58 protein-coding genes (2 of these 58 running past the window's edge) are annotated in these 56,314 nt (G+C 41.8%); 41 read left to right on the top strand and 17 right to left on the bottom strand.

Translation table 11 applies throughout. The features are described from left to right. From HMPREF9124_RS03910 to HMPREF9124_RS03935, 6 genes are all read left to right on the top strand, one after another. Positions 1–134 carry the 3' end of a 4Fe-4S binding protein gene (locus tag HMPREF9124_RS03910; protein ID WP_009427898.1) on the top strand. Its footprint begins 697 nt before the window's first position, so the window shows 134 of its 831 coding nt (coding positions 698–831); its start codon lies off the left edge, out of view; it ends in the stop codon at positions 132–134. Between the two features lie 34 nt (positions 135–168). After that, the gene (locus tag HMPREF9124_RS03915) at positions 169–846 is read left to right on the top strand and encodes a response regulator transcription factor (RefSeq protein ID WP_009429469.1); all 678 of its coding nucleotides are present in this window, start codon (positions 169–171) and stop codon (positions 844–846) included. A 153-nt stretch (positions 847–999) separates the two neighbouring features. After that, positions 1,000–1,926, top strand: a complete 927-nt coding sequence (locus tag HMPREF9124_RS03920; RefSeq protein ID WP_009428959.1) for a sensor histidine kinase — start codon at positions 1,000–1,002, stop codon at positions 1,924–1,926. A gap of 224 nt (positions 1,927–2,150) precedes the next feature. Beyond that, entirely contained in the window at positions 2,151–3,014 is an 864-nt protein-coding gene (locus tag HMPREF9124_RS03925) for an ABC transporter ATP-binding protein (protein WP_009429997.1), read from the top strand. Between the two features lie 2 nt (positions 3,015–3,016). Next, complete coding sequence (locus HMPREF9124_RS03930; protein ID WP_009429286.1) at positions 3,017–5,032, top strand: ABC transporter permease; 2,016 nt, start codon at positions 3,017–3,019, stop codon at positions 5,030–5,032. A gap of 96 nt (positions 5,033–5,128) precedes the next feature. Further along, on the top strand, positions 5,129–6,511 hold the full coding sequence (locus tag HMPREF9124_RS03935) for an erythromycin esterase family protein (protein WP_009429526.1): 1,383 nt from the start codon (positions 5,129–5,131) through the stop codon (positions 6,509–6,511). 210 nt (positions 6,512–6,721) lie between these two features. Here HMPREF9124_RS03935 and HMPREF9124_RS12205 read toward each other — a convergent pair whose 3' ends face one another. From HMPREF9124_RS12205 to HMPREF9124_RS03960, 6 genes are all read right to left on the bottom strand, one after another. Further along, entirely contained in the window at positions 6,722–7,213 is a 492-nt protein-coding gene (locus HMPREF9124_RS12205; protein WP_009428230.1) for a sensor histidine kinase, read from the bottom strand. Continuing rightward, positions 7,203–8,018 (bottom strand): histidine kinase dimerization/phospho-acceptor domain-containing protein, encoded by an 816-nt coding sequence (locus HMPREF9124_RS12210; RefSeq protein WP_009428459.1) that lies wholly within the window; start codon positions 8,016–8,018, stop codon positions 7,203–7,205. The genes HMPREF9124_RS12205 and HMPREF9124_RS12210 overlap by 11 nt, the downstream gene beginning before the upstream one ends. Next, entirely contained in the window at positions 8,002–8,712 is a 711-nt protein-coding gene (locus HMPREF9124_RS03945) for a response regulator transcription factor (RefSeq protein ID WP_009428823.1), read from the bottom strand. Before HMPREF9124_RS03945 ends, HMPREF9124_RS12210 begins: the two co-directional genes overlap by 17 nt. Positions 8,713–8,717: 5 nt before the next feature. After that, entirely contained in the window at positions 8,718–9,449 is a 732-nt protein-coding gene (locus tag HMPREF9124_RS03950) for a lantibiotic ABC transporter permease (RefSeq protein WP_009428584.1), read from the bottom strand. A 252-nt stretch (positions 9,450–9,701) separates the two neighbouring features. Next, positions 9,702–10,196 (bottom strand): ABC transporter permease, encoded by a 495-nt coding sequence (locus HMPREF9124_RS03955; RefSeq protein ID WP_242821552.1) that lies wholly within the window; start codon positions 10,194–10,196, stop codon positions 9,702–9,704. Next, positions 10,189–10,893 (bottom strand): lantibiotic protection ABC transporter ATP-binding subunit, encoded by a 705-nt coding sequence (locus HMPREF9124_RS03960; protein ID WP_009429914.1) that lies wholly within the window; start codon positions 10,891–10,893, stop codon positions 10,189–10,191. The genes HMPREF9124_RS03955 and HMPREF9124_RS03960 overlap by 8 nt, the downstream gene beginning before the upstream one ends. A gap of 280 nt (positions 10,894–11,173) precedes the next feature. Here HMPREF9124_RS03960 and HMPREF9124_RS03965 point away from each other — a divergent pair, with 280 nt between their 5' ends. The 4 genes from HMPREF9124_RS03965 to HMPREF9124_RS03980 all read left to right on the top strand — a co-directional run bounded on the left by HMPREF9124_RS03965 (position 11,174) and on the right by HMPREF9124_RS03980 (position 13,813). Continuing rightward, entirely contained in the window at positions 11,174–12,679 is a 1,506-nt protein-coding gene (locus tag HMPREF9124_RS03965) for an ATP-binding protein (protein ID WP_009428074.1), read from the top strand. A gap of 116 nt (positions 12,680–12,795) precedes the next feature. Continuing rightward, on the top strand, positions 12,796–13,050 hold the full coding sequence (locus HMPREF9124_RS03970; protein WP_009428210.1) for a type II toxin-antitoxin system Phd/YefM family antitoxin: 255 nt from the start codon (positions 12,796–12,798) through the stop codon (positions 13,048–13,050). Beyond that, entirely contained in the window at positions 13,050–13,346 is a 297-nt protein-coding gene (locus HMPREF9124_RS03975) for a Txe/YoeB family addiction module toxin (protein WP_009428756.1), read from the top strand. The genes HMPREF9124_RS03970 and HMPREF9124_RS03975 overlap by 1 nt, the downstream gene beginning before the upstream one ends. A gap of 86 nt (positions 13,347–13,432) precedes the next feature. After that, positions 13,433–13,813 carry a C-GCAxxG-C-C family protein gene (locus HMPREF9124_RS03980; RefSeq protein WP_009429643.1) on the top strand — a complete coding sequence of 127 codons (381 nt, stop codon included), beginning with the start codon at positions 13,433–13,435 and terminating at the stop codon, positions 13,811–13,813. 13 nt (positions 13,814–13,826) lie between these two features. On the opposite strand, the gene HMPREF9124_RS03985 is transcribed toward HMPREF9124_RS03980, so the two are convergent. Continuing rightward, complete coding sequence (locus HMPREF9124_RS03985) at positions 13,827–14,423, bottom strand: DNA-3-methyladenine glycosylase I (RefSeq protein ID WP_009429117.1); 597 nt, start codon at positions 14,421–14,423, stop codon at positions 13,827–13,829. 144 nt (positions 14,424–14,567) lie between these two features. On the opposite strand from HMPREF9124_RS03985, the gene relB reads away from it, so the two are divergent. The 5 genes from relB to HMPREF9124_RS04005 all read left to right on the top strand — a co-directional run bounded on the left by relB (position 14,568) and on the right by HMPREF9124_RS04005 (position 17,182). Continuing rightward, positions 14,568–14,789 (top strand): type II toxin-antitoxin system RelB family antitoxin, encoded by a 222-nt coding sequence (gene relB, locus HMPREF9124_RS03990; protein ID WP_009428573.1) that lies wholly within the window; start codon positions 14,568–14,570, stop codon positions 14,787–14,789. Continuing rightward, positions 14,786–15,055, top strand: a complete 270-nt coding sequence (locus tag HMPREF9124_RS03995) for a type II toxin-antitoxin system RelE family toxin (protein WP_009428056.1) — start codon at positions 14,786–14,788, stop codon at positions 15,053–15,055. Before relB ends, HMPREF9124_RS03995 begins: the two co-directional genes overlap by 4 nt. 214 nt (positions 15,056–15,269) lie before the next feature. Further along, positions 15,270–16,178, top strand: a complete 909-nt coding sequence (locus HMPREF9124_RS04000) for a magnesium transporter CorA family protein (protein ID WP_009428254.1) — start codon at positions 15,270–15,272, stop codon at positions 16,176–16,178. 18 nt (positions 16,179–16,196) lie between these two features. Beyond that, positions 16,197–16,334 carry a hypothetical protein gene (locus tag HMPREF9124_RS11955; protein WP_009428943.1) on the top strand — a complete coding sequence of 46 codons (138 nt, stop codon included), beginning with the start codon at positions 16,197–16,199 and terminating at the stop codon, positions 16,332–16,334. A 236-nt stretch (positions 16,335–16,570) separates the two neighbouring features. After that, a complete protein-coding gene (locus HMPREF9124_RS04005) occupies positions 16,571–17,182 on the top strand; it encodes a superoxide dismutase (protein WP_009428102.1) in 612 nt (203 codons plus the stop codon). Between the two features lie 239 nt (positions 17,183–17,421). On the opposite strand, the gene HMPREF9124_RS04010 is transcribed toward HMPREF9124_RS04005, so the two are convergent. Genes HMPREF9124_RS04010 through HMPREF9124_RS04020 form a run of 3 tightly spaced genes read right to left on the bottom strand, consistent with a single transcriptional unit; the run spans position 17,422 to position 19,289 of the window. Then, complete coding sequence (locus tag HMPREF9124_RS04010) at positions 17,422–17,847, bottom strand: NINE protein (RefSeq protein ID WP_009427852.1); 426 nt, start codon at positions 17,845–17,847, stop codon at positions 17,422–17,424. 21 nt (positions 17,848–17,868) lie between these two features. Beyond that, the gene (locus tag HMPREF9124_RS04015; RefSeq protein ID WP_009429547.1) at positions 17,869–18,243 is read right to left on the bottom strand and encodes a hypothetical protein; all 375 of its coding nucleotides are present in this window, start codon (positions 18,241–18,243) and stop codon (positions 17,869–17,871) included. After that, a complete protein-coding gene (locus HMPREF9124_RS04020; protein ID WP_009429600.1) occupies positions 18,243–19,289 on the bottom strand; it encodes an SPFH domain-containing protein in 1,047 nt (348 codons plus the stop codon). Before HMPREF9124_RS04020 ends, HMPREF9124_RS04015 begins: the two co-directional genes overlap by 1 nt. Positions 19,290–19,840: 551 nt before the next feature. Between HMPREF9124_RS04020 and HMPREF9124_RS12550 the strand changes: the two genes are divergently transcribed. From HMPREF9124_RS12550 to HMPREF9124_RS04050, 5 genes are all read left to right on the top strand, one after another. Then, the gene (locus tag HMPREF9124_RS12550; RefSeq protein ID WP_009429081.1) at positions 19,841–20,380 is read left to right on the top strand and encodes a ComEA family DNA-binding protein; all 540 of its coding nucleotides are present in this window, start codon (positions 19,841–19,843) and stop codon (positions 20,378–20,380) included. Between the two features lie 223 nt (positions 20,381–20,603). Beyond that, positions 20,604–21,806, top strand: coding sequence for a D-alanyl-D-alanine carboxypeptidase family protein (locus HMPREF9124_RS04030; RefSeq protein ID WP_009429256.1), 1,203 nt, complete (start codon positions 20,604–20,606; stop codon positions 21,804–21,806). Between the two features lie 32 nt (positions 21,807–21,838). Then, on the top strand, positions 21,839–22,822 hold the full coding sequence (locus tag HMPREF9124_RS04035; protein WP_009428719.1) for a homoserine O-succinyltransferase: 984 nt from the start codon (positions 21,839–21,841) through the stop codon (positions 22,820–22,822). A 30-nt stretch (positions 22,823–22,852) separates the two neighbouring features. Further along, the gene (gene pepT / locus HMPREF9124_RS04040) at positions 22,853–24,091 is read left to right on the top strand and encodes a peptidase T (protein ID WP_009429943.1); all 1,239 of its coding nucleotides are present in this window, start codon (positions 22,853–22,855) and stop codon (positions 24,089–24,091) included. 785 nt (positions 24,092–24,876) lie between these two features. Beyond that, a complete protein-coding gene (locus HMPREF9124_RS04050; RefSeq protein WP_009429433.1) occupies positions 24,877–25,470 on the top strand; it encodes a 5-formyltetrahydrofolate cyclo-ligase in 594 nt (197 codons plus the stop codon). 19 nt (positions 25,471–25,489) lie between these two features. Here HMPREF9124_RS04050 and HMPREF9124_RS04055 read toward each other — a convergent pair whose 3' ends face one another. Next, entirely contained in the window at positions 25,490–26,581 is a 1,092-nt protein-coding gene (locus tag HMPREF9124_RS04055) for an RluA family pseudouridine synthase (protein ID WP_009428257.1), read from the bottom strand. A 1-nt stretch (position 26,582) separates the two neighbouring features. Then, on the bottom strand, positions 26,583–27,185 hold the full coding sequence (gene rfbC / locus HMPREF9124_RS04060) for a dTDP-4-dehydrorhamnose 3,5-epimerase (RefSeq protein ID WP_009427830.1): 603 nt from the start codon (positions 27,183–27,185) through the stop codon (positions 26,583–26,585). 194 nt (positions 27,186–27,379) lie between these two features. On the opposite strand from rfbC, the gene HMPREF9124_RS04065 reads away from it, so the two are divergent. The 5 genes from HMPREF9124_RS04065 to HMPREF9124_RS04085 all read left to right on the top strand — a co-directional run bounded on the left by HMPREF9124_RS04065 (position 27,380) and on the right by HMPREF9124_RS04085 (position 32,096). Then, complete coding sequence (locus HMPREF9124_RS04065; RefSeq protein WP_009428529.1) at positions 27,380–27,805, top strand: Fur family transcriptional regulator; 426 nt, start codon at positions 27,380–27,382, stop codon at positions 27,803–27,805. Between the two features lie 82 nt (positions 27,806–27,887). After that, the gene (locus HMPREF9124_RS04070) at positions 27,888–28,433 is read left to right on the top strand and encodes an NADH peroxidase (protein ID WP_009428022.1); all 546 of its coding nucleotides are present in this window, start codon (positions 27,888–27,890) and stop codon (positions 28,431–28,433) included. Positions 28,434–28,705: 272 nt separating this feature from the next. After that, positions 28,706–29,254, top strand: coding sequence for a rubrerythrin (rbr, locus tag HMPREF9124_RS04075; protein WP_009428683.1), 549 nt, complete (start codon positions 28,706–28,708; stop codon positions 29,252–29,254). 349 nt (positions 29,255–29,603) lie between these two features. Continuing rightward, a complete protein-coding gene (gpmI, locus tag HMPREF9124_RS04080) occupies positions 29,604–31,136 on the top strand; it encodes a 2,3-bisphosphoglycerate-independent phosphoglycerate mutase (protein WP_009429783.1) in 1,533 nt (510 codons plus the stop codon). 72 nt (positions 31,137–31,208) lie between these two features. Continuing rightward, complete coding sequence (locus HMPREF9124_RS04085) at positions 31,209–32,096, top strand: DegV family protein (RefSeq protein WP_009429232.1); 888 nt, start codon at positions 31,209–31,211, stop codon at positions 32,094–32,096. A gap of 92 nt (positions 32,097–32,188) precedes the next feature. On the opposite strand, the gene HMPREF9124_RS12220 is transcribed toward HMPREF9124_RS04085, so the two are convergent. The 3 genes from HMPREF9124_RS12220 to rpsT form a co-directional block, all read right to left on the bottom strand. Continuing rightward, positions 32,189–32,665: a ComEC/Rec2 family competence protein gene (locus tag HMPREF9124_RS12220; RefSeq protein WP_242821553.1), complete on the bottom strand. Its 477-nt coding sequence runs from the start codon at positions 32,663–32,665 to the stop codon at positions 32,189–32,191. A 140-nt stretch (positions 32,666–32,805) separates the two neighbouring features. Further along, entirely contained in the window at positions 32,806–34,929 is a 2,124-nt protein-coding gene (locus HMPREF9124_RS04090; RefSeq protein WP_009427827.1) for a ComEC/Rec2 family competence protein, read from the bottom strand. A gap of 402 nt (positions 34,930–35,331) precedes the next feature. Then, the gene (gene rpsT, locus HMPREF9124_RS04095) at positions 35,332–35,595 is read right to left on the bottom strand and encodes a 30S ribosomal protein S20 (RefSeq protein ID WP_009429422.1); all 264 of its coding nucleotides are present in this window, start codon (positions 35,593–35,595) and stop codon (positions 35,332–35,334) included. 306 nt (positions 35,596–35,901) lie between these two features. Between rpsT and HMPREF9124_RS04100 the strand changes: the two genes are divergently transcribed. Then, on the top strand, positions 35,902–38,889 hold the full coding sequence (locus HMPREF9124_RS04100; RefSeq protein WP_009428068.1) for a leucine-rich repeat protein: 2,988 nt from the start codon (positions 35,902–35,904) through the stop codon (positions 38,887–38,889). 118 nt (positions 38,890–39,007) lie between these two features. Next, positions 39,008–40,822, top strand: a complete 1,815-nt coding sequence (lepA, locus tag HMPREF9124_RS04105) for a translation elongation factor 4 (protein ID WP_009429924.1) — start codon at positions 39,008–39,010, stop codon at positions 40,820–40,822. Positions 40,823–41,058: 236 nt separating this feature from the next. Here lepA and HMPREF9124_RS04110 read toward each other — a convergent pair whose 3' ends face one another. Further along, positions 41,059–41,997, bottom strand: coding sequence for a 3-hydroxyacyl-CoA dehydrogenase (locus tag HMPREF9124_RS04110; protein WP_009429228.1), 939 nt, complete (start codon positions 41,995–41,997; stop codon positions 41,059–41,061). 391 nt (positions 41,998–42,388) lie between these two features. Here HMPREF9124_RS04110 and HMPREF9124_RS04115 point away from each other — a divergent pair, with 391 nt between their 5' ends. Continuing rightward, entirely contained in the window at positions 42,389–43,411 is a 1,023-nt protein-coding gene (locus HMPREF9124_RS04115) for a branched-chain amino acid aminotransferase (RefSeq protein WP_009429731.1), read from the top strand. 163 nt (positions 43,412–43,574) lie between these two features. Here HMPREF9124_RS04115 and hemW read toward each other — a convergent pair whose 3' ends face one another. Further along, positions 43,575–44,891, bottom strand: a complete 1,317-nt coding sequence (gene hemW, locus HMPREF9124_RS04120; RefSeq protein ID WP_050791226.1) for a radical SAM family heme chaperone HemW — start codon at positions 44,889–44,891, stop codon at positions 43,575–43,577. A gap of 64 nt (positions 44,892–44,955) precedes the next feature. On the opposite strand from hemW, the gene holA reads away from it, so the two are divergent. The 13 genes from holA to HMPREF9124_RS04185 all read left to right on the top strand — a co-directional run. Further along, positions 44,956–45,984 carry a DNA polymerase III subunit delta gene (gene holA, locus HMPREF9124_RS04125; RefSeq protein ID WP_009428673.1) on the top strand — a complete coding sequence of 343 codons (1,029 nt, stop codon included), beginning with the start codon at positions 44,956–44,958 and terminating at the stop codon, positions 45,982–45,984. A gap of 105 nt (positions 45,985–46,089) precedes the next feature. Beyond that, a complete protein-coding gene (locus HMPREF9124_RS04130) occupies positions 46,090–46,569 on the top strand; it encodes a 3D domain-containing protein (RefSeq protein WP_009428695.1) in 480 nt (159 codons plus the stop codon). Positions 46,570–46,615: 46 nt separating this feature from the next. Then, positions 46,616–47,143: a 3D domain-containing protein gene (locus HMPREF9124_RS04135; protein WP_009429369.1), complete on the top strand. Its 528-nt coding sequence runs from the start codon at positions 46,616–46,618 to the stop codon at positions 47,141–47,143. Between the two features lie 100 nt (positions 47,144–47,243). Further along, positions 47,244–49,061: an ATP-dependent helicase gene (locus HMPREF9124_RS04140; protein WP_009427686.1), complete on the top strand. Its 1,818-nt coding sequence runs from the start codon at positions 47,244–47,246 to the stop codon at positions 49,059–49,061. 92 nt (positions 49,062–49,153) lie between these two features. Then, positions 49,154–49,828: a response regulator transcription factor gene (locus tag HMPREF9124_RS04145; RefSeq protein ID WP_009428320.1), complete on the top strand. Its 675-nt coding sequence runs from the start codon at positions 49,154–49,156 to the stop codon at positions 49,826–49,828. Positions 49,829–49,830: 2 nt separating this feature from the next. After that, positions 49,831–51,360, top strand: a complete 1,530-nt coding sequence (locus HMPREF9124_RS04150) for a sensor histidine kinase (protein ID WP_009428519.1) — start codon at positions 49,831–49,833, stop codon at positions 51,358–51,360. Between the two features lie 65 nt (positions 51,361–51,425). Beyond that, a complete protein-coding gene (locus tag HMPREF9124_RS04155) occupies positions 51,426–52,118 on the top strand; it encodes a Bax inhibitor-1 family protein (protein ID WP_036597640.1) in 693 nt (230 codons plus the stop codon). 129 nt (positions 52,119–52,247) lie between these two features. Further along, positions 52,248–52,499, top strand: coding sequence for a hypothetical protein (locus HMPREF9124_RS04160; RefSeq protein ID WP_009428367.1), 252 nt, complete (start codon positions 52,248–52,250; stop codon positions 52,497–52,499). Continuing rightward, positions 52,496–53,344, top strand: coding sequence for a zinc ribbon domain-containing protein (locus HMPREF9124_RS04165; RefSeq protein WP_009429086.1), 849 nt, complete (start codon positions 52,496–52,498; stop codon positions 53,342–53,344). The genes HMPREF9124_RS04160 and HMPREF9124_RS04165 overlap by 4 nt, the downstream gene beginning before the upstream one ends. Then, positions 53,256–54,065, top strand: a complete 810-nt coding sequence (locus HMPREF9124_RS04170; protein ID WP_242821604.1) for a DNA-3-methyladenine glycosylase family protein — start codon at positions 53,256–53,258, stop codon at positions 54,063–54,065. The genes HMPREF9124_RS04165 and HMPREF9124_RS04170 overlap by 89 nt, the downstream gene beginning before the upstream one ends. Then, positions 54,065–54,661: a 5'-deoxynucleotidase gene (gene yfbR, locus HMPREF9124_RS04175; RefSeq protein ID WP_009429565.1), complete on the top strand. Its 597-nt coding sequence runs from the start codon at positions 54,065–54,067 to the stop codon at positions 54,659–54,661. Before HMPREF9124_RS04170 ends, yfbR begins: the two co-directional genes overlap by 1 nt. 3 nt (positions 54,662–54,664) lie before the next feature. Next, a complete protein-coding gene (locus tag HMPREF9124_RS04180) occupies positions 54,665–55,579 on the top strand; it encodes a leucine-rich repeat protein (protein WP_009428696.1) in 915 nt (304 codons plus the stop codon). Between the two features lie 12 nt (positions 55,580–55,591). Further along, positions 55,592–56,314: the 5' end (the start) of a vWA domain-containing protein gene (locus tag HMPREF9124_RS04185; protein WP_009429425.1), read on the top strand. Its footprint extends 888 nt past the window's final position; the window shows 723 of its 1,611 coding nt (coding positions 1–723); it begins with the start codon at positions 55,592–55,594; its stop codon lies off the right edge, out of view.

The following is a 56,314-nucleotide window of genomic DNA, read 5'->3' on the forward strand; positions in this document are numbered from 1 at the left end:
TTTCCTGCGGAAAATGCAAGAAGGTCTGTCCCATGGATGTGGAAATGACGGATAATTCCAGGAAGAGAAAAAACGGGACGGACTGCATCCTTTGCATGGAATGTGTAAAGGTCTGCCCGAAGAGGGCGCTGTAAGGGAAAAAAGGATAGATTAGGTGAGGCCGGAAATATGAAGATTTTTATAGTAGAAGATGAAGAGAATATTGTAAGGCTGTTAAAGGATGAACTTATGCAGTGGGGCTATACGGTAGAATCCGTAAAGGATTTTCAAAGAGTGAGCGATGAAGTGGAAGAAGGAAATCCTGAACTGATTCTTATGGACATTAGCTTACCCTGTTATAACGGATTTTATTGGACGGAAAAAATCCGTAAGTTTTCCCATGTCCCCATCCTCTTTCTTTCGTCCCACAGCGAGTCCATGGACATGGTGCAGGCCATGCAATTCGGGGCGGATGATTATATCGTGAAGCCCATTGATTTATATGTGACAAGGGCGAAGATACAGGCGTTGCTTCGAAGAACCTACGAATACACCGCGGTGCAGGACAAGCTTTCTTTTCAGGGATTGCAGCTGGACTTAGCGAAGGCGGTTCTTCAGGGAGAAGGATTCAACATTGATTTAACAAAGACGGAACTGCTTATCTTGGAGTGCTTATTCTTAGCCAAGGGCGGAATTTCAAAAAGAGAGGAAATTATGAACCATTGTTGGCAGGGAGAGGACTTTCTGGATGACAACACCCTATCCGTTAATATCACAAGGCTTCGAAAGAAGCTTTCTGCCGTAGGCTTAGAGGATTTGATTCAAACCAAGAAAGGGATTGGGTATTTTTTAGCGTTAGAAAAGTAATGATATAGAAAAAGTGTTGTAGTACAAGAAAACGCTATTTACGAAAGTACTATAAAATATGCTGTTATATAGAAAAATCGCTATTCAGAAATACCACTACTTTGAAAAGTTACCATTGGAAAAGAAACTATAAAAAGGAGACAGCAAAACATTATGCAAATCAAAAAGCAGATTCAAGCTTATCTTCAAACGAAATATGAGCTCTTCGGTTTTTTCCTGCTTTTGCTGTCCATTTTTGGAGGAATTTTTTTCTTTGGGCATTTGCCTTGGAATTACTTTGTTTTAGGGGCGGAGCTAAGCAGCTTTTTGCTCTTTATTTATCTGATCCTTGGTTACTTTTCCTTTGTCCGGAAGGAAAGTCTGGAAAAAGCTTTGGAACGGCTGGAAAGGGAGAAAAAGGAAGAAGAACGCAGGAGGATAGAGGAAAAGAGGGAGCTTTCCGAGTATTTTCTTCTCTGGGTGCATCAGATTAAAACACCGATTACCGTGTCCAAGCTCCTTCTTCGAAAAACGGATAGTGAGCATAAAAAGAAGCTCGAAGAGCAAATGTTTTATATTGAAGAGTACAGCAACATGGCGATGAATTATTTGAAAATGCAGAACCGTTCCGCCGATATGGATATTCATCCGGTGGATTTGGAAGCCTGTTTAAAACGTTTGTTTAAAAAGTACGCTCCCATTTTTATTGAAAAACAACTTTCCCTTCATTATGAGGGGTTCTGCACGGATGGCAGCGGAGAAAAGGCGGAAGTGATTAGTGATGAAAAATGGCTTTCGATTCTCTTAGAGCAGCTTCTTTCCAATGCTCTAAAGTACACGAAAGAAGGCAGTATCACCTTCTCTTTTGACCGAGAAAGTTCTTATCTTCGGATACAGGATACGGGAATCGGGATTCCTTCCTCCGACTTAAAGAAGATTTTTGACTTGGGCTATTCCGGCTTTAATGGAAGAGCCACGGAGAAGTCCAGTGGTCTGGGACTCTATATGGTGCAAAAGATTGCCGGTTTTTTACAGATTAGCGTATCGGTGGAATCTACCGTGGCAGTGGGAAGCTGCTTCACGTTGCGTTTTCCAAGCTGATGATAGGAATGTACTTTTTCTATCTTTAATGGAGAGGCTAGAACTCACTATTCTTTGCCAATTAAAAGCCGTTTCCTCTTTCAATCTTACAATTCTGTAAGTTTCCCACCTTTTTTGTCATTTTAAATAAAGGCAAAATTAGGATATTCGTTTTATACTTCTTCTTGTTTCAAGGCTTTTTGAAAAGGAAAGGAAGCTAGGCAGTAGAAGGGAGTTTAAAACGAATGTCCATTTTAGAATGTAAAAATATCAAGAAAGTCTATCAGACCAAGAATCTTAGCACGGAAGCTCTTCGGGATGTGAATTTCTCCGTGGAAAAGGGGGAGTTTATCTCGATTATGGGAGAGTCCGGTGCAGGAAAGACTACCCTCTTAAATATCCTTGCTACCTTGGACAGCCCCAGTTCCGGCGTTCTTTTATTAAACGGAAAGGACATGGGGAATCTCAAGAAAGAAGAAGTTTCCGCTTTTCGAAGAAGAGAGCTCGGATTTGTCTTTCAGGACTTTAATCTTTTGGATCAGTTCAATAACCGGGATAATATTTTCCTTCCTCTTGTTTTATCGGAAGAGAAAGAAAGCCTGATGCAGGAGCGCTTAGCGAAAATGCAGGGGATTCTGGGCATAGAGGAACTCTTAGAGAAATATCCCTATGAGGTGTCCGGCGGACAAAAACAGCGTATCGCCATTGCCAGAGCCATCATCACGAACCCCTCTCTCCTTCTTGCGGATGAGCCTACAGGCGCTTTGGATTCCGCCTCTTCAGAGATGATTTTACAGCTCTTTCATAAGATTCATGCAGAAGGACAGACTATTTTGATGGTAACCCATTCTCTTCGGGCGGCATCTTATGCCGATAGAGTCTTATTTATCAAAGACGGTGTGGTTTTTCATGAGATTTATCGGGGAAATGAGGAAGGACAGCGTGATTTTATGGAACGCATCTCCGAGGCGCAGCTTGTACTGAGCAAGCAGCAGAATGCGCTTCGCCCTGATAGTCTTTACGATAGGCAAACGGAGATGGCAACGGAGATGACAACGGAGATGGCGCCAAAAGATGCTTTCACAGAGAGAAAAGGAAGGGAGGCATAGGCATGAGTTTTTTTATGGCAAGACGCTTCGCCTTGAAAAATCTGCTGGCGAATCGGCTTTTAGAAATACCCTTTGTACTTTCTTCCGGGATTATGGGAATGCTTTTCTTTATCATGGCTTCTTTACTGGAAAATCATTACGTAGAAACCCGTCATAGGGATTTGCCCCTTTTTATCCGAGTCGGTACGATTCTTCTTTGCATTTTTACCTTTATTTTTATCCAGTATGCAGTCAATTTCATGCTGAAGAAACGAAATAAGGAATTTGCCCTTTATGGCATATTGGGCTTGGAGAAGAAGCATATCCGAAAGATTATTGCCATTGAATTTTTCTGTCTTTTTGCTTTTATCCTGGTACTGAGCATTGTGGGCGGATATCTCTTTGGGCAAATGGTCTTTCTCATGCTGAATTTCATCATGAAAGACGTGGCGGAGAGTTTGATGGACTTTCCCTTCAGCTTTACCGCTCTGTTCTATACTACGGTTTTGCTCTTTGTCCTCTATCTTTTCACCTTGCTCCGCAGTAGTTTTCGGATTTCCTTTTCTACCCCGATGGAGCTTTTACAAAAAGAACATGAGGGGGAGGGTGAACCGAAGTCGAGAGTGATTCTTTCTCTACTAGGCTTCCTGTTACTCGGTGTCGGTTACGGGATTGCGCTTTTTATCCAAGGCTTACTGTCTTCCTTTAATTACTTTTTCCTTGCAGTACTGGCAGTAATTTTTGCGACCTATCTTTTGTATATTTCCTTTTCCGTACTGCTTTTGAAAATGGAGAAAAAGCGCCCTTCTTACTACAGGCCGGAGAAGTTCTTAAGCATCAGCGGACTTCTCTATCGTATCAAGGGAAATGCGGTTTCCCTTGCGAGCATCTCCATCTTAAGTACAGGAGTGATTTTGAGCCTTGCCACCACCATTTGTATGTATGCAAATATTCAGAATAAGGGAAACAGTTTATTTTCCAGAGAATACAGTATGGAGCTTTCCCCATTTTCCTATCCGGAAAAGGAAGGGGAAGACTTGAAGCAGTCTTTAAACCAAATGGTGCTGGAAAGCGTGAATTCGCCCACCGAGGTAGAGGGTTTATATAGCATGGCAACGCTTGCTACGGGAGGGTTTGTAGAGGACGGTCAAATCCTGCCTGTCCAAAATCAAGAGAACATGGCGAATGCTAAAGACCCCAATATGATTATTCTTTATGATTTAGCCGGCTACAATGCCCGTTTTCAAAAGCACATTACTTTAGGAGAAAATGAAATCCTGCTTTGCAACAATAGAAATATGCTGAAGAATCCGAGCAGTTTGAAAATCGGAGACCGGGTGTTTCAGGTGAGCGAAATTCAGAATATCTTACCGGTGGATATGGTGGCTTTAGGAAGCTACGGTATTGTGGTGCGGGACCTTGCTACGATGCAGTATATAGAAAAATATTTACAGCCGGAGGAGCATCGCAGTGAATCCACTGCCATCGAATTTAGCACCCATTGGAATCTGAAAGGGATTTCCAAGGAGGCATATCAGCCGAAGTACACAGCTTTAAAGAAAGAGCTGAAGGCGTTTTCGGAAAAAAATTTCAAGGGAAACTATCGGTATTCGGTAGAGAATAAAGAAGAGTACCTGCAATCGCAGTATGAATTAAACGGCGGATTTTTATTCCTAGGAGTGCTGATTGGCATCATTTTCCTGACAGGCACCGTATTAATCAGCTACTACAAGCAAATCAGCGAAGGCTATGAAGACAGAGAAAAGATGCAAATCATGAAGAAGCTGGGGCTTTCCGACCGTTTGATTCAGAAGACCGGAGCGGCTCAGATTCTATGGCTGTTCTTCGGCCCCTTAGCGGTGGCTACCCTTCACTGCCTCGTAGCCTCCAAGATTGTTTTCAGGCTACTGGGACTTTTCGGAGTGGGAAGCCTGACCCTTTATGCCGGCTGTTTGTCCGCGGTACTTCTTGTCTTTGCGCTGGTTTATCTTGTGATTTTTCGGCTGACCAAGAAAGCCTATACGCGGATAGTAGAATAGGAAGATATTTTTTACAGAACGGGTGCGGATTGTGAAATGAGAAAATCCTCTTAGAGTGCGTTTGGTTTTGGAACAGGGAAAGTGAGGAAGAAAGAGATGAAAATGATAGGGAAACTTTTGAAACTTGCAGGAAAAATTGTTCTTGCGCTGCTAGCCTTTCTGTTTGTCTGTATTTTGCTTTATTTTGGAAAATTAAAGTTCGAGGAATTACAGGCTCACCGCGAAATCAAAGAAGTTCAGGCGGAAATGAAGCCCCTCTCCGCAGAGTATATACCGGAGAATATTTCTATTCTTTCTATCGGAGAGGCTGCCCATGGCTGTAAAGAAATGCAGGAGTTGAAGCTGTCTGTTTTCAAGGAAATGGTGGAGAAACAGGGCTTTACTGCATTTGCTCTGGAAGCGGATTATGGAGAATGCGCGGAAATCAACCGCTTTATTCAAGGAGGGGAAGGAAGTGCAGAGGAAATGGTACAGAAGTTCGCCTTTCCCATTTACCATACTAAAGAAATGGCAGAGCTGATTTCATGGATGCGGGAGTGGAATGAAAGTGCTCCGGAAGAGAAGAAGGTCCGTTTCTACGGCTTTGATATGCAGGATCCGGAGGGAAGCCATGCTTTTTTAAAGGAATACAGCCTGTCTCACAAGCTGACGACCGAAGAGGAGTTTGCAAAAAATCTGGACTGCATTAAGGATGAGAATTTCAGTTTAAATGAAAAGAATGCCGGAGAAGTGATTGCCTTTTTGGACAGCTTAAAGGAAAAGGCGGAGAAGAGCCCGGAAGAGGCGCAGAAGGAGACGGGAAACATAGCGAATGAGCAGGAGGCTAAAGAAAAGCAAGGCTTAGAAGACAATCAGGATAGTACAGAAAAGAAGGAGTTTCAGGAGCGGCAAGACTTTCTGATGGAGTTAAATACCGTTCGCCAAGCGGCGGAAACCTGGCTTTCCAAAGAGGATTCCTCTGTCCTTCGGGACCGGGATATGGAAGAAAATGTGAAGAAAATCCTGGAAATAGAGCAAAAAATTGGTTCCGGAAAGCTTGTTATTTCTGCGCATGACGGACATATTCAGAAGGAAAATCCGATTTATAACAGCATGGGCGTGCTTTTGACCAAGGACTTCGGGGAAGCCTATTATGCCATCGGAACGGACGTGTGGAAAGTCACAGACAATATCAAGGTGCTTGGAGAAGCTAAGAGAACAGTGCAGAGCTTTGTTTCCGTAGACCCCTTAGCTGCGCAGGCAAGATTTGCAAAGGGAAAGCAATATGCCTTGTATTTTTCAGGTATTACAGACGAGAAAAGCAAAGTCTATCAGCTGATTCATAACCCTATGAAAATGTTACAGCTGGGAGAGGGATACACTTTCGTTATGCGATTTTTCCCGAATTCTTATCGGGTGAAAAGTGAACCTGTTCAGCGCTACGACGGCATGATTTATTTATATGAGGGAAAGCCGATAGAGATTTTGGAGAAGAAGTAGTGACTGGCGAGGCAAAGTATTTCTTGTAAAATAAAAACAAGGCGGAGGCATCCTGCTAAGTAAAAATGCAATATCGTATTATGCAAAAGTATATTATTGCATAATACGATATTGCATTTTGTAAATGAACTCTAGCTGATTTAGAAGTTCTTTTCGCCCTTTTTCTTACGATATGAATACTTGGATGGTCACTTACTTTATACTTATAGCTTATTCTTTATAAAAAACCATTTTGACCTCTGCCCCGGAAATCCCTCTACCATAATTATTTAAATATAAGTTTCCATTATTTGCCATGACAATATTCTTTACTACCCATAGGCCTAACCCATGTTTATAAGACTTATCTTTTGCTTTGCCGGAAATAAATTTTTCTGTAAGTAAAGGTAATAAGTCTTTATTAAAGCCTGTTCCTTCATCTCTTACTGTCAAGATAAATTCTTCAGGTTCATCTTTAAACTCTACTGTTATTTTAGAACCTTTTTTAGAATATTCGACCGCATTGGTAACTATATTTTGCAGTGCTACAGCGACTTCCTCTTTATCTAACCTAATATTGCTGGAGTCACTTTTTATTATTTCTAAATTCAGATCATTTAACCTACATATACCGGACATTACCTCAATCCAATATAAAATCACTTCATTACTGACAACATCTTTTTTCCCTTCCATCGCATAAGAAAATTTTTTAATTTTCAATATACTTTTCCAGTCTATCAATACCATTTGAAATATCTGCAAATCTTTCGGACGATACATCCCTATGCTCTTCTTTTAATAATTCTAAATTGCCTTTAATAAGTGTTATCGGTGTTCTTATGTCGTGTGTAAGTTGTTCCACCAACTCTTTTTGCTTAACTTGCATATCCCATTGCTTACCAAGAGATTTCTTAAGATTTTCAGCTAGTACATCAACCGAAACCAGTACTCCCTCTATTTCTTTATACTTAGAATGCTCCCTCTCATAATCCAAATCCATCCGACGGATGTTATCATTCGCCATAGCAATTTTGTGGATTTCCCTTTTTAATATATTTGATGAGCGAATGAGAAGCAAAGCAAATCCCAAAAACCAAATCGTCAGTATAAAAACAATATACCCCCACTCGAAATTTTCAAAGAGTTTATAAAGCTTTTTATTGGTAAATATAACATTAACTCTGTATCTTATTACCAGTTGTCTATTTCCACTAATATAAGCCTTAAAAACATTTGATCCTATAATTTCATCACTGATGGCCCTTCCGTTTTTTATGGCCTGCTGTACTAAATCATCATATTTTTTATCAATAGTATTTTCTATTATTTTTCCATCTTTCAAATATAAAAAATCATAATAATATGGTATTTCATCCGGTGTCCAACCTTCTGTTTTAAAGCCTGCTTCTACTTTTTCCGATTGAATGTCCGCATAGTTGGCAGGATATACTACCCCGGCATTTAATAATACATTTAATCCTACATAAAATAATACAATGATAGAAAAACTATATACTAACTCCATAATTGCATATTTGCTGATTAAATATTTTAAACTTTTTTATTTCCCATTGATAACCAACTCCCCAAACCGTTTTTATAGGATTTATACAATATGGCTCAAATTTACTTCTTATTAATTTGATTCTTTCGGTAATCGTTGTAGAACTATCACCCTCCTTATCATAACCATAAATTGCCGTATAAATTTTTTCTTTAGAAAAAACTTGATTTTTATTTTTTAATAAAAATTCGCAGATTTCATATTCGCTATTTGTGAAACTGATTTCTTCATCATCAAAATAAAATTTTTTTGAAAGCAGATCGCAAGATATCGGATAATCTATAAGTTTTGAATGCTTTTCTCTATTTTCTCTTCTGATATGTGCAGCTACCCTTGCTCTAATTTCAGCAATAGAAAATGGTTTTGTTACATAATCATCTGCGCCCAATGCAAACCCTTCGACTTTATCTTTTTCGAAGTCTTTAGCGGTAAGTAAAATAATAGGAATATCTAAGACATTTCTGTATTTGATTAAAAAATCAAAACCGGACATTTCTTCCATCATGATATCTAAAATAATCAAGTCGTATTTATATAAATTACTTGGATCAACTTTGAGTGCCGAATCGCAAATAACGACATTATATTCTTTCTCAAAGGTCAACTGTAATAATTTCAGCAAATCTTTATCATCATCTATTATGAGAAGGTTCATGCCTTTTATTCCTCCATTTTACTGATTCCATCCCATTGATTATACCAAAATGAACATATACTCACACTTACAAATGAAATAAAAAAAGATAGAAAAAGATAAAAAATAATAGTGTTTAAATTGAAAGAATGACAGACATATCCATATAGAAGTCGTATTGGATAAACAAATGGGAAGTAATACCATATGCCACTTCCTAAATCTGTTGTGCCTAAAAGTACGGCAGCCAAAGTAAAAATAGTACCTGGCAAAATAGAACCGGTATAATCAAATTTTAAACTTAAAAATTGATAAAACGGTACCATACTAATCAATCCTACAGACCCGATCATCGTATAAACTTCTAAATCTGATATTAGAATCTTGATTCCATAAAAATATAAAAACAATAAAAAGGGTAATAGTGCTATCCCTTCAATAGTAAGTAGCAATATAAAGATAAATAAATATTTGGCAAAAAACAATTTTTTTCGACAAATGCCTATTCTTAAATCATTGGCATAGCTCCCGGCTTTTTTATCGTTTTCATATAACATGGGGATAAAAAAGCTGATAGAAAAGCCTGCTAAGATCGTATAAGCTCCAAAAAAGTAGGCAAGCTCTACTCCTTTTAAGCTTGTGGAACTTAGAAGATATACAATAAAAAGACCGGTAAATAGTAAAGGACACAAAATAATAACCATTCTGGACGGCGTTCTTTTGGTTCTTATCCAATAAGACTTTAAAATATTAAACATGACTTTTTCCTCTTTCCATTCCTATATTTAGAACTGTTATTAGGATATACACCATGACGCTTAACGCTAATCCGACAAACACGGCGTTCATAGATGTTAACGGCGATGATTTTTCTAAAAAAGTTCCATTGGGATGAACCTCAATAATCGGACATAGTATCCGCAAATTGTAAGCCCAAGGGAAAAATTTCCAATAGGATGTTACAGCAATCATTGCCGATGGAAAGGTAAATATGAAATTAATTAAAATCACTAAATACTTTTTGTTAAATAATTTATAAATAAAAAAGATAAAGCAATTATAGGCAAACTTCCAACAAATAAACAACAGGTGCCTAAGAACATGATTTTCAGACTAATTTCCTCTTGTAAGAAGAATCTTCCTACTAAATAAATTCCTATCGATGACAATATCAAAATTACAAATAATTCAAGAATAACCATTTCATTCTTGGCGATTAAAATCTTTTCCACACTTAGATTCAGTCTTCGTTGAAAAGCAAGATGCTCTTCTTTCTCTTTACTGACAATATTAACGACCAGTAGACTTAATACAATAGGTAAAATCAGAACAGGATACCAGTTAAATGCTGTAGCCATTAAATAACTTCTTCCTTCAGGGCTTTGTCCCATGAGATTAACCATAAAAAGATTAAATAGCAGAAAAATAACGGGGACTATATATTTTAGTGTTGAATTAGCAGCTCTCTTTTCTTTAATCCATTCTACTTTAAGCATCTTAATCATTATTCATCACATCTTTCCTAACAATTTCCATAAATAAATTTTCCAGCTTAGACGGATTGGTATTTTGTCCTTCATAGCGTAAAAGTCCCTTATTAATAATTCCAATTCTATCCGCAATCTGTCCCACTTCACTCAAAATATGACTTGACAAGATTATTGTAATCCCTTGACCTGAAAGCATTTTTATCAGTTCTCTTAATTCTTGTATTCCCAACGGATCTAGCCCATTTGTCGGTTCATCAAGAATAAGTAATGACGGACTGTTAATTAGTGCCATGGCAATGCCGAGTCTCTGCTGCATACCTAAAGAGAACTCTTTTGCTAACTTTTTGCCGGTATTCGTCAATGAAACCATCATAAGTACTTCATCAATTTTCTGCCTATCAATATTTAGTAAAGTGGTAATAACCTCTAAATTCTCATAAGCTGTTAAATTAGGATAAATAGCCGGATGCTCAATAATCGCTCCAATATTCTTTACATCATTTGTATTTAATGGATGATTTTCAAATATCACTTCACCTGAGCTTTTGGGAATTGATCTTGTAATTATTTTTAATAATGTGGATTTTCCGGCACCGTTAGGACCCAACAGACCATAAACTGTACCTTTTTCCACTTGAATTGAAACATGATTTAGCGCAATCCCATTTTTATATTTTTTTGTCAGTCCTTTTGTTTCTAATAGGATACTCATATGATTAACCTCCATCCTTTGATGATATCGTTATAAAAAATAAAAATAACCGGATTATAACAATGAGGGAAAGTCGATAGAGATTTTGGAGAAGAAATAATTGCCGGCGAGGCAGAGTATTTCTTGTAAAATAAAAACAGGGCGGAGGCATCCTGCTAAGTAAAAATGCAAGAACGTAATATGCAATAGTATGTTATTGCATATTACGTTCTTGCATCCTATAATGTTCCTGGAGAGTATCATGAGTATACGCGATATCTCTTTGCCAGGAGGTGGATTTATGCGCTTTATAGGAAGAGCATTCGAACTAAGAGAATTAGAAGAGGAATACGGGAAAGGCACTTTCGCTTTATCGGTTATTTACGGCAGAAGACGAGTAGGGAAAACTTACCTGATTAAAGAGTTTTTAAAAAGAAAAAGAGGCTATTATTTTGTGGCATTGGAATCCAATGCGCTGATTAACCTGAGTCTTTTGTCACAAGCTATCTATGAAGCTTGCGGGAATCTAAAGGGGCTTCCGGATTTTCAGGATTTTGAGGCAGCTCTTCGCTATTTGTTTGCCTACGGAGAAGAGCATAGAATCGTTTTTGTCATCGATGAGTATCCCTATTTAGCCCAAAGTGCGGAGCATATTTCCTCCCTGCTACAAAAACTGATTGATGAGTATAGGGAAAAGAGCAGGCTTTTCCTGATTTTGTGCGGCTCTTCCATGAGCTTCATGGAAAATCAGGTACTGGGTTACAAAAGTCCGCTTTACGGACGACGGACAAGCCAGTTAAAGGTTCAGCCCTTTGGCTATTTGGAAGCGGCAGAATTTGTCGCTTCCTATAGTTATAGAGATAAGGCAATAGTCTATGGCATTACCGGGGGGATTGCGGAATACCTAAGCTTCTTTGATGAAAATGTAGATTTAAAAAGCAATATTATTCGTAATTTCCTGAAATCCAGCGGAAGGTTATTCGAAGAGCCCGATAATCTCTTGAAGCAAGAGCTGAGACAACCCAAGCTTTACAATGATATTCTTTTTGTGATTTCGGCAGGGGCAAGCAAGTTAAATGAAATTGCAACGAAATTGAATATGCAAAGCGGGGGACTCAGTCATTATCTGAATTCCTTATTGGAGCTTGGAATCATTGAGAAGAAAACACCGGTTTTAGACCGTAAAAGTAAGCGCCCTATTTATCGGATCAAGGATACGATGTTTCGCTTTTGGTACTGTTTCGTACAGAAAAATATGAACTTGCTCAATATGGATTTGGGAGAGCTTGTATACGAGAAGCAGATTGAGCCGAAACTGAATGAATATATGGGGACTGTATTTGAGCAGATTGTTATAGAATATTTTGAACAAAGACTGGGAAAAGGAGAGTTGGACTTCCTATCGGAAGACTATGGAAACTGGTGGGGAACGGACAAAATCAGAAAGAAGGAATCTGAAATTGATTTACTTGCTTTTGATGGAAAGGACCGCTATTTATTTGCCGAGGTAAAGTGGAGAAATCAAAAAATAGATGCGGTGGTTTACCAAGAATTATTGGAAAAGGCAAAGCCATTTCCTGCGAAGAATAAAAGCTACTGGCTGGTCAGTCTTTCCGGATTTGAAGACTTTCCTGTTGAGAAAAATACGGAGCGAATCACGTTAGAGCAAATTTATGAGATAGGACGACAAAGTGTTGACCCCTTCTATTCAGAAAGCAATATGCGTTCGCTGAAAAAATCTATAAAGGAATTGCATGATGGTAAGGGCAAGGTACATGAACTTATAGAGGTAGATCATGAGAATTGATTTGTCTATCATAAAACGCATTTTGACGTACGTGATAAAGTACGGTATAATGAGGCGTAGAAAAACTTATGAAAAATGCAGTACGGAAAGAAGATAAGAATACAAGGAGATAAGCAATGACTTCAATTAGTATTACTAAGGTAAGAGCAAACCTGTATCAGACGGTTTCAGAGGTAAATGAATCTTCTCAGCCAATCACGATTACCAACAATAGAGGTAAAAATGCGGTCTTGATTGGAGAAGAGGATTGGAAGGCTATTCAGGAAACGTTGTACTTGAATAGTATTCCGGGGTTGAGCCAAAGTATTTTGGCGTCAAAGGAAGAAGATTTATCGGAATGTACAAGTTATGATCCTAATGAGGAGTGGTAATGTATTTGATAAAGTTCAGTAAAAATGCAGATAAGGACAAAAAACTCCTTAAGAGTGCAGGCTTGGAGAAAAAGGCAAAGCTTTTACTTGATATCATTGCAGAAGATCCATTTAAAAATCCCCCAGCTTACGAGAGTTTGCTGGGGAATTTAAGCGGATTTTATTCCAGAAGAATTAATATTCAGCATAGGTTAGTCTATACAGTATACGCAGAACAACTCATGGAAAATAATGTATCTTATGAAGGCATTGTACAGGTTGCCCGGATGTGGACGCATTATGAGGGAATCAGGTAGTCGAGTATTGCTTTGCATAAAAATCAATTAGCTTTAAAGGAAAAGAAATTTCCTATCAATAGTCGTTTAAATGAATAGGAGAAATCATGAAACAATCTTTAGAAGAAAAACAGTCACTAGCTATGGAAGGCTTAGCGTCTGGAAAGAATTGCGGACAGCTGGTGCTTCTTGCCTATCAAGAGGAATTAAATCTGCCCGAGGAGCTTCTGCTTTCTCTCTCTGCGGGGCTTATTGAAGGATTGGGAACTTTAGAGGGTACCTGCGGAGCCTTGATTGGGGCAAATCTGGTTTTAGCCATGAAAAATAAGGGAAATCCAATGGTGCAGGTGGAAGCTGCCCATCTTTTTCAGGACTTTGAGAAGCGCTGCGGAGCTAGCATCTGCAAAGACTTAAGAGGCATAGGCAAAGAAAAGCCTCTTTGCAGCTGCGAAGATTGCATCAAAGAGGCGATTGCTTTACTGTATTAGAAAGTTTCAGAAGTTAAGGAATCCTTTCTTCCACCTCCTGATAGGGATAAGCCTTACGGAGTGCCTGATAGCAGGGGCAGTTCTCTTCGTGGTCATTAATGACTCCGCAGGCTTGTAAAAAAGAATAGACAATGACGGGGCCGGTATACTGAAAGCCCCGTTTTTTTAAGTCCTTACTGATTGTCTCGGAAAGAGTGTTTTTAGCAGGCATTTCTCCTTTTTCATGTCCCCGGTAGCAAAGGCTCTTTCCACCGGAAAAGCTCCAAAGATAGCTGTCAAAACTTCCTTCTTCTTTTTGCAGGGCTAAAAATGCCTTGGCATTTTGAATCATGGCTCTGATTTTTCGCTCGGACTTAATCATATTTTCCGTATGCATGATTCTTGCAATATCTTCTTCCGTGAATGCCGCGACTTTTTCCGGGGAGAAACCGGCAAAAGAACTTCGAAAAGTTTCTCTTTTTCGAAGAATCAAGGCCCAGCTAAGCCCGGCCTGCATGGATTCCAAAAGCAAATATTCAAAGAGTTTTTGATCCTCATGGGTGGGAACGCCCCATTCTTTATCGTGGTAGGAAATCATTTCCGCACTGCTGTTTTTCCATTGACAAGCCATAGCACCCTCCTTTTTTAGTAGTATAGCAGAAACTGTTTAGAGTTGATAAGAAATAACGAGAGTAGTATAATGTACTACGTATAATACTTTCACATAGTTTAGCTGTACAATAAACTAAGCAGTTTTAGAAATAGAGGTGAAATCATGGCATTTTCAATTCGAATGAATGAGGAGGAAAAAGCACTCGCAGAAAGTTATGCAAAGCTTCATGCAATGTCGTTAGGAGAGGCATTTAAAAGGGCTTTATTTGAACGCATTGAAGAGGAATATGATATCAGTCTTGCCAATGAAGCCTATCAGGAATATAAGAATACCGGCTGTAAGTCCAGACCCATTGAGGAACTCTGGAAGGAATTGAATCTATGAGCTACCATGTAGAAACCACTGCTCGATTCGATAAAGAGTTCAAGAAACTGGACAAATACACACAACAGATGATCAAATCGTGGATTGTAAAAAATTTGCAAAATTGTGAAAATCCGAGAGCGCATGGAAAGGGGCTGACCGCTAACAAAAGTGGACAATGGCGGTATAGAATCGGAGATTATCGTTTACTCTGTCTTATACAAGATGAGGAGCTGGTTATCCTTGCATTGACTGCCGGGCACAGAAGAGATATCTACAGTACTTAGAGAGCGAATTATGCGTTTTTATGTTTTGAAAAGGCAAGTACGCCTACTTCGGAAACAAAATTAAGTATTGTTACCGTCTATGAAGATCTTGAAGGACATGCGGAAATTTTAAGTACAGAAGAAGTGGAATTTGGCGTATAATAAGGAGGTATCGCGCCTTTGCCCTATCAGCGGCAAAGCAAAAGGAAATTCAGGAAAATAGAAGTAGGGAAAAATGCAGGTAAGTAAGAAGCTTAGTAACATTGCCACATGGATTAATATTGATTCTCAAGAAATTACAGAGAAGTTTAAAATCTACGAAGAGTATGATATTGATCCGAAAATTATTGACTATGCTTTGGATGAAAATGAGCATGCTCACATGGATTATGATCGGGAGGACGGAACTGTAACCTTTATTTACAGCGTTCTGGAGTCAAAAAAAGACAAGGAATACTATGAAACGGTTCCGATGACTTTTATTGTACAGAAAAATCGTCTGCTGACCATCAGTAACGAGGATAATGACTATATTATTCAGAAAATGTGTTCCTATGTGGATACGAACGAAGAGCTTTCTATTTACACCCTGCTTTTTGCAGGTTTGGAAATGATTTCCAATGCCTATTACCCCGTAATTGAGCGACTGGATAAGCAAAAGGATGAGATAAATCATTTGCTTCGGAAGAAAACAACGAAGCGGAATCTTTATGCCCTTTCCGATTTGGAGGTGGGGATGATTTACCTACATTCTGCGGCTACACAAAATCGCTTGCTTTTGGAACATATACAGGCTCATGCCATATACCGTAGCTTTAACGAAGAGGAGATGGCACAGTTTGATGATGCCATGGTGGAAGCCAGACAGCTGGTTTCCATGACGGAGCTTCTCTCTACTGTGGCTCGCCAGCTTTTGGATTCCTACAACAATATTTTGAATAATGACTTGAATAACAACCTGAGCACCTTAACGATTTTTGAAATTTTACTGAGTGTGCTTGCGGTAATTACCGGCTTCTTCGGAATGAATGTACCACTTCCCCTTATGAATGATCGAAAGGCTTGGGTGTTGATTTGCGGGGTGAGTGCACTCATTTGGATAGCCCTAACTTGGATTATGCGCTGGATTATTAAACGAAGATAAAGGACGGGATTCAGAAGGATGGAAGACCAAAAGATAATCGCCCTGTATTTTCAAAGGGCGGAGACTGCGATTACGGAAAGCAAAAATAAATACAGCCGCTTACTCCTTTCCATTTCTTATGGCATTCTAAAAATCATGGCGGATGCGGTGGAGTAAGAGATTGAGAGAAGAGTATAAGTCTGTTTTAATCGCGAAACTCCGTTAAATCCACAATTTCCGTTGCTACCTCCTGTAAATATTTATTTGAATAGAATTTATAAATATAATATTAGCTTTATATAACTTTTAGACATTTCCCTTGGGGTTTTGCTATACTTGTAGCAGAGCATGAAATGCTTAGCGGGGTAAGCATTTTTGAATACGGATAGTCATTTTTTTAAGGAGGAAATAAGATGTTTGAACAAGTAAAATTGGATTATACTTTTGAGGCTTTGGAACCGCACATTGATACTTTGACAATGGAAACCCACTATGGGAAGCACCATGCCACCTATACTAAGAACTTTAACGATGCCGTAGAAAAGGCGGGCTTAAGCGGAAAATCGGTAGAAGAGATTTTGTCTTCTCTGTCTTCCGTTTCGGATGAAGCATTAAGAAATGCTTTACAGAATAATGGGGGCGGATATTATAACCATAATCTGTATTTCTCCACGATGAGTCCGAAGAAAAATACGAAACCGGATTCGGAACTGGAGGAGGCCATCAAAAGGGACTTCGGCTCACTCGAGAAGCTGCAAGAGCTTTTACAGACTTTGGCACTCGGACAGTTCGGTTCCGGTTGGGCTTTTTTAGCCGCTGATAAAGAGGGAAAGCTCTACGCCACGAAATCACCGAATCAGAACAACCCGCTGATGGAAGAGGGACATCACACACCAATCCTCGCGATTGATGTATGGGAGCATGCATATTATTTAAAGTATAAGAATTTGAGAGGAGAGTACTTGCAAAACTTCTTTGCCGTTTTGGACTGGGAGAAGGTAAGCGAAAATTACAGAAACAGATAATGCATCATATTACAGAAATAGAGCATTCTGCATTAAATAAAGAAAGTTTTAGAAAACTTAAAATTGCCCATTGTATGATTCATAAACCTATAAAAAAAGGGGGATTACATTCCCCCTTTTTTAGCGCCTAGATATCAATAGGTTTGAGTTCGTTGATTTTCTTTTCCCTCCAAAGTAAGAGAAGAAACAATAACGACATCATTAACCAATAGATGAATTTGAAAGTTTTCCACATAGTTTTATACGATTCTTACGTGATGCTTCAATTGGAAATTCTCATCACTGGAACACAAATAGATGAGTCCTTCGATGAAACCGATAATGGCAGGAATTCCGGTCCAGCAGAACAGAAGATACAAGATGCCCATGCCGATTTTTCCCAGATAGAACTTGTGTATCCCAAGACCGCCCAATAATAAAGCCAATATGCCGGCTACAACTTTGCTCTTTACAGGCCAAGCGGGATTGATAGCACTATAATATACCGGTTGTGGCGCAACCTGTTGAATCACTACTTGTGGCTGTACCTGTTGCTGATATTGTTGCGATTGTTGTTGAAATTGCTGTGCTGCCTGTTGTACAGCCAATTTTTCACCACAAAACTTGCATTCTGTAGCCTGTGGATCAAGTGGTGCTCCGCATTGTGGACATTTGTTTTCTGCCATTGTGATAATCCTCCTAAAATTTTATCTTCTTCCCATTATATACATAGGAATCGATATTATACAATAAATAAACAATAGAATTAAATGTACCAAGACAAAATAAGCATTTGGCATGGTTACAATAAAGGCTATATTGAGCCCGTCCAGAAGAACGGTATAAGCCACAGTTGTAATCAATAGAGGAATATAAAAACCTGTTTTAATCGGCTTTAGGATGATATTTCCAAGTATAAAATAGAGTAGCAGAATGAAGCCTATGAGCTCAAAAGCCAGAGCGGTTTCAAAATTTTTCAATGCATCAATATGAAGGATAGCAAAGAAAATATACAGAATAATTACAAAATAAAAGATTGTTGCAAAAGCGGACAATCCTATCGTCAAAGCTTTTTTCTGCATTATTCGACCTTCTTTCCGCACTCGGGACAGAACTTTGCCCCCGGTGCAAGCTTATTTCCGCATGAACAGATTATCTCACTGTTGTTGAATCCGCACTCAGGGCAGAATTTGGATTTTATAGGGATTTGCGCTCCGCAAGAAACACAAGTTTTGGTTTCTTCCCGACGTATGGGATTTCCTACGGTTTGTCCCATGGCGGCTCCCATATTCATGGCTGCTCCAAGACCTATACCCCCGGCTGCAAAAGCACCGGCCACACCGCTTTTATTGTTGGCGGCTCCCTCATAAACATCGAAAGAGCGCTTGGTTACATACCTACCTTCACCCATAATCTCAAAAGCGGCTTTGTCTTCCAAAATTTTATTAATCTTTTCGAAATCTTCATCAGGGAAATTAATGGATTGAACAAAGAAGTTTATTACCGTAAATCCATATTTTTCAAATTCCGGAGCAATCTGATTTTCTACCTTTAAGGAAATTTCCTCAAGTTTTGCGGAAATTTCGAGTGCGGATATCCCGTTATTAATGATGGTCTCGGCAATGGCTGACTTTGCTTTGATAACCAATAATCCTCTATAGTACTCCTTGATTTTATCAAACTTGACAATATCCGCCTGTTGCATTCCTCCGATTAGTTCTTTGAACAAACGAACGGCATCTAAAACACGTAAACCCATTTGTCCAAATGCGCGTATCCGGAGCTTTACATAGTATTTAGGGTCAATTAATTGAATAGGATCATTGGTTCCCCAGTGAATATCTAAACGTACGGTTGTATTGACAAAGTATATCTCTGCACTAAAGGGGGTTCTCCCTCCGAAAGGAAGATTGATTAATCCTTTTAAAAGGGGTAAGTTTTCAGTCGCAAGAGTGTAGGTACCGGGATAAAAAACATCCGCCACAAGACCGCTTTTTACAAAAACGGCAGCTTGTCCTTCCTGAACAATTAACTGAGTACCAAGCACCAAATCTTCTGATGGATATTTGTAAATCAGCCAATCCCTACTTTTTAAACCGTCAAAACGAACAAGATTGATGAATGCCATAGCGTAGTCTCCCCGTATAAAGCAAGAATGATGCTCCTAAAAAATAAAAGAAAAACCTGAAATCACAGAAAAAATAAAAAATAATATCAAGGTGAATTTAGCAAAAAGAGGCCTTAAAGTCAAGGAGACACTATGGTTTAGTCACTTTTTACCCAATTCCCTTTTGGCTAAATTCAGGGCCAAAAGCCAATCGTTCAGGAAGAAAGAGCTTTCTCTTCTTTTGATTATATGCTACTATTAATTCGATTATACAATACTTATTTCCACAACTCTTATAAAGTTCGTTTTTTCGCTCGTTTCGTTCAGATTCGTATTTTGTTATCAATTCAGTTTTTTATTTTTCATCTCGTTTTAACTTCCTTTTTTTCTGTTTTCAAAACTCCATTTTTCAATTTATCTCCAGCTTCATTCTTCAATTTATTTTCAGTTTCATTTTTTGATTTTTTAGTTTCATTTTTCTCTCTATTGCAAGTTCATATTGTATCTTTTTATAAAGAAAGTTTCAGTTTCATACCAATTAATGATTATCTTTTCTTTAGAAAGGAGCGCTTATGGTTCCGAAAGGCAAAAAATGGATAAGAAAGGGAAAGTTCTGTTTACTCCTTTTTCTTCTTTGCAGCTTGCTGTATCTTTTTCTTTCCGTAAAGGAGAGCGGTGAAAAAGTGCTTTATCAGGGGAGGGCAGGAGAGCAGAGTGAAGCTGCAGAAGCTACGGAAAAAGAGACAGACGTCATGGAAAAAGAGACAGACGCCATAGAAAAAGAGATAGACGCCATGGAAAAGAAGACAGAATCTGCGGCTGAGAACAGCTCGCATGCGATACAAGATTCAGAGGATGAAACCGAAAATGGCTCAGTAAAAGAGCAGGTGAAAGAACTTGTTTCCGAGAAGAAGAGCGGAAAAATCAATATCAATACCGCAACTTCCGAAGAACTGCAGAGCTTAAAGGGAATCGGGCCATCCACTGCGAGCAGTATCATTGCCTATCGGGAAGAATACGGCGGATTTTCCAGTATTGAAGAAATTATGAATGTGAAGCGGATAGGAGAGAAAACTTTTGCCAAGATAAAAGATCGGATTTCGGTGGACTGAATCACGGAGATAGCTGAATATTCTTTTACCATGTCTATTTACATAGAGTCAGTTCTCTAAAGAATTCGTTCTTTCTTCTCTTTGTCCTTAAATCTATAGAATATTGTAAGCTTTATCTCTTGTACTTTTCCGGATGGACGATTATCATTTTAAGATATGGCCGGAATACAAAGAGCAGAGCTATTGCTAATTTGCTTTAAGATAAGATGAAATTGAGGGAACAATGGATAAAGGAAATCAACAAGATATCGCACGCTTTGCGCACGATACTCGTTATGAATTAAACGAAAGCACTTTGCCGGAGAAGAGGACAGGGAAGTCCTTTTTGAAGAGGAAAAGGATAGGGAGGAGTGTCTCTATTCTTCTTAGCTTGTCCCTACTTCTTCCGTTTGCGTCTTTTTCCGAGGAACGGGTTTACGGAATAAGTGATTACGGTCCTGTTTCCGTAAATGGAAACGGAGTAGGCAGGGGCAATGACCCGACTTATCGTTATATAGAGGATATTTTGTATGAAAATGGAAAAACGGCTACCGGAGGAAATGCGTCTCCTGCAGCCAATAACGGAAATGGCAATACCTCGCCTTCTGCAACACAGACACCGGCACTTCTTCGTAATTTGGCGCAGCTTTCCAACACGAGTGCAACAAAAAACTTAAGCACGGAGATTGATGCGGCTTATGCTGTCGTATTTGATTTAGATAACGGAAGTATTCTGGGAGAAAAAAATGCTTCACAGGTGATGAATCCCGCTTCTATGACCAAGGTGATGACCTTGCTGCTTTGTGCGGAAAAGCTTTCGGATAAAAACAAGAAATTAACGATTACACAGGATATAGTCAGTTATATTCAGCAGAGAGGGGCAAGTAATTGCGGATTTGTAGTAGGAGAAGAGGTTCCGGTGAAGGATCTTCTTTACGGTGTGATTCTCCCCTCCGGTGCAGATGCCGTGCTGGCTCTTTGTAAGGAAGTAGCAGGCTCGGAAGCCGCTTTTGCGGAGCTTATGAATAAACGGGCGAAGGAAATGGGCTTATCCAATCAGTGCCATTTCCAAAATGCAACCGGCCTTTATCACAGCACACACCATATGACGGTAAAGGATATGGGACAGATTATGGCGGTTGCCATGCAAAACCCGACGGCGAGAGAAGTTCTTATGACGGAGAATTACCAGATTGCGCCTACGAATAAGCATCCACAGGGACTGAAGTTTACAAACCTTTTCTTACAAAGAATCAAGACCCTGGACAGCGGCGGAGCGAATGTCCAAATGGCCAAAACCGGTTATGTCAGCCAGTCCAAGTTCTGTGTTGTAAGTAGCGGAAAAGGAAAAAACGGGAAGAATTTGCTGGTGGTGACGGGAGGAAGTTCCGCTACCTGGCAGGCAGTACGAGACCAGGCGGCATTATACAAACTTTTTGGATTATAGGATTTAAAGCAGCTAGAACATAGGAGGGAATTATGCCAATTAAGGTTCAAAACAATTTACCGGCAAAGCCTATTTTAGAGGCGGAAAATATTTTTGTCATGGATGAAAATAGGGCGATTTCCCAGAATATTCGTCCTTTAAAAATTGTGATTTTGAACTTGATGCCGTTAAAGGAAGATACGGAGCTGGATTTGCTTCGTGTACTTTCCAATTTCCCGATTCAGACAGAAATCAGCTTTATGAAGGTGTCCACCTATAAATCCACCCATACCAGTTCTACCCATTTAAATGCATTTTATTTGGAGTTTAAGGACGTACAAGAAGATTATTTTGACGGATTCATTATTACCGGAGCGCCTGTGGAGAAAATGGATTTTTCCGAGGTGGAGTATTGGAAAGAACTGGAAGAGATCATGGATTGGTCTAAAACACATGTATTTTCCACCTTCCATATCTGCTGGGGGGCACAGGCGGGACTGTTCCATCATTACGGAATTCGGAAGGTCCTGTTAGAGAAGAAGCTTAGCGGGGTATATAAGCATAGAGTCTTGCACCGAAAGAAAATGCTGATGCGAGGAATGGATGACGAGTTTTTTGTACCGCAGTCTCGCTATACCGGGCTGGATGAGGAAGCACTGAAAAACAATAAGGAGCTCTATGTTGTGGCAGACAGTGAGGAGTGCGGGAGTTACATCATTTTAGCTTGCTCCTCCAGACAGATTTTTGTCACGGGACACTCGGAGTATGATCGCTATGACCTCGATAAAGAATACAAGAGGGATCTCGGAAGAGGATTAAATCCGGATGTGCCCGTAAATTATTATCCGGATAATGATCCGGAAAAGAAGCCGATTTTATCCTGGCGTTCAGGCTCAAACTGTATTTATAGCAATTGGCTGAACTTTGTTTATCAGGAAACCCCCTATGTTTTGGAAGATTTACGCCCGGTTTCCGAGGACAGTTATTTAAGAGAGGATCATTGGAGTGAAAGAGACGGTACAGTAAGCAGTACTTAAGACTTTCACTATTTGCAGAAGGGAGAAAATATGGATGCAGTAGAACGTTTGATTTCGTATTTAAAAATTGATACGGAGTCCGTACCGGACAGGGATGTGATTCCCTCCAGTGAAAAGCAATTTGACCTTGCCAAAGTTTTGGAAAAGGAATTAAGAGAAATGGGAGTTTCCGATGTTCGTCTGGATGAGCATTGCTATGTCTACGGAAAATTACCTTCTAATCTGAGTGGAGAAGAAAAGGCGAAAACTCCCGCCTTGGGGCTTATTGCCCATATGGATACTTCTCCGTCAGCAAGAGGGAAAAATGTCAATCCCCGTATTGTAAAGAACTATGACGGAACGGATATTGTATTAAATGAGGAAGAGAAGCTTTCTCCGAAGATTTTTCCAAGGCTTTTGGAGCAGGTCGGAGATGATTTACTGGTAACAGACGGAACAACACTTCTCGGCGCGGATGATAAGGCCGGTGTTGCTGAAATTATGGCGCTTGTAGAGTATTTGCAGAAGCATAAGGAGATTCCGCATGGAGACATTTGTATCGGCTTTACACCGGATGAGGAGGTAGGCTGCGGTGCGGATATCTTTGATGTAAAAGGTTTTGGTGCGGATGTTGCCTATACGGTTGACGGTGGAAAGCTTGGCGGCGTAGAGTACGAAAACTTTAACGGGGCTTCCGGAAAGCTGAAGATTCACGGTGTCAATGTACATCCCGGTTCCGCAAAGGATAAGATGTTGAACTCCTTACTCCTGGCTATGGAGTTTAACAGCATGCTTCCGCAATTTACTCCTGCGAATACAGAGGGCTATGAGGGATTTTTCCATTTGTGCGATATGGCAGGGGACGAGAGTCTTACGGAGATGAATTACATTATCCGTGATCATGATAGAGAAAAATTTGAAGAGAAGAAGAGGATTTTTCTGGATGTAGCGGAAAAATTAAATCAAAAATATAATGCAAAGGGGGCTTTTTTTGAGCCGGAGGTAAAGGACAGTTATTTCAATATGGCAGAGAAGGTAAAAGACCATATGTACCTTATCGATGTTGCGAAGACCGCTTTTGAAAAAGAAGGGATTACCCCAATCGTCAGTCCGATTCGCGGAGGGACGGACGGAGCAAGTCTTTCCTACAAGGGGCTCCCTTGTCCGAATCTTTCCACAGGTGGAGATAATTTCCACGGAATTTATGAATATCTGAACTTGAATGCTTTCCATAAGATGATTGCCGTACTGATTCAGATTACGCAAGAGATGATTGGGAAGAAAGCTTAATGGAGATGTCGTAGCCGTTGCGCTACATTTTGTCCTATAATCCTGAATAAAGAAAGGGGTGTAGCCATTCGGCTACACCCCTCTATCGTTTTTATTATCAAAATTCACTTTGATTTTTTAAGACTCATCTTATGAACTTATTTTCTGATAACTTACTTCTCGATACTCTTTTTTATGAGTTTCTCTCTTTATTGCGAGAGTTGTTCCTAGCGAACTTTGTTTCTCGCTTTTAACTCATTCTATATTCAATTGTTATTCTGTAGCCATTGGTTTGTACCACCTTTTATATTTCAGCCTTTTTATATTTTAAAATGGACTCGCACCATATATTTTCTAAAATACAAATGGTTGATGGGGTATCCTTTTTTCTTTTTGGAGATTTCCCTTTGTCTTTGAAAAATAAGAAGAAAGCCTTCTACAAACCGATAGCACTCAGCTACGCAATAAATTCGTTTTTCTTTATCTCAGGTTTTTCTCCAAAAAGAAGTACTGTTTTGGTTCCATTGGACTGTACCTCTCTTTCCTATTATCGTTCGCAAGCCTTCCGCTTGCACTTTGCTGAGCCTTTCTCCTTCCTCTTCAGAGAAGAGGCTCTTCGCATCGCTTTTTTCTTTGCTTGTCTGTACTATAGCATAAGAAATTTCTTTTGTAAATAGAAAAATAAAAAATATTATTTTTAATTTTAATTGTTTTTTTCTAAAAAATAGAAAGATATTTCAGAGTAAAGGAAATAGAAATTTATGCTATAATCAGACAACATCTTTGCATTTTTGGAGGAGGACCGGATGTTTTCCGTTTTTAAAATTAAAGAAGAAAAGAAGGTATTGCGTGAACAGGTAAAAGAATTAAGAGCACATTTTACCGGAGAAGAGATGGAAAAGGCTAATGTGGAAATGCAAACTCGTCTTCTTCTTTTTCCCTATTTTCAATCGGCTGAAAGTATTTTTTGTTATGTCAGTATGGACAATGAGCCGAGCACCGGGGAAATCTTGTCGACAGCCTTCAGCAGCGGGAAAAGCGTATATGTTCCTCGCTGTCTCCCGGGAAAAGAAAGAATCATGGAGGCGGTAGAAATTCATGCATGGGATGATTTGAAAAAGGGAACTATGGGAATTTTAGAGCCGAAGAAAGAAATAAAAGGGACGGATAGAAAAGACTTTTCGCTTATGTTGATACCCTGCCTTGCAACGGATAGAAGAGGGGGAAGACTTGGACACGGCGCCGGTTATTATGATCGTTTTTTAGAGGGGGCTGTAGGAAAGAAGTTGTGTCTCTGTTTTGATTCCCTGCTATTTTCCAAGATTCCCATGGGAAGACAGGATATTTTCATGGACTATGTGCTAACGGAAAAAGAACTGATTCTCTGCGGAAAAAGATAGTTTTTCGGGCGTCAAGATTTTACTCCTTTTCTGCCAGAAAGTCAGCCATGTCTTTTGGAAGCGGGATTTCAAAATGCATTTCTTTTCGGCTTTCGGGATGAAAAAAAGAGATGGATTGAGAGTGCAGAGCCTGTCTATGGAGCGCATTTGTAAAAGCATCCCCGACATTGTTTTTATTCTTGACGAGTTTCGTGGGTAGAGCGTGCGCTATCTCATTTGACAAGGCTTCTCCGTAGAGGCTGTCTCCGAGAAGCGGGCATCCAACATAGGAAAGATGCACTCTGATTTGATGAGTTCTTCCGGTCTCAAGTTCTAATTGCAGTAAGGAAAAATTTCTATCCGGATTGTATTTTACGGAAAGAATATTGGTGACGGCATCCTGTCCGGACTCGAAGTCCACTTTTCTTCGCATTTTTCCTCTTTCAATCCGTTCAATGGGAGCCTCGATTCGGAGAAACGTTCCAACCCGAGTAAGTCCGGGGAGAAAGCTACTTTTTTCTCCGGTGTCTCCTTCCGGAAGATTCTTATCGGGAAAGGCGGACAGAGGATTTCCTTTGCAGAGTGCCGCATAGGTTCTTCTTATTCTTCCGGCTCGCATTTCTTCATTTAAAAAGGAAGAGGAATACAGATTCTTAGCCACAAGAAGCAGACCGCTTGTGTCCAGATCCAAACGGTGAACCATGCGACAGACAAACGATGCTTGCTTTTTTTCTTCTATATAATAATGGGTAATGGCACCGGCAAGCGTTTTCTCATAGTGTCCCGGAGAAGGATGGGAGGGCAGAAAAGCCGGTTTGTTGAGCAGTAAGATGTCTTCATCCTCATAAACAATATCCAGCGGGAGCGGAAAAGCGGGCGCAGAGACTTCGCTTCCTGTCTCTATAACGGAAATGTCAAGTTGGTCGCCTTCTTCCAGCTTATCAATGGTAAAGGCCCATTTGCCGTTTTTTTCGATTCCGTAATGCTTTTTTCCGCCTTCTTCATAGTCGATTTTTTTGAGGCCGGTAATAAGGCTTTTTGTGTAGCCTTCGGCACGTAAAAAAGCTTCTACGGTTTTCCCGTGGAAGCTTTTATCAATTGTATAATGCAGCTTTCTTAAATTGCCTTGCATTTTAAAAGGTGAAGCTTTCTTTCAGAGGAAGCCAGAGTTCATCTTTCTCGGAAAGAAGAAGAGGACTACCGTCTTCCATGGTATATCCGGCGCTTCCGGCATTTCCCTTGTAGTCTCCTTTAAGTTCCGGCCATGCGATAGCGATTTCCGGATCATTCCATGCGAGTCCGCCCTCGTCACCCGGATGATAGAAGTCGGTTACCTTATAAGCAAACTCCGCTGTATCGGAAAGGACCAGGAAGCCATGGGCAAAGCCCTCCGGAATATAAAACATCTTCTTGTTTTCTTCCGTTAAAATGATACCGAAATGCTTGCCGAAGGTAGCACTGTGTTTTCTCAGGTCTACAGCTACATCATAAACGCGTCCCTTAAGGACACGAACCAATTTGCCCTGAGGATATTGCTTTTGAAAATGCAGACCGCGCAAAACACCCTTTTGAGACATGCTCTGGTTATCCTGTACGAAGCGGAGGTCCAGGCCGGACTCTTGAAAATCTCTTTCATTGTAGCTTTCCATAAAATAGCCGCGACTGTCCTTATGTACAGTAGGTGTAATAATGCACAGACCCTCAATATTTGTTTTTTCAATTTGTATCTGTCCCATGTCAAACCCTTTCTCAAGACGAAACTATCCGCTAATTGCCTGTATACTATAGCACAGGGAAGAAAAAATAAAAATAATTTAAAAAAGTCTTGACAAAAATAATAAAGATAATTATAGTATCCAATGTTGATAGTGATTATCAATTTTGTTTTAAGTAACTAACTTAGAACAAAGCTAGATAGAAAGGAAGGTCGATGAACTATTCCAGACAGCGAGCAGAAGTCTTGGATCAGATTCGTGAGCATAAGGATCATCCCACGGCTGATACGATTTTTGCAGAACTAAGGACAAAGGATCCAAGCATTAGCTTGGCAACCGTATACCGTAACTTGAAGCTTTTATCCGAACTGGGAGAAATCCGGAGATTGACTTTCGTCTCGGGAGCGGATCGCTTTGATCCGACTGTGCAGACACACTACCATTTTGTATGCGAGAAATGTGGAAGGGTGTACGATGTTCCTATGAAAGTTGCGGAAGCGTTGGATTCCGATGCGGAGCAGTATATCCGAGGAACGGTTACAGGGCATGACTTGGTATTCCGAGGAATCTGTGATGAGTGTAGGGCTTTGGAGGGCGCTAAACTTACCACGGGAGTAGAGGTAAAGGAGCACACTGTGTAAAACAGTGATTTTGCTTAGAGCAAGTGTCGATACAGGGTCGACATTCAGTTGAGTGAGCCGAAAGGCAGAAAAGGAGAAGATTATGAAGACTTGGGTTTGTTCAGTATGTGGTTATGTATTTGAGGGCGAAGCTGCTCCGGCACAGTGTCCGGTTTGTAAGGCTGGTTCCGATAAGTTTGTAGAGCAGAGCGGAGAGCTTACATGGGCAGCAGAGCATGTAATCGGTGTTGCAAAGGACGTTCCGGAAGATATTAAGAAGGATTTAAGAGCAAACTTCGAAGGCGAGTGCTGTGAAGTTGGTATGTACCTTGCTATGAGTAGAGCAGCTTATAGAGAGGGATATCCCGAAGTTGGTGATTACTACAGACAGGCAGCTTTTGAGGAGGCAGATCACGCTTCCCGTTTCGCTGAACTTCTGGGCGAGGTTGTTTCCGCATCCACTAAGGAAAACTTGGAGGCTCGTGTAAAGGCGGAGAACGGTGCTACTGCAGGTAAGGTAGACCTTGCTAAGAGAGCAAAGGCTCTTGATTTGGACGCTATTCATGATACAGTGCATGAGATGGCCAGAGATGAGGCTAGACACGGTAAGGCTTTCTACGGTCTGTTAAAGAGATACTTCAACAAATAATAACTTGATTTTATAGTTTCTATTTCATAAAATAGTACTGTCGACATCAAGGTTGGTTCTGTGGAAATAGAGGAAGAATGCTTCCTCTATTTCTACTTTAAGAGATGTGCCGATTGTGAAATATTCGGCCTATCATTCATTTAGACAGGATAGAATTTCTGTTGATAGGATTTGTTTCTTGACGAGTGTTGCTAAGTTCTTTTTGCAGCATTTCGTTATAGCTACTGTTCCGCGATACCGGATACAGCTTAGTTGTAGAGGAGGATTAACTTATGGCAAACTACAAGGGTACAGAAACGGAAAAGAATTTATGGACAGCGTTTGCGGGAGAATCTCAGGCAAGAGCGAAGTATACTTACTACGCTTCTCAGGCAAAGAAGGACGGGTATCAGCAGATTGCGGCTATTTTGGAAGAAACTGCCGCAAATGAAGAATATCATGGAAAGATGTGGTTTAAAGAACTTGCAGGACTTGGTGGCGGAATCGGCAACACTGCGGAAAACTTAAAAGCGGCATCGGAAGGGGAACACTATGAGTGGACCGAGATGTATAAGAATTTCGCGGAAGTAGCGGAAAAGGAAGGCTTTAAGGAGCTTGCGGCAAAGTTCCGTTTGGTAGGACAGGTTGAGAAGGAGCATGATGCCCGTTTCCAGGAGCTTCTGCAGAGAGTTTTAGACAATACGACCTTCAAAGAAGAGAAGCAGACACTTTGGCATTGCAGAAACTGCGGATTCATTTATGAGGGAGAGGAAGCACCGGAGGTTTGTCCTTGCTGTAATCATCCGAAGGCTTACTTCGAAAGAAAAGCGGATAATTATTAAAATGGAATGCCAATGGTTCTGCCGGAAGAGTCCTTTACGGGTGAAACGGCATGCCATATGCATGACTGTCAAAATAGAAGATGCTGCATTGCGGATTTCTGCAATGCAGTATTTTTTTCTTAACAAGTATTGTGCGTACAGGTGCGGTATCTCATTTAAAAAAAGTGTTATGCATTAGCATACAATATTTTGTTCGTTAAGAGTGTCCTGCGTTAGCATACAATAATTCATTTAACAAATTATACTCCGAAGAATTGACGTATTCATGAGTTTGGGATAGACTTTTTGAAGGGTTTTACGCCTTGTTTTGTTATAGTAGTTTTACCTGAGTAGAGGAGGAGAGATATAGATGAAGAAACCGACTGTATTACTGATTCTGGATGGATACGGAGAAAGAAAAGAGAAGGACGGGAATGCCATTGCCCTTGCAAACACCCCGGTTATGGACAAGCTGAAAAAAGAATTTCCTTATGTGGAGGGACAGGCTTCCGGTCTTTTTGTGGGACTTCCGGACGGGCAGATGGGAAACTCCGAAGTCGGCCATATGAACATGGGTGCCGGCAGGATTGTATACCAGGAATTAACAAGAATCACGAAGGCAATAGAGGATGGGGATTTTTTTGAAAATAAGGCCTTAAAAGAGGCTGTAGAGCATTGCAAGAAAGAGAACTCCGCATTGCACTTTATGGGGCTGGTTTCCAGTGGCGGAGTACATTCTCACATTGGGCATATTTACGGGCTTTTGGAGCTTGCAAAAAGGGAAGGCTTAAAGAAGGTCTACCTGCATGCTTTCCTGGATGGTAGAGATACCCCTCCCGATTCCGGAAAATCCTTCCTGATGGATGTGGAAAAGAAGATGCGGGAGCTCGGTGTCGGAGAGATAGCCACGATTTCCGGCAGATACTATGCCATGGATAGAGATAAGAACTATGACAGAGTGGAGAAGGCTTACCGTGCCATGGTAGACGGCACGGGAGAGAAGGCTTCTTCCGTAGAAGAGGCGATAGATGCTTCTTACGAGAAGAAGGTATATGATGAATTTGTACTTCCGACGGTGATTGAAAAGGACGGGGCAGTGCATACCGTTTCCGACGGCGATGCGATGATTTTCTTTAATTTCCGTCCCGATAGAGCAAGAGAAATCTGCCATGCCTTCTGTGACGATGAGTTCAACTTCTTTAATAGAGGACCGAGAAAGAAGGTATTCTTTGTCTGCTTTACAGACTATGATCCGACGATTCCGAACAAGCGTGTCGCTTTTGAAAAAGAAGAGATTCACAATACCTTGGGAGAAGTGGTTTCGAACTTGGGAAAGAATCAACTTCGTATTGCGGAGACAGAGAAATATGCGCACGTTACCTTCTTCTTTAACGGAGGAAAGGAGGAACCTTATGAAAATGAAGACCGAATTCTGGTTCCCTCTCCGAAGGAAGTTCCGACCTACGATTTAAAGCCGGAAATGAGTTGCTATACGGTTACGGAAAAGCTGACTGAAGCAATCCGGTCCGGAAAATATGATTTGGTGGTGGCTAATTTTGCCAATCCCGACATGGTGGGGCATACCGGCGTTCTTTCCGCGGCAATTAAGGCGATTGAAGTAGTGGATGAATGCATGGGAAAGGTAGTTGATGCGGTAGAGTCCATGCATGGGAATCTCTTTATTTTAGCGGATCACGGCAATGCGGATATCATGATTGACGAAAAGACCGGAGAACCCTATACGGCACATACGACGAATCCCGTGCCTTTTATTCTGGTGAGTGAAGAGAAACATAAGTTAAGAGAAGGCGGATGTCTTGCGGATGTTGCACCGACTCTTTTGGAACTCATGGGGATTCCCCAGCCTAAGGAAATGACAGGAAAAAGTCTTTTAGAGAAATAAGTCGGGTAGTTTTAAGTAGTGGGAAAGCAGGGGAGGAAAATATCTTCCTTTGGGCAGTAGAGAGGAGTAGGCATGAAGATCGGAATCTGCACCGACTCGGGTTCGGGTATTACCCCGGAAGAGGGAAAGCGCTTAGGAATTACGGTAGTTCCTATGCCCTTTAGGATGGGGGAAGAAGAGTATTTTGAAGACATCAATATGAGTCGCGAGGAGTTTTTTAAAAGACTTCTTTCCGGAGAATCGGTTTCAACTTCTCAACCTGCCATGAAGAGTGTGTTGGAAGCGTGGGACAGGTTACTGGAGGAAAATGAAGAAGTAGTGCATATTCCGCTCAGTTCCGGCTTATCTGGTTCTACCCAGACGGCAATTATGCTTTCTCAAGATGAACCGTATCTTGGAAGGGTATATGTGCCGGACAGCAGGGGAGTTTCTGTAACCCAACGGATGCACTGTGTTTTTGCGAAAATGCTCGGGGAAAAAGGCTATAACGGACAGCAGATTCGAGATATTTTGAATCGTGCACCCGGAGAAAACGGAATTTACATAGGGGTACAGAACTTAAGCTATTTAAAATGCGGAGGAAGGATTACTCCTGTGGCGGCGGCAATCGGAACCTTGCTGCAGATAAAACCCGTGCTTGCCATCAATGAAGGCGGGAAGCTGGATTCTTATAAGAAGGTCAGGACGGAGCGACAGGTTCGAGAAGCGATTATGGAAGGGTTGCATCAAACTCTTAGCCGTCTGGATGATCCGGAAGCGAGGCAGAGCTGTATTGCAGTAGCGTATACGGATAATAGGGAGCAGGCGGAGAATTTCAAAGAACAGTTGATGGCGGAATTCCCGAACCGCTATGATCCGGAAATTGTTGTCAATCCCCTTTCCCTCTTGATTTCTTGTCACATCGGAGAAAATGGCCTAGGTGCCGCAGTCATTAAGAGACCGAAGGAACTCCTGGACTAAGAGAAAAGACAAAGAGAAAGACTAAGGGGAAAGACGAATAGAAAAAGAGCAAGAGTAAATAGCAAGAGAAAAGGCGGAGTTTTAGGCTCGGACTATGGTGGAGTGCAGGGGGTAATGATTTGATAGTCTTCTCCATCTGTTCGGATCAGAATCTCACCCAGTTTTGCGGTTTCCAATGGGATAAGTCCGAAAGAATTGCATTTTTCCAAAGTGATTTTATGGGGATGTCCGTAACGATTCTTTTTGCCATAAGAAAAGAGAGCAAACTTTCCTTTTGTTTCCGAAAGAAAGAGCGGAGAAGAGGAAGTTTTGGAGCCGTGATGCGCCAGCTTTACAATATCGACGGAGGGGCTTTGCCCCTCCTTTTTGATGGCATAAAGCATTTCTTTTTCCGCTTCCGCCGGCATGTCGCCGGTAAAGACCATCGAAAAATTCCCATAGCGAAGAATACATCCAATGGAATGCGCATTGGCTTCCTCCATAGGGCAGTCGCTGACCGGATAATAGCAGTGAAGGGAAAGACTTGTTTTTTCCTCTGCTTTATGGTTCATAACATCTAGGCTATGCATAGCCGGTAGAAACTTGCTTGGAGACGAATCTTCCGAGTATACATCTCCATTCTTCCAGTAGAGAAGCTTTGCGCCATGACGTAAGGCGAGTCGTTTAAGAATATCATAGCGATGATCTTCCCGTGCCTGAATCGGGAGGATCAGATTTTCAATATGGAGTCGATTTTCCGAATAAAAAAATTTGTAGCAGTAGAGGCGGGATTTTCTTCCAAAATTCGTTGAATACCGCTTGTATGGTCGATATCGGAATGCGTAATCAGAGCATAGCGGATGCGACGAATACGCTTTGCCTTGCAGTAAGGAATCAGGGTGTTTTTTCCAAATTGCTTATCGGAGGAAGAACCATTATCTATTGTGAAAACGAAGTTTCCTTTTTGAATGAGAAATCCATCTCCCTGTCCGACATAAAGTGCCGTAATTTCGAGTTTTCGGGAAGGAATAGGGAGAAAAAACGGAACCGATAGGAGAAATAGAAGGTAAGACAGAATCCGGATTTTCCTAAGATTCTTTTTAAAAATCGGAAAATCCAAAATGATGAAAAAGGGGATGGGATTGTTTGTTCTATGAGAACAAGCTGTAATTCGAAAGAATTTCAACCGACGCTTGAAGGGGAATAAAAATAGAACATAATAAAAAAAGAGGTAGAAGAAGAGAGAGGAGAGCTTCATTTTTCCCAATAGAATCGAGGAATAAGGCAGTTGCAAGCTGATTTCTATGAGGCGGTGAAAAAAGGTAAGAAGAACAGAGAGGACATGAGCAAAGAAGCCGGAAAGAAAAGAAACGAAGGGGAGATGAAGAAAAAGAACGGATAGAAAGCCCAGCAGAAAAAAGAAAGGTAGAAGGGGGAGAAGGAGCAGGTTTAAAAGAGGTGCAAAGGTGGGAAAAGAATATTGTAAAATAGCAAAAATAGGGAATAAGCCGAGGTAAAAAAGGAAAAGCGCTTTGGAGGCCTCAAAGCATTTACTTGGAAGAAGGAGGATGAGGGATTGAAATTTCCTTTTTTTCACTGCCTTTTCCCATTTTTTGGAGAGTAATTTTCTCTCCTCTTTTCCCTCTCTCTCGGAAAGTAAAAGGAGAAGAAACAAGGTAAAAAAGGAACATTGAAATCCCGAGGAGTAGAGATAGAGAGGATGAAAGGATAAGAGCAGGAAGATTGCCAGAGAGAGGGAAGATATTCTATCCTGTCCTCTTCCAATGCATTTTCCGAAGAGGGAAATAAAAAGCATAATTGCAGCACGAAGGGTGGAACCGGATGCTCCGGTAAAGAGAGCGTAGGATAAAATGAAGAAAGAGGATAGAAGAGAAGCGCTGCTGATTTCCATGCCTGAAAAACGAAGTAAAGAAAAACAGGCGCCACCGACCAGAGACAGGTGTAATCCGGAGACGGCGAGGATGTGACCGATACCTGCTTCCTGATAGAGGTTTCGTTCCTCTTCCGGAAGAGTGCTTTTTTCGCCGAGAAGGAGACTCTTTAGAAAGGCGCTTTTGTTCATAGGTGAAGAAACAGAAGAGCGGTCTGTAGACTCCGGATCGGGATAGAGATGTTCCAGATCTTTCGATATTCGCCACCGAATTTCATAGAGAAGCTTTAAAAAAGGAGAAGAATCGGAAGCAATCGTCTTGCTGCTTTCTGCCAGGAAAATGGCTTCGATTCCCTCTCCTTTTGCATATTGCAAAAAAGAAAATTCTCCCTCATTCATGGCGGAATGGATTTCTAAACATTTTCCATGAAGAAGGATAGTCTCTCCCGGATAGAAGGGGGGCTTCGCCGCAATATCATCCTTTGCCTCTCCTTTTCCTTCGGCAGTTTCCGATTTTTTGAGGTAAACTTGTATCTTTTGAAAGGGAAGATGATTCCGCGCCTTCCACTTTTTGGATTGTTCCTCGTTTAAATTTTTCGGTATCGCTCCAAAAGAGCTGTCTAAAAGACAATTTTCCAGAGAAATTTTGTAGTTTTTCTCATTTTCCGAAATATAAGAAATCGTACCTTTCAGTGCACATCGAAAAGGGAGAAGCTGTTCAATTGCTCTTTGCTGCCGTTCAAAACGGGAAAGTACAAGCTGAAAATGGAGGGATGAAAAGAAGAATAGGAAAAGGGAGAGAAGCAGTATAGTTTGTTTTTTCTTTTGTAGGATTAGCTTAAGGTAAAAAAGATAAGCAAGTAGAAGGATAAAGCGAAGGGAGAGCGGAATTTCGGGGCAGAGGAGTAATTCCCCGAATAGAACGGATAAGGCGAGGGAAAATAAGGGGCGGGCAGTAAACATGGAAGACTCCTTTGAGAAAAGAAAGAATATGGAATGGAAATTACTGAAGAGTGGAAATTGCTAAAGAATGGAAATTACTAAAGAATGGAAATTATTAAAGAATGGAAATTACTGAAGAATGAAATCGTTAAAAAGGGAAAATGAACCTGCTATAGGATTGAAATTCTAAAAGGATACAAGAGAAATCATGAAAGAGAATAAATTCTTTATCCAATCATAGTGCAAGCTGTAAAAAAAGACAAGAAAAAACTCCCTCCGTAGAGAGAGTTTTGAAATCTCAATTCTTAACAAGTGGTGCAGGCGAAGCCTGAGACATCTTGTTCATAACGAGTATCGTTCGCAAAGTGTGCGATATCTCGTTTAAAGTATTTTATTCTGTGCTTTATGCCGTTAAAAACAGGATTAAGCCATCTTATTAATTGCGTTGTAAAGCTGAGCAGTCTTACGGGAAGCGTTGTTTGCCTTGTATACACCCTTGCTGCGAGCCATAGCAATCTTCTTCTGTGCCTTTACAAGCATTGTATTCGCTGTTTCCTTGTCTCCGTTTTCACAAGCTACGAAAACCTTCTTCATATAGGTTTTAACCTCGGAACGGATAGCCTTGTTTCTCTCGTTTCTCTGTGCTGCAACCTGGATTCTCTTCTTTGCAGATTTGATATTTGCCATTTTTACACCTTTCTTTCCATAAAATCTTCCAGCCGCGGAAATCCGACTTTATGAAACCCTTATTTTATATGCGTTGAGTTATCATCAAAAGCTTGCTTTCAAATACCTGGACACGGACAGTTTGAAAACATACACGGAGATAATAACGGAAATGCCTGCTTCTGTCAAGAAGTTAAGGCTTTTTACAGGTAGAAAGAAAAAACGAAAATAATTAAATGTCATAAAAACTTGTTCAAAATTAATAATTATGTTACGCTAATCTAAACGACATATCAAATTAGTTATGCAGTATAGGTGAGGAGAGAGATGAGAAAAAGCATAAAAACAGCATTGGCATTCCTTCTGGCAGTATCTTACATCTGTTCTACCGTGGCTTCTGCAACGACTTTGGCAGGAGAGACGATATTGTCTGAAGGGATAGATTATGCCGCACAAGGGAGCGAATCCAAATGGGAAGCAGAGCCCGCACAGGAGAGCGAATCCATGCGAGAGACTGAGTCTACACAAGGGACTGAGTCTGCACAAGAGACTGAGTCTACACAAGAGACTGAGTCTACACAAGAGACTGAGACTACAGAAGAAGCATTTTATGCAGAAAAAGAACTTTCCGGTGTGCTTGTTACGGTACAGGCTGATTCCGGGGTATTTCCAAAGGGCGCGACTTTACGAGTAAGGAAGCTCTCTAAAGTTGAGGAACAGAAAGTGGACTCCACTGTAAAAGAGAAGCTTCAGGAGAATCAGGAAAATCTTCTTCAGAGCATGATTTTTGATATCTCGGTGCTCAATCAGGAAGGAGAAGAAGTGCAGCCGGATACTGCGAAAGGGGAAGCGACGGTTCAATTTTCCAATATTCCCTTTTTACAGGAGGATGCGGAAAAGCAGATTTCCGTGTTTCATCTGGACAGCGTGGATGCAGCGGCAGAGAAGCTCGCGGCAGAAAAGATAGAGGAGAAGGAAAGTGCAGTAGAGGTATCGGCAGAGCATTTTTCCTTATTTGCCGTTTCTTTGGTTAGGAAAGGAAATTCTTTTTCGGATACGATAGCGGTGGAGTTGGGAGACACAATCAGTCTTTATAAACTGCTTCCGTATGATGTTTTGCGTTGTGAAGCGATGAAAGAGACGGATCCCGCCGTGATTCGCCTAAAGCATGACGAGGATGGGGAGATCGCCATTGAGGCCTTGCACGAAGGAACAGCCAGATTGCTTTTAACCGTAAAAGATGACTTCATTCAGGAAAAACAAGAATACCGAATTATCGTACAGAAAGCTTCTCTTAGTGGAAGAGCAGGGAAGGAGATGGAGTATAGTTTAAGCGGCTCCGGAAATGATATGACTCTGACACTACGTGGAAGAGGGGAAACGGATGCATTTGAACTGGCTCCGTGGGAACCCTATAGAGATAAGATTCGGAGAGTCATTATAGAAGAAGGAATAGAGAAGCTGCATGTCGAGGTGGAAGCCTTTGGCAGCATGGAACATCTGGAGACGGTGAGTCTTCCTTCTACCCTTAAGGAAATACCGGACCATGCCTTTTATCATTCGGAAAACTTATCTGACGTCACGATTCCTGCCTCTGTGAAGAGGATCGGAAGGCAGGCATTTTACAAGTCTAAGGGAAATGGGAAGAAAAATACGATTATCAATCATTCTTCGGTATTGATGAGCGAGAAAGGTAGCGAGCAGTATAATCCCGCGTTTACTTCCGTGCAGCAAACTGCCGGGGAAGAAGAACAGGAAGTAAAAAAGTGGAACATTTCCTTGAAAAATGTACATTTTTATACACTTCCGGAAATCAATAAATGTTTCTTTGAGTTGGAGACGGAAGGGAATGAATATGCAAACTTTTATCTGTATACAACAGAAGATCCAAGCGAAGCGGTTACGGTAAAGAACTTTACAGATGACAGTGGAAGTTTCAAGAGAGACCTGATGCTGACCTTTTTTCCAAGAGGAAACGGATGGCGGGTTCCCGGAACAAATAAGACATTTACTTCTTATCTATTAGATTTTAGGGATACAGGACTATTTTCCTTTTTACCCGGGCACACCTACTATTGTACATTTTTAATAAGTCCGGGAGGCATCACCAAACCATATAGTGAGACGCAATTGTTGCAAAAAGTGGTTACCGTGTCGGATGAGGCGCGTTTACCCCGTAACGACGGGAATTTTAGCTGGCAATTAACAGGAGAAAAGAGCCCCTATACGCTTACCATAGAAGGTAGCGGACGGATGCAGGGGCTTACTGCAAACGGGGAACTTCGCTCATGGACTAAACTCTTACATGTTCTCGGAAGGGAAGCGCATCTGGAATTAAAAGGGAATATTACAGCACTGGATTCCCATGCCTTAGATGGCATCACTTACATTAAGAAAGGTTTAGTGTTGCCGGATTCTATCGTAGAAATAGGGGATTCTGTTTTTTCTAAGAAATCGATAGAGGGCAATCTTGTCTTCCCGAAAAATTTAAAGAAAATAGGGAATTCCGCTTTTCGTCATCTTTCTTACAAGGGAAATCTATCTTTACCGGAAGGGTTGGAAAGTATCGGGGAAAGCGCTTTCCGTGACTTAAAAGAAAGCAATGCCATCACGATTCCCGCCTCCGTTACGCATATCGGGATAGGCGCTTTCTATAAAGATAAGATGAGTTTTAAGGGAAAGAACAGCATAGCAAATCACTCTTCCGTGAAACTCGGTACACGATATGTTAACCCGCTTTTTACGGAGTACACGCCGGATGATTCAGGAGAAGCACCGATTCCTTCTTATTCCGGAAATGGCGGAGGCAGTTCCGGTAGAGGCGGTAGTTCCGGTGGAGGAAGCAGTTCAGGCGGTAACAGCGGGACACCGATGGTTTTAGGTGCAGACCGCAATCTGCCGTCCATCGTGAACTGGCAAAGAGACGCAAAGGGCTGGTGGATTCTGAACCCGGATGGAACGTATCCCAAGGCACAGTGGCTTCTTTTGAATAATCGGTGGTACTATTTTAATCAGGAAGGCTATATGTTCACCGGTTGGCTTTTCTATAACAATGCCTGGTATTATTTTGAAGAAAAGGAAGGCAGCGAGCAGGGAAAAATGAGCGTTGGTTGGAAAGAGCTTCATGGCTTCTGGTATTACTTTAGTGAAGAAGCCGGAACGGAAAGTGGTAAGATGCGTACCGGCTGGCAGGAAGTGAAGGGTAAGTGGTACTACTTGAATCCGAAGTCCGGTGCGGAGAACGGAAAGATGCTTTTCAATACTAAGGTTCAGGGCTATACTCTTGGCGCAGATGGTGCTTGGCAGAAAATATAGAAAAGTTTCTTTTCTTATGGTATAGTTCCGAAAGATTGTTTGCTTGGAAATACCTGTAGGCAGGACTGCTCTTGAATACAGTTTGTTCCATTTTAAGGAGTAGGATATAGGAGCTACGATGGAGAAGATACAGCAGGACAGAATTCGGAACTTTTGCATAATTGCGCATATTGATCACGGGAAGTCCACTTTGGCAGACCGTATTATTGAGAAGACCGGGACACTGACGGAACGGGAGATGCAGGCGCAGGTTCTGGACAATATGGATATCGAACGGGAACGCGGAATCACGATTAAGTCGCAGACTGTCCGCATCGTCTATAAGGCGAAGGACGGGAAGGAGTACATCTTTAATCTGATTGATACACCGGGGCACGTAGACTTTAACTATGAGGTGAGTCGTGCCCTTGCGGCCTGTGACGGAGCCATTCTTGTAGTGGATGCAACGCAGGGGATTCAGGCGCAGACGTTGGCCAATACCTATCTTGCACTGGATCATGACCTCGAAATCATTCCCGTTATTAATAAGGTGGATCTCCCTTCGGCAGACCCGGAACTGGTTGCCCATGAAATTGAGGATGTAATCGGTCTTGAGGCCATGGATGCACCGCAGATTTCCGCAAAAACCGGTTTGAATGTGGAAGAAGTACTGGAAGCGGTGGTGCATCGTCTTCCGGCACCGAAGGGGAGTCCGGAGAATCCCCTTCAGGCATTGGTATTTGACTCCCTCTATGACAGCTACCGCGGAGTTATCATTTTCATGCGCATAAAGGAAGGTCGTGTAAAGAAAGGTGATGCCATCCGCTTTATGGCAACCGGCGCGGAATTCACGGTAACGGAAGTGGGAACCTTTGCCCCCGGGCAGTTTATTCCGGCAGAGGAGCTTTCTAGCGGAATGGTAGGATATCTCACGGCATCCATTAAGAACATTCGGGATGCCAGAGTGGGAGACACGGTGACGTCCGTTATGCACCCTGCAAAGGAAGCCCTTCCCGGCTATAAGAAGGTGCTTTCGATGGTTTACTGCGGAATTTATCCCTCCGACAGTCAGAAATATCCGGATTTACGGGACGCCTTGGAAAAGTTGCAGTTAAATGATGCGGCACTCCAATATGAGCCGGAGACTTCCGCGGCACTCGGCTTCGGCTTCCGCTGCGGTTTTCTTGGACTGCTTCATCTTGACGTGGTGCAGGAAAGACTGGAAAGAGAGTATGACCTGGACCTGGTCACGACGGCGCCCTCCGTTATTTACCATGTCTATAAAACGGACGGCTCGATGATAGAGCTGACGAATCCGTCCAATCTTCCGGATCCGGCGGAGATTCTTCGCATGGAAGAGCCGATTGTAGAAGCGGAAGTAATGGTAACCTCCGAGTTTGTGGGCGCGATTATGACCCTTTGTCAGGAAAGACGTGGGGTGTATAAGAGCACGGAATATATTGATAAGACAAGGGCACTTCTGAAATATGATTTACCCTTAAATGAAATCATCTATGACTTCTTTGACGCCTTAAAGTCCAGGAGTAAAGGATATGCAAGCTTTGACTATACGCTGAAAGGCTATCAGGAAGGAAAAATGGTAAAGCTGGACATTCTGGTGAACAAGCAGCAGATTGATGCACTGTCCTTTATCGTTCATGCGGATTCGGCTTACGAGCGCGGAAAGAAGATGTGTGAAAAGCTGAAAAATGAGATTCCGAGGCAGCTCTTTGAGATTCCGATTCAGGCAGCCATCGGCGGTCATATTGTGGCGAGAGAAACAATTAAAGCGCTTCGGAAGGATGTACTTGCGAAGTGCTACGGCGGAGACGTATCCCGTAAAAAGAAGCTTCTTGAAAAACAGAAAGAAGGAAAGAAGCGGATGCGCCAGTTCGGAAACGTAGAGATTCCGCAGAGTGCCTTCATGTCTGTATTGAAGCTCGATGAAGACTAAAAAAGAGAGTGTAGAATAAAAAGAAATAGACAAGTTATAACATCTTTACGGGCATTGAATTCGGGGGAATCTGAGCCCGCCGGCACTTGCTGAGAGTTAGTGATAACGCTGCTCGAAGCTTAGTGCTGCTGCGAGGCGAGGTTAGCGAGAGCGTCCCCCGAATCCAATGCCCGTAAAATGTGTGCTTAGTCCTATCTTTATTCTACAATCTCTCTTTCTATCCTCTTTTTCTTATTCTACTTGTACTTGTAGAAGCCCTCTCCGGCACTGATTCCGGTCTTTCCCTGATCGATTTTTTCTTTCAGTGTTGCCGCAATCTTTCCCTGTACGCTGTTCGGATCCTTTGCAGCAGGGTTTAAGATGACGATGTTGTAAGCGGTCGTTAAGCCTACGATATCCAGAATCTGGAAGGGACCGTAGGGAGAGCCTGTTCCGAGCTTCCAGGTTTTATCGATGGTCTCAAAGTCCGCAACACCGAGTGCCAGTAAAGATTCGGCAGCAGTCAGGAAGGGAACCAGCATGGAATTTAAGATATAGCCGGGCTGCTCTTTTAAAACCTTGAGCGGAACCATGTTGATCTCATCTGCAAAGGAAACGACTGCGTCATAATATTTCTGTTCCGTACCGGCGTGTCCCATGACCTCCGCTGTGTTACTCTTATAAATATTGTTCGCAAAGTGGAGTGCCAGGAATTTCTCCGGGCGTCCTGTATATTTTGCAAAGGTACTTGGGAGGAGAGTAGAGGAGTTCGTAACGAGTACGGTCTTCTCGGGAAGATGTTTTGCCAGTTCCGTATAGAAGCTCTCCTTCTCTTCTATATTCTCGGCAATGGCTTCAATCACAAGGTCAGTATCCTTTGCCGCTTCTTCATAAGAAGTAGTTAAGATAATATTCTTGTAGGCCTCTTCCACTTTCTTTTTGCAATCTTCGATTTCCGCTTCGGAAAGGGGATATTTCTTTGATAATCCGCGAGCATAAGCTGCCGGATTTCCGCTTTTCATTTCATCCAAGATACTAAGGTAAACGACCCTCAATCTGTCAAGTTTTGGCTTACAACGTTCAATGGAAGCCTCCGTTCTTAACCAGATTTTTACCTGAAAACCGCAGTAAGCCGTCTGAAAGGCAATTTGACTGCCCAAAACGCCGCCACCGGCAACCGTTACATTTTTAAACATAATTTCCTCCTTTTTTGAACGAGAAGTATTCATTTTTCTCCGTTTCTCGTTAAGAATAAAGACGGCAGGAAAGAAAAACTTCTCGCAATTACAATTCTAATTTTTTCTAGCTGCTATAAGCTAAATGCATAGTGTAGAAATCGATAACATTTATCGATATTTTTAGTATACTCCTTTTTTTGAGGAATACAAGTAAAATAAATTTTGCACAATCTTTTTGCAAAAAAGAGAGAAAAAGGATAAAAAAGCAGTGAAATTACTGAGGTAGAGAGAAAGGCGGGAATTTAGTTGAAAGGGAAGAGTAGAATTCTTGAGAGAAGACGGGTATACTGTTGAAATCAGTTTTAAGGTTTAATTCTTGTGTAGGGGATTTTAAGCAGGAGGAAATAAAATGGCGGAGAAATTAGATTATTCAAATTTGGGGTTTGCCTATCATACGCCGGAAAAGCGCTATGTTTCGAACTATAAAGGTGGTTCCTGGGATGAGGGCGGATTGAGTAGCGACAGCAATGTTGTCCTCAATGAGTCGGCAGGCATTTTACAATATTGCCAACAGGTTTTTGAAGGGCTTAAGGCTTATCGTTGGAAAGATGGATCTGTCGTTTGCTTCCGTCCGGATTTGAATGCGGAGAGAATGTTTCATTCGGCGGCCTTTTTGGAAATGCCGAGCTTCCCTGTAGAACGCTTCCTTTCCGCATTGGATGAGGTGGTGAGAGCCAATGTCGATTCGGTTCCTCCATATGGAACGGGAGGGAGTCTTTATATCCGTCCTTACCTTTTTGCATCCGGAATTGTAATCGGTGTACAGCCTGCAGAGGAGTATCAGTTTCGTATCTTTACAACCCCGGTAGGACCGTATTTTAAGGGAGGTGCAACGCCGATAGCGCTGATGGTATCCGACTTTGACCGTGCTGCACCGCATGGAACGGGAGCAGTGAAAGCCGGTTTAAACTATGCGATGAGTCTTCATTCTCACGAAATTGCAAAGAAAAAAGGTTTCGCAGAAAATATTTATCTCGATGCGGCCAAGCGAGAGTTTGTGGAAGAAACCGGTGGAGCCAATATCCTTTTTGTAGATAAGGAAGGAAAACTTGTGATTCCGAAGTCGGATTCCATCCTTCCTTCTATTACAAGACGCTCCTTAATCTATGTAGCGGAGCATATCCTGCATATTCCGGTAGAAGAAAGACAGGTTCGTTTCTCGGAAGTTCCGAACTTTGTGGAGTGCGGTCTCTGTGGAACAGCGGCTGTCATTTCTCCGGTAGGAAAAATCCGGGATCATGAAAGAGAGATTCTTTTCCCGAGCGGTATGGAAAAGCCGGGAGAAGTTACGGCGAAGCTATATGAAACACTTTCCGGAATTCAGAACGGAGAGGTTCCGGCTCCGGAGGGGTGGATTAGAAAGATTTTGTAGAGAAAAACGAGAAGTGACGGAATATGGAAAAGGCGATAAAAGGAACACTTCCTTCTATCGCCTTTTCTGTTCTTAACGGGTACCGCTCGTATAACGTACGGTATCTCATTCATGACGGGTATCGCTCGCAAAGCGTGCGGTATCTCGTTTGATGCATAGCCTTCTACAAAAAACGCGCAAGCAATTGATTGGATAAATCCAGTCCTTCTTCAGTAAAGTAGTAACGCGAATTCTGATGGATGAGATAGCCTTCTTTTACAAGCTGTGAAAGAACCTCCCCGTAAAGCTGATGCATATCCACGGAAAATCTTGCAACGAAATCCATTTCCGTAATACCTTCTGTGCGGCGGAGTCCTAAAAAGAAGAACTCTTCCATCTGCTCTTTTTTGCTCAAAGCATGCCTGTCTGTCGTGAGTTCTTTTTCGATTTGATTCTGTTTTTCTGGGGAAGATGCGGTTTCTTTGCACATTCCCGTGCTTGTATTGGCAGTCTGTGTGATATTAAGCCTTCTATCCTCTTCCATGGGGAAGGGAATATCCATATATTTTCTTACATTATTGCAATTCTGCCATCGGGATTTTTGAAAATAGGAAGAAGCACCGATACCGAAGCCCAGGTAAGGGACATCCGACCAGTAATTGAAGTTGTGAAGGGAAAAATAGTCCGGTTTAGCAAAATTGCTGATTTCATATCGTTCCATCCCCATTTTGGCAGTCCATTCCAGCGTCAGCTTATCCATATTGACAAGCTCGTCTTCACTTGGGAGAGGAAGCTTTCCTTCCTTTTGCAAGTGATAAAATCTTGTTCCCGGTTCTACAATTAAATTATAGACGGAGAGGTGTTCCGGACGAAGCATATGGATGTTTTTCAAAGTTCTTGTGTAGGATTCAACAGTCTGCAGGGGAATTCCGTTTATCAGGTCTATACTGATGTTGTCAAAGCCCGAAAGGCGTGCATCCTGGTATGCTCTTAGGAAGTCATTGTAGCGGTGCGTTCTCCCTAAAAATTCCAGTTCCTCATCATTCGTGCTTTGCAGACCGAAGGAGATGCGGTTGATGCCGGCTCTTTTGTAGGAAAGGAGTGCCAACTTCATTGTAGAGGAGGGATTGCATTCTATCGTGATTTCCGGATTTTCAGTCAAAGGATAATGCTTCCGAACCATTTCCATCGTTTTCTCAATTTCGGAAAAAGGAACAATGCTCGGCGTACCTCCACCGAAAAAAATGGAAACAATTTCATACTGTGAATGGAGCAAATATTCCGTATCATCGCTGCAATCCGCTCCGGGTTTTCCGGCACGAAAAAGGAGTTCTCTTCGGAGCTGTTCCATATAGGAACGCATTTTCTCTTCCGTGGAAGGAAAGGAGAGAAAGTCGCAGTATCCGCATTTTCTTGCGCAAAAGGGAATGTGTATATATAATGCAAGTGGCTTTTTCCCTCGTTTTTCAAGGGAATCCGTTAATCTTTTGAATTTGTCCATGGGAAAATCCTCTTCGTTTTTTCCCACTTTACCATAGAGTATTTTTTTCGGCAAGGAGAGCAAAATGGATGTAAAAAGGGAAGAAAGGGAAGCCTTTGCCAAGGCGCAAAAGACCCTTTTGGAAGAATTGAAAAGTGGTGAATTTCATCCTCTTTATCTTCTCTATGGGGAAGAAAGATATTTGCTGTCCTATTATAAGAAGCTTTTTTTGAAGGCCTTTTCTGAAAATGAAGGCATTAATATTACCCAAATCGAAGAGAATTTGGAAACAAAGAATCTGATTGATACAGCAGAGACGCTTCCTTTTTTTGCGCCGTATCGTCTAATGCTGTTTGACGGGAAGATAGGAGGAAAGAAAAAACTTTCCGATGATTTTGTGCAATATTTAAAAACCAGTCCCCAGACTACGGTAATGCTCTTTTTGGAAGAAAAAGTGGACAAGCGGAGTTCCTTTTATAAGACCGTGAAAGACAGGGGACTTATTCTTCCCTGTACAGTGCAGGATGCCGATTTTTTGGAGCGCTTTGCTTTTCAATTTTTTAAAAAAGAAAAAAAGCAGATTACCAGACCCCTTCTGCAGAAACTTCTGGAGCGCACAGGCAATAATATGTATCGGATTGAAGCGGAGTGCCAAAAAGTTATTTCCTTTTTAGGAGAGGAGATAGAGGTCACGGAAGAAAGCATAGAGCTTAGTGTAAAAAAGCTTCCGGAAGATAAAATATTTGACCTGATTGAAGCTTTGGGAAGAGGAAATCGGGAGACGCTTTTCCGTTATTATGGAGATCTTCTGCAACTGGAGGAAAGCCCTACTAAAATTCGAAGTATGATTAAAAACAATGTAACGAAGCTTCTGATTGTAAGGGAAATGCTAACAGAGGGAGGAGCTGAACGGGATATTGCGCAAGCATTGTCTATGGAACCCTGGAGAGTAAGGCGCTTTTGCAGTGAAGCCAGAAGCTATACTCTGGAAGCGCTGGAGGATCTGATGCACGCCTTACTGCGCCTGGAGGAAGAAATCCGGCAGGGGAAAATAGCGGAGCAATTGGCCTTGGAAGTTCTTCTGTGCGGAGAAGAAAAAGACTATTTTTCATAAATAAATGTTCTGAAAAACGGAAAAATTAGTTTATACAGATGTAAGAGAAATGAAAGATACTTTCTTAAAAATTGTGCTAGAATCCAAAAAATAAGGAGGATATCTATGTTGAAAATAGGAAAAGAAAAGTTGAGCTTGTTTTTTGCTCTGGCTTTTATACTCTTCTCTTTCCCCATGACCTCATTGGCGGAGGGACAAAGTGCTCCTCAGGGAAAGGGAGAAATCATTGAATATGATTTGAATCCGGAGTCCGGTGCGGCAAACGAGGCAATTTCGGAAAGTCAAGGATATACGAAAGGAGCTTCCTTGGGGACGTTCCAGCTTGTAGGATACAGTGGAGACGGAATGACCTATTCCGGAGCGCCGACAAAGGCGAACCATACTGTTGCTGCAGATTTGAAGGTTTTACCTTTGGGAACTAAGATTTTTATCGGGGATACCGTTTATACAGTAGAAGATATCGGTTCCGGAGTTAAGGGAAAGATGGTGGATATTTATTTTTCCACTATGGAGGAAGCAAGAGCGCTTACCCGATCCGGAAGAGTGTACAGTGAAGTCTATGTTGCTGTGCCGAAGAGTGAGTAGAATCAATTTTACCGGTGTTTAACCGGATAAGAAAGAGGGTTTTATTTTGTACATTGAAAAAAGAAAAATGCTTGTGTCTGCTGTCCTTTTCTGTTTATTTACCCTGTGTTCCTTAAAAACGGTGAAGGCGGAAAGCGTTATCGGAAGCTACACAACGGAAAGTTTGGGAGATGTTTTGTATTTTTCCACGGAAGGTACCGAGAAAACGGAGGTGGAAAAGCAGGCTGAGAAGGCTGTGCTTGAAAAGGACAGCGGAACGGACGGAAGCGGTGTAGCCGGTACCGCCTTAACTCCGCTCGGAACCTTTAAAATTACCGGCTACTGCCCCTGCTATAGCTGTTCTGAGGGCTATGGAAGAAGAACGGCTTCCGGAAAGTTGGCTAAGGCGGGCAGAACGGTTGCGGTTGATCCCAGGGTGATTCCGCTGGGAACCAGGCTCTTGATTGATGGACAGGAATACATTGCGGAAGATGTTGGAGGAGCGGTAAAAAACAACCATATCGACATCTTTTTTGATAGCCATAAAGTGGCGCATCAGACCTTGCGTTATACGCAGGTTTATCGAATAGGATAAAGCATTTTAAGAAAAACAGCTATTTCAGGATATGTGGAATAGCTGTTTTTTTATACTATAATAAGAAAAAATCCATGAAACAAAGAGGAAGGACAGGGAAATGGCATTCACCAAAGAACAGGAAAAAGCAATATCATCTCAGGCAAGAGCTGTTCTTGTTGTTGCGGGACCGGGCTCGGGAAAGACCACGGTACTGACGGAAAGGCTTGTCTATCTTTTGAAAAATGCCACTGATTCCGGGTCCTGTTTGTTGCTTTCCTTTACAAGGGCTTCCAGTAAGGAAATGGCTTTGCGCTTTCGAAAGAGAGGACTTTCCGGGGTGTCTCCCCATTTTTCAACGATTCATGCTCTTTGCCTGTCACTTTTGAAAGAAGGCAGAGGAGTGGGAAAAGAGAACCTTGTCGACCTCTATGAAAAAATGGACTGGATTAGTCGGTATTTTTTGGAGCAGGGAATCGCGAGGGAAGAGGTGGAGGAACTGCTTCCGAACTACTGCAATCAGATATCCTATTTTAAGTCCATTACAGAAGAAGAAAGACTTGCTTTTCTGCGGGAAGAGAAAAATGAAAACTTTCTTCCATTGTTTCAATATTATGAAATGATGCGAAAAAAGAGAAGTAAGCTGGATTTTGAAGACCTGCTTATAGAGGTTCTGCTGGAACTTCAGAAAAATACCGATTTGGCGGAACTTTGGAAGAGGCGGTATACCCATATTCTGGTTGATGAGTTTCAGGATCTTTCTCTAATCCAATACGCCATTTTAAAGGGGCTTGCCGAGAGGGGCGCATCTTTATTTGTAGTGGGGGATGAAGACCAAAGTATTTATGGATTCAGAGGAGCGAGCCCGGATATTCTCTTTCGTTTCGAAAAAGATTTTCCTTTCTGCGAGAAAATATTTTTACAAGATAATTTTCGCTCTAAAGAAGAGATTGTTGAGCTTTCCTCCAGGCTTATCGGGAAAAATAAGGAACGATTTCGGAAAAACTTGTTTGGAAGACAAGGTAGAGGAGGAAGAGCCAAGTATTATATTGTGGAAAGTACTGCGGAGGAAGGAAGGCTTATTGCAGAGCATGTTGAGACATGCTTAAAGGAAGGATGTCGTCCGGAAGAAATCGCCATTCTGTTCCGGAGTAAGAATCAGATCCCGGCTCTTCTTCCGGAATTTCTGGAGCGAAACATTCCTGTTGTGGTTTATGAAGAGGTCAACAATGTTTTTCAGCATTTTATCGGAAAAGACATTTTAGCCTATCTGCGCCTTGGGATGAATCCGGAGAACGGCTCTGATTTGATTCAGATTCTTTCCAAACCTTACAGGGGACTGAGGAGAGAGAAGATTTTACATGAAAATGCAGGATTAAAGGATTTGCGCGATTCGGTAAAAACTGGCAGAGAGCATAGGGCGGTAGCCGCTTTAGAGATGCAGTTACGGACTCTTTCTAAGCTGTCTCCCAAAGAAGCCGTTCTTTTTATTCGAAAGGAAATCGGCTATGAGAAATATCTGGAGGATTTTGCGAAAAAGAAGAATAGAGATTTTACGGAATGGTGGGACAATCTGGAGGAAATTACGTCCATGAGCGAGAATTATCCGGATTTGGAATCTTTTTTCCGCTTTATAACGGAATTTAATCGGAAAGCGCTGGAGAAGAGGAGGAGTGAAGAGGGGAGTGGAGTCCGCTTTATGACCTACCACAGTGCAAAGGGGCTGGAATTTGATGAGGTATTTTTACCCGATTGTATAGAAGGGGTCATACCGGATGGCAGAGCCAAAAAACAAGGGGAATTGGAGGAGGAACGCCGAAGCTTTTATGTTGCTCTTACCCGGGCCAGAAAAGGAATTCACATCTATGTCACAAAGACGAGGTACAGTAAAAAAACAGTGCCCTCCAGATTTATTCCGGAATTACTGGAGGGGAGCTAGATTAAGGGGAAAAAGGAACCGCTTAGAGAGAATGAAGCAAGGAGCGGAAGGAAGGCTCCGGAAAGCGGAGTTGTTTAATAGGAGAGAAAGAGATGGAAAAACGGAAGATTTTGGTTGTAGATGATGAAGAACGGATGCGAAAGCTGTTACAAGATTTTTTAAAAATGAAAGATTATGAGGTTTTACTTGCCGGAGACGGTGAGGAGGCTATCGATATATTCTTTAAGAAAAAGGATATCGCTCTTGTTATTTTAGATGTGATGATGCCGAAAATGGATGGCTGGGAGGTATTAAAAACCATACGGGAGCACTCCAAGGTTCCGGTGATTATGCTTACTGCCCGTTCGGAGGAGAGTGATGAGCTTAAAGGGTTTGATTACGGTGCGGATGAATACATTTCCAAGCCTTTTTCACCTAAGATTCTGGTGGCGAGAGTGGAAGCGTTACTGCGCCGGACAGGGGGAAACAAGGAAGAGGTTTTGGAAATCGGCGGGATACGCATGGATGCCTCCGCACATAGTGTCAGTGTGGACGGTAAGGAAATCGAACTCAGTTTTAAGGAGTATGAACTTTTACAATATTTTATTGAAAACAAGGGGATAGCTCTTTCCCGTGAGAAAATTTTGAACAATGTATGGAATTATGATTATTTCGGGGATGCCAGAACCATCGATACCCATGTAAAAAAGCTTAGGGCTAAGCTTATGGATAAAGGAGATTACATCAAGACCGTATGGGGAATGGGTTATAAATTCGAGGTAGACTAAAAATGAAAAAACACTACTTGAGGGGAAGGTTTGCCCTGCTTTTTGCAGGGGTTTTCTTTGTCTTAATTGTAATCATGCTGGTAGGAGACAACTTCTTTTTAGAGCGTTTTTATGAAAAAAGAAAAGAGAAAGTGCTTCAAAACGCTTATCAGGAGATTGATCGGTATTTGCAACTAAGCGGCGGATTTTCAGCCGCATTTCCGGAAGAGGAAGGAACGAACGGGGAAGCACAGACCTCTGCCATGCGCTATGTTTCCCGTCTGACGGAGACGGAAAATATTTCCGTAATTATCATGGACAACAACAGTTCACGTTCGTACACATCTTCCGCAAATCCGACCATGCTTCTGCAAAGACTTTCCTCCTATATTCTGGGAAAAGACGGAGAAAAAAGAAAATCTCTCTACAAAGGAGACAATTATACCATCATCAAAACACGAGGAAGAGGAGAAGAAGGCGGGTATATGGAGTCCTGGGGGTATTTTTCGGATAACAGCAGCTCCTTCATCATGTCTATGCCTCTTTCCAGTTTGAGTGAGGCAGTCTCCGTATTTAACAGCTTCCTGCTTTTTCTCGGCGGGATGACCATGGCCTTGGGCGTGATTATTGTCTATATCGCAAGCTATGAAGTGACAAAGCCGATACAGGAGCTTGCACAATTGTCCTTAAAAATGAGTCGTTTGGATTTTTCCGCCCGCTTCCAAGGGGATAACACCGACGAGATTAATACCTTGGGAAATTCCATGAACATCCTTTCGGAAAGACTGGAAGAGACCATTTGTGATTTGAAGAAGGCCAACAATGAGCTCCAGAGTGATATTGAAAATAAAACCCTGATTGATAAAAGAAGGCAGGAGTTTGTTGCCAATGTTTCGCATGAGTTAAAGACACCGATTGCACTTATTATGGGGTATGCCGAGGGTCTTTCCGAGGGGCTTTGCGAGGATAGTGAAAGCCGGACCTATTACAGTAACGTCATTCTCGATGAGGCTAAACGGATGAATCATATGGTGAAGGATTTGATGAATCTTTCCGCCATCGAGCAGGGAAAGGATCTTCCGGATTTCACGTTACTGGATTTCCCGAAGCTTTTACAGGGAGTCATTGCGAATATGGATATTCTCTTAAAACAAGAGGGAATACAGCTGGAGGTGGACATTCCGAAGGAGCTCTATTTATACGGAGATGAGTTTAAGATTGAAGAGGTCTTAATGAATTACCTGCAAAATGCGATTCACCATGTGACAGAGCCAAAGCAAATCGGCATTTATACCGAGTATCGCGGAAAAAATCTGGTAGAGGTGCATGTTCGCAATACGGGGAATCCTATCCCGAAAGAAGATCTGCCTCATATTTTTGAAAAGTTTTATAAGGTGGATAAGGCGCATACCAGAGCTTATGGCGGATCCGGTCTCGGTTTAAGCATCGTAAAGGCAATTATGGACAGCCATCACCAGGAATGCGGTGTGAAAAATACCCTCACGGGAGTGGACTTCTGGTTTACCCTCGAGAGGCGGGAAAAATTATTTTAATGAAAAAAATGTAAATATATGATAGAATGAGCAAAGTGCTTTTGGATTTGAAAGGAGCGTATAAGATGAATGAATGGAATGAAATGAATAATAGAGAAGAGAACGGAGGCGGTCTTTCCGCTTATACCCAAGGGACACTTTCTCCTGCTCTGTACAATGTCTCCATCGGCGTACACCTTTTGGTGGGGCTGGTTATTACCTATTTTCTGGCGCTGAGAATGCCCTATGTTTTGCCGCAGATTTATTCTGTGCATCCGCTTATTTTTTCCATCGGATTTTTAGTGGTAGGCGTTGTCGGAGGAATGATTGCGGCTAAAGGAAATTATGTTCTATCCCTTATCGGATACGGTCTGAATATTCTGGCTTTCGGTACCTTGTTGTCCTTTGTGGGACTCATCTATCCGGCGCAGTATATTGTTTTGGCTGCAGTTTTAACTACCGTGGTGGTTATAACGATGACCGTTGCGGGCATGCTCTTCCCGAATGCTTTTCTCTCCATGGGAAAGACGCTTTTTATTGCCTTGATCGGCCTGGTGGTTGCTGAATTTGTTACCATGCTCTTGGGAATTTTTTACCCGAATATCTTTGCGATAATCGGCATTTTTATTTTCTCCCTCTATCTCGGATATGACTGGGCAAGAGGGCAGCAGTATCCGAGCACGGCAAGTTATGCCTGCTTTACGGCCTTACAGCTTTACATGGACATTATCAATATTTTCATCAGAATCTTAAGACTCATGGCAAGCAGAAGAAGATGATTTTATAAGGTCCGGCCGGGGATTGATTGCGAATGAAAAAAAGGAGGCTTCGACAGCTCCTTATCATTTTTCTATAAGAGGGGATGCGGAGAAGAGTTTTTTTCCCGTCCCCTTTTATGAGGGAAAGAAATGGAAGACTTAAGAATTGCATTACGAAACTTGATGCAGGAAATGCTTTTGAAGAAGAATCTGTCTTCAGACGAAGAGTTTCAGCATTGGTGGATTGACGAGGGAAACGAAAGACGGTATTTTGCACTGCAGGGACGCTTGGAAGAGTTGGAGGAAGAAGAGCGAAGACGAAGCTTGCTTTCCTTTTCTTATCTGACAGACGCATTGGAAGACCTGAATGAGTCTTCCGAGGAGGAAGGAAAGAAAGCATGATTTGTAAGCATTGCGGGCGAGAAATTGAAGATAATTTGGAGAGATGTCCTTACTGTAAGACACCGCTCATTCGTATAAAGGTGAAAAGAATCTGCGCCTATTGCAAGACGGAAATAAAAAAAGGAGATACCGTTTGTCCGGGTTGCGGGAAAAATGTACCGGAAAAAGTTAGAGAACTTCTGGAAAAGGATGAGCTGAACGGAAGTGTTCAGGAGGATTTGGAGGAGAAAAAGCCCTGGAAAGAAAAGATGGACGTTCTATCTTTTACGAAAAACGAAGAAAAAGATTGGGATAAGTATATTTTGGATTTTAGACTTCTGATTTTAAGTATTATGCCGCCGATTATTGCTATTTTCTTTAAAGTCCTTGTTGCGAAAAGCAGTTTTCTTCCTTGGTATTTTACGGTATTGCTCGTCTATTTTGTGATTGCCATGATTGTGTCGTACTTTTTGGATGGAGAAATTCATCGTCTTTGGAGCATAGATAAGAACAGAAAGCTTGGTGAGGCGGAACACCTCGCCTTCTATATCTGTCCCCCCTATACCCTTTACTTCATTTTAAAAAGGAGGAAGGAAAAAAATAATCCGCTACTCTTTTTCTTGGCAATGCATCTGGTTTTGTTTGTAACTTGTTTTTTATTTAAAAAGGGTTTTGGATTTAGTAAGAAAGAAGAATATGGAGAATTGTTCTGCAAACTTAAATCATGCAATAAAATGGTCGGAACTGTGTTTTCCGGAGGAGATTTCTCTGGAAAAAATAGTCAGGAGCGGGCAATGTTTTCGCCCCAGGGAAATATTTCCTTCCTGCTTTCGCTTTATTACCAAGGATTCTATTCTGTATCTTAAGCAAGTTTCTGCAAAGGAGCTTGCTTTTTATATCAATATCACGGAAGAAGGGGATGGAGAAGCTCGGGAAATTACGGAAAAACAATGGAAGAAGATTTGGCTTCCCTATTTCGACGGAAAGAGAAAGTACGGGAAGATAGAAAGAAAGAGTCGGGAGGATGATTTTCTGCAGAAATGCATTGCTTACGGAAAGGGCTTAAGAGTGTTGAGGCAGGATCCGTTTGAAACCCTGCTTACTTTTATTTTAACGCAAAGAAAGTCCATTCCGGCAATTCGTTCCTCGGTGGAAAAGCTTTGCGAGCGGTTTGGAGAAAAACAATATAGTAAAGTGGAGGAAAAAGAGGTATATTTGTTTCCCCGTGCAGAGGCTTTACAAAATGCCGATTTTTCCGAATGTTCCTTGGGGTATAGAGCCCCCTTCGTAAGGGACGCGGTAGAACGGGTACTCGAGAAGCGACTGGATCTCCGCGCCTTGGACAAAGTGCCTACCGAAGAGCTTCTGTTTAAACTTATGGAAGTGCATGGAGTGGGCATTAAGGTGGCTGCCTGTGTGGCCCTGTTTGCCTATTCCAGGATGGATATTATCCCGGAGGATGTTTGGATGAAGCGAATTTGGGATAAGGCTTATTGCGGCGAAAACCCCTATCTAAACGATCCCGACGGAGGGATTATCCAACAGTATCTTTTTCATTACGCAATTCATCATAAGGAGGAATGGTAGTGTTACATTCATTTTTTGCTTTACTGTCCAGAATGAAATATATTCATCGTTGGGCGTTGATGCGAAATGCCAGAGAGGAAAATCTGTCCGAGCATTGTCTGGAGGTGGGAATTCTTACTCATGCACTGTGTTTGATTGGCAACAAAAAATTAAATAAAAAACTTTCGGTGGATAGGGCGGTTCTTCGGGCGCTTTATCATGATGCTGCGGAAATTCTTACCGGAGATATGCCTACCCCTGTAAAATACCGGAGGGAGGAGTTGAAAACAGCTTATAAAAAAGTGGAGAAGGAAGCAGAGGAACGCCTGCTTTCCACACTCCCCGACTACTTGGAGGAAGAGTACAAAAAGGTATTTTTTCCGGAAGAAGAGGAGAATACGGCTTATGAAAACAAACTGATTAAGGCTGCAGATAAGTTGTCGGCTTTAATTAAGTGTGAAGAAGAGCTTCGTAGCGGAAATCAGGAGTTTGCCACAGCGGCGGCTTCTACCAGAAGAAAAATAGAGGAAATGGCGGAAGAACTTACGGAATTGAAGATTTTTATGGAGGACTTTCTGCCGGCATATGGAAAGACTTTAGATGAACTCACGGAGTAGAAGATGGCTTTTTTAGTGGAAGAAAAAGAACTGCAGGGAAGAAAGGGATTTGTAATTACAGGCTATGAGGGCAATGCTCGCGTTCTCCACATTCCGGAGTACTTGGAAAACGCGTCCGGAGAGAAGCTTCCGGTAGTGGAAATTGCGGCTCATGCCTTTGACGGAAGAGGAGATTTGGAAAGGGTGGAACTTCCGAAATCCATTCGCACACTCAGGGCTTTTTCCTTTTTTAACTGTAAGAATCTCAGAGAATTCCTTCTTTGGGACAGTGTGGAGGACTATTATGACGGTTCTCTTCGTCAGTGTCTTTGTTTATCGCATATCTTTGTTTATTTTGAAAAAGATGGCAATTTCCAAATCGTTCGCGATATCCTGGGAGACAGTGACAGACGCTTGCAGTTTCACTTGTATCTAAAGGGCGAGGAAGAGCTTTCCCTGCTTTTTCCCGGTTATGTTGATCGGGTACGAGAAGATACCATGGCCAGGCAAATTCATGACACGATTGACGGTTGCGGCTACAGCTATCGCCAGACAGTGGGGAGAGCCCGCATTGATCTTAGACTTTATGACAAGCTTTTTGAAAGGGTGATTCATGATGCGAAAGGAGCCGCTGTCTATATTGCGCTGGGAAGACTGCGCTATCCGTTGGAACTTTTGGACAAGGCAAAGGAAGACTATCTTCGCTTTTTGCGGGAAGAAGACAGCTTTGCTTTAAGACAGCTTTTGTTGGATTGCGAGACGGAGTGGGTGGAATTTTATATGAGCCTGCGGCTTTTTTCCGAAGCGGGAGTAAAGACTGCGCTGGAGCTTCTGGCTCAATATGGGAATGCGGAACTCACGGCAAGATTTTTGGATTACCAGGATCGGTATTTAAAAAAAGAGAAAAAAAGGGCGTTCTTCGACCCGGACAGTTTATAAAACGGAAAAAAGATGGAAGAGAGAAAACAAACAGCGCAAGGGGCACTGAATAACCTTGGGCTCAGGATTTTAAATCAGGCAAAAATAGAACTTAGCTTATCCATGCGTTATCTTAGTCGGGCTTTGGATAAGCTTTCTTTTCAAATGGATTTTAATACAAGACGGATGGGAACAGAGGGAGAAAAACTTCATTTTCATCCTGAGTTTGTATTTCAACTTTATGTGGAAAGCCCGCAAAAACTGTATCGTCTTTACATGCATAGTCTCTTGCATTGTCTTTTTCGGCATATGTTTAAGACGGAAGGAAGGGAGGAAACACTATGGAATTTGGCGACGGATATTCATGTGGAATATGTTTTGGATTCTATAGATGTTCCGTTACTTTTACGTCCCGCTTATCCCTTTCGCGAAGACTATTTCCTGAAATTGGAAAAAGAGATCAAAAGTCTTTCTGCGGAGCGAATTTATGCCTACTTATCGACACAGAATTTAAGCTATGCTGAGCGAGAACGTTTAGAACAGGAGTTTGTAAAGGATGACCACCGCTTCTGGGAAAAGCTTGGAGAGGAAAAGCAGTCTTTCAGTGCTGATGGAGTGGAGGATTCCGAAGAAAAAGAGGACGAAGAGAGGAAGGAGTCCTCTGAAGGGATGGAAGGAAGCGATAAGAACAATCCCCCTGAAGGGGTGGATGGAAGCGAGAGAAACGAGTCCCCTGAAGGAATGAAAGCAAACGAG

The organism is Oribacterium sp. oral taxon 108 str. F0425 (genome assembly GCF_000214455.1).
Lineage (GTDB): Bacteria > Bacillota > Clostridia > Lachnospirales > Lachnospiraceae > Oribacterium > Oribacterium asaccharolyticum.

What these genes read in the sequence shown, in the direction of transcription:
- HMPREF9124_RS03915 (WP_009429469.1), top strand. Translation starts at nt 169, where the DNA reads ATGAAGATTTTTATAGTAGAAGATGAAGAGAATATTGTAAGGCTGTTA.
- HMPREF9124_RS03920 (WP_009428959.1), top strand. Translation starts at nt 1,000, where the DNA reads ATGCAAATCAAAAAGCAGATTCAAGCTTATCTTCAAACGAAATATGAG.
- HMPREF9124_RS03925 (WP_009429997.1), top strand. Translation starts at nt 2,151, where the DNA reads ATGTCCATTTTAGAATGTAAAAATATCAAGAAAGTCTATCAGACCAAG.
- HMPREF9124_RS03930 (WP_009429286.1), top strand. Translation starts at nt 3,017, where the DNA reads ATGAGTTTTTTTATGGCAAGACGCTTCGCCTTGAAAAATCTGCTGGCG.
- HMPREF9124_RS03935 (WP_009429526.1), top strand. Translation starts at nt 5,129, where the DNA reads ATGAAAATGATAGGGAAACTTTTGAAACTTGCAGGAAAAATTGTTCTT.
- HMPREF9124_RS12210 (WP_009428459.1), bottom strand. Translation starts at nt 8,018, where the DNA reads ATGGAGTTAGTATATAGTTTTTCTATCATTGTATTATTTTATGTAGGA.
- HMPREF9124_RS03945 (WP_009428823.1), bottom strand. Translation starts at nt 8,712, where the DNA reads ATGAACCTTCTCATAATAGATGATGATAAAGATTTGCTGAAATTATTA.
- HMPREF9124_RS03950 (WP_009428584.1), bottom strand. Translation starts at nt 9,449, where the DNA reads ATGTTTAATATTTTAAAGTCTTATTGGATAAGAACCAAAAGAACGCCG.
- HMPREF9124_RS03955 (WP_242821552.1), bottom strand. Translation starts at nt 10,196, where the DNA reads ATGATTAAGATGCTTAAAGTAGAATGGATTAAAGAAAAGAGAGCTGCT.
- HMPREF9124_RS03960 (WP_009429914.1), bottom strand. Translation starts at nt 10,893, where the DNA reads ATGAGTATCCTATTAGAAACAAAAGGACTGACAAAAAAATATAAAAAT.
- HMPREF9124_RS03965 (WP_009428074.1), top strand. Translation starts at nt 11,174, where the DNA reads ATGCGCTTTATAGGAAGAGCATTCGAACTAAGAGAATTAGAAGAGGAA.
- HMPREF9124_RS03970 (WP_009428210.1), top strand. Translation starts at nt 12,796, where the DNA reads ATGACTTCAATTAGTATTACTAAGGTAAGAGCAAACCTGTATCAGACG.
- HMPREF9124_RS03975 (WP_009428756.1), top strand. Translation starts at nt 13,050, where the DNA reads ATGTATTTGATAAAGTTCAGTAAAAATGCAGATAAGGACAAAAAACTC.
- HMPREF9124_RS03980 (WP_009429643.1), top strand. Translation starts at nt 13,433, where the DNA reads ATGAAACAATCTTTAGAAGAAAAACAGTCACTAGCTATGGAAGGCTTA.
- HMPREF9124_RS03985 (WP_009429117.1), bottom strand. Translation starts at nt 14,423, where the DNA reads ATGGCTTGTCAATGGAAAAACAGCAGTGCGGAAATGATTTCCTACCAC.
- relB (WP_009428573.1), top strand. Translation starts at nt 14,568, where the DNA reads ATGGCATTTTCAATTCGAATGAATGAGGAGGAAAAAGCACTCGCAGAA.
- HMPREF9124_RS03995 (WP_009428056.1), top strand. Translation starts at nt 14,786, where the DNA reads ATGAGCTACCATGTAGAAACCACTGCTCGATTCGATAAAGAGTTCAAG.
- HMPREF9124_RS04000 (WP_009428254.1), top strand. Translation starts at nt 15,270, where the DNA reads ATGCAGGTAAGTAAGAAGCTTAGTAACATTGCCACATGGATTAATATT.
- HMPREF9124_RS11955 (WP_009428943.1), top strand. Translation starts at nt 16,197, where the DNA reads ATGGAAGACCAAAAGATAATCGCCCTGTATTTTCAAAGGGCGGAGACT.
- HMPREF9124_RS04005 (WP_009428102.1), top strand. Translation starts at nt 16,571, where the DNA reads ATGTTTGAACAAGTAAAATTGGATTATACTTTTGAGGCTTTGGAACCG.
- HMPREF9124_RS04010 (WP_009427852.1), bottom strand. Translation starts at nt 17,847, where the DNA reads ATGGCAGAAAACAAATGTCCACAATGCGGAGCACCACTTGATCCACAG.
- HMPREF9124_RS04015 (WP_009429547.1), bottom strand. Translation starts at nt 18,243, where the DNA reads ATGCAGAAAAAAGCTTTGACGATAGGATTGTCCGCTTTTGCAACAATC.
- HMPREF9124_RS04020 (WP_009429600.1), bottom strand. Translation starts at nt 19,289, where the DNA reads ATGGCATTCATCAATCTTGTTCGTTTTGACGGTTTAAAAAGTAGGGAT.
- HMPREF9124_RS12550 (WP_009429081.1), top strand. Translation starts at nt 19,841, where the DNA reads ATGGTTCCGAAAGGCAAAAAATGGATAAGAAAGGGAAAGTTCTGTTTA.
- HMPREF9124_RS04030 (WP_009429256.1), top strand. Translation starts at nt 20,604, where the DNA reads ATGGATAAAGGAAATCAACAAGATATCGCACGCTTTGCGCACGATACT.
- HMPREF9124_RS04035 (WP_009428719.1), top strand. Translation starts at nt 21,839, where the DNA reads ATGCCAATTAAGGTTCAAAACAATTTACCGGCAAAGCCTATTTTAGAG.
- pepT (WP_009429943.1), top strand. Translation starts at nt 22,853, where the DNA reads ATGGATGCAGTAGAACGTTTGATTTCGTATTTAAAAATTGATACGGAG.
- HMPREF9124_RS04050 (WP_009429433.1), top strand. Translation starts at nt 24,877, where the DNA reads ATGTTTTCCGTTTTTAAAATTAAAGAAGAAAAGAAGGTATTGCGTGAA.
- HMPREF9124_RS04055 (WP_009428257.1), bottom strand. Translation starts at nt 26,581, where the DNA reads ATGCAAGGCAATTTAAGAAAGCTGCATTATACAATTGATAAAAGCTTC.
- rfbC (WP_009427830.1), bottom strand. Translation starts at nt 27,185, where the DNA reads ATGGGACAGATACAAATTGAAAAAACAAATATTGAGGGTCTGTGCATT.
- HMPREF9124_RS04065 (WP_009428529.1), top strand. Translation starts at nt 27,380, where the DNA reads ATGAACTATTCCAGACAGCGAGCAGAAGTCTTGGATCAGATTCGTGAG.
- HMPREF9124_RS04070 (WP_009428022.1), top strand. Translation starts at nt 27,888, where the DNA reads ATGAAGACTTGGGTTTGTTCAGTATGTGGTTATGTATTTGAGGGCGAA.
- rbr (WP_009428683.1), top strand. Translation starts at nt 28,706, where the DNA reads ATGGCAAACTACAAGGGTACAGAAACGGAAAAGAATTTATGGACAGCG.
- gpmI (WP_009429783.1), top strand. Translation starts at nt 29,604, where the DNA reads ATGAAGAAACCGACTGTATTACTGATTCTGGATGGATACGGAGAAAGA.
- HMPREF9124_RS04085 (WP_009429232.1), top strand. Translation starts at nt 31,209, where the DNA reads ATGAAGATCGGAATCTGCACCGACTCGGGTTCGGGTATTACCCCGGAA.
- HMPREF9124_RS12220 (WP_242821553.1), bottom strand. Translation starts at nt 32,665, where the DNA reads ATGCATAGCCTAGATGTTATGAACCATAAAGCAGAGGAAAAAACAAGT.
- HMPREF9124_RS04090 (WP_009427827.1), bottom strand. Translation starts at nt 34,929, where the DNA reads ATGTTTACTGCCCGCCCCTTATTTTCCCTCGCCTTATCCGTTCTATTC.
- rpsT (WP_009429422.1), bottom strand. Translation starts at nt 35,595, where the DNA reads ATGGCAAATATCAAATCTGCAAAGAAGAGAATCCAGGTTGCAGCACAG.
- HMPREF9124_RS04100 (WP_009428068.1), top strand. Translation starts at nt 35,902, where the DNA reads ATGAGAAAAAGCATAAAAACAGCATTGGCATTCCTTCTGGCAGTATCT.
- lepA (WP_009429924.1), top strand. Translation starts at nt 39,008, where the DNA reads ATGGAGAAGATACAGCAGGACAGAATTCGGAACTTTTGCATAATTGCG.
- HMPREF9124_RS04110 (WP_009429228.1), bottom strand. Translation starts at nt 41,997, where the DNA reads ATGTTTAAAAATGTAACGGTTGCCGGTGGCGGCGTTTTGGGCAGTCAA.
- HMPREF9124_RS04115 (WP_009429731.1), top strand. Translation starts at nt 42,389, where the DNA reads ATGGCGGAGAAATTAGATTATTCAAATTTGGGGTTTGCCTATCATACG.
- hemW (WP_050791226.1), bottom strand. Translation starts at nt 44,891, where the DNA reads ATGGACAAATTCAAAAGATTAACGGATTCCCTTGAAAAACGAGGGAAA.
- holA (WP_009428673.1), top strand. Translation starts at nt 44,956, where the DNA reads ATGGATGTAAAAAGGGAAGAAAGGGAAGCCTTTGCCAAGGCGCAAAAG.
- HMPREF9124_RS04130 (WP_009428695.1), top strand. Translation starts at nt 46,090, where the DNA reads ATGTTGAAAATAGGAAAAGAAAAGTTGAGCTTGTTTTTTGCTCTGGCT.
- HMPREF9124_RS04140 (WP_009427686.1), top strand. Translation starts at nt 47,244, where the DNA reads ATGGCATTCACCAAAGAACAGGAAAAAGCAATATCATCTCAGGCAAGA.
- HMPREF9124_RS04145 (WP_009428320.1), top strand. Translation starts at nt 49,154, where the DNA reads ATGGAAAAACGGAAGATTTTGGTTGTAGATGATGAAGAACGGATGCGA.
- HMPREF9124_RS04150 (WP_009428519.1), top strand. Translation starts at nt 49,831, where the DNA reads ATGAAAAAACACTACTTGAGGGGAAGGTTTGCCCTGCTTTTTGCAGGG.
- HMPREF9124_RS04155 (WP_036597640.1), top strand. Translation starts at nt 51,426, where the DNA reads ATGAATGAATGGAATGAAATGAATAATAGAGAAGAGAACGGAGGCGGT.
- HMPREF9124_RS04160 (WP_009428367.1), top strand. Translation starts at nt 52,248, where the DNA reads ATGGAAGACTTAAGAATTGCATTACGAAACTTGATGCAGGAAATGCTT.
- HMPREF9124_RS04165 (WP_009429086.1), top strand. Translation starts at nt 52,496, where the DNA reads ATGATTTGTAAGCATTGCGGGCGAGAAATTGAAGATAATTTGGAGAGA.
- HMPREF9124_RS04180 (WP_009428696.1), top strand. Translation starts at nt 54,665, where the DNA reads ATGGCTTTTTTAGTGGAAGAAAAAGAACTGCAGGGAAGAAAGGGATTT.